This window comes from Rhizobium sp. 16-488-2b, from assembly GCF_017741815.1.
Classification (GTDB): domain Bacteria; phylum Pseudomonadota; class Alphaproteobacteria; order Rhizobiales; family Rhizobiaceae; genus Rhizobium.
The window spans coordinates 1-55,539 of the sequence record NZ_JAGHMF010000012.1; the positions used below are offsets into that span (position 1 = coordinate 1).

60 protein-coding genes, 1 tRNA gene and 2 riboswitches (1 of these 63 only partly in view) are annotated in these 55,539 nt (G+C 61.7%); of the genes, 34 read left to right on the forward strand and 27 right to left on the reverse strand.

The window, feature by feature from the left end:
- The 6 genes from rutB to J5286_RS12020 all read left to right on the forward strand — a co-directional run.
- The coding region (gene rutB / locus J5286_RS11995; protein WP_209215347.1) for a pyrimidine utilization protein B at nt 1-670 on the forward strand (670 nt) is incomplete at its 5' end.
- 23 nt (nt 671-693) lie between these two features.
- Nucleotides 694-1,083, forward strand: coding sequence for a pyrimidine utilization protein C (gene rutC, locus J5286_RS12000; protein WP_111565069.1), 390 nt, complete (start codon nt 694-696; stop codon nt 1,081-1,083).
- Nucleotides 1,084-1,097: 14 nt separating this feature from the next.
- Nucleotides 1,098-1,889 (forward strand): pyrimidine utilization protein D, encoded by a 792-nt coding sequence (gene rutD, locus J5286_RS12005; RefSeq protein WP_209190524.1) that lies wholly within the window; start codon nt 1,098-1,100, stop codon nt 1,887-1,889.
- A 9-nt stretch (nt 1,890-1,898) separates the two neighbouring features.
- Nucleotides 1,899-2,432 carry a flavin reductase gene (locus J5286_RS12010; RefSeq protein ID WP_245205894.1) on the forward strand — a complete coding sequence of 178 codons (534 nt, stop codon included), beginning with the start codon at nt 1,899-1,901 and terminating at the stop codon, nt 2,430-2,432.
- Nucleotides 2,433-2,543: 111 nt separating this feature from the next.
- Nucleotides 2,544-2,852: a hypothetical protein gene (locus J5286_RS12015; RefSeq protein ID WP_209190525.1), complete on the forward strand. Its 309-nt coding sequence runs from the start codon at nt 2,544-2,546 to the stop codon at nt 2,850-2,852.
- 80 nt (nt 2,853-2,932) lie between these two features.
- The gene (locus tag J5286_RS12020) at nt 2,933-3,367 is read left to right on the forward strand and encodes a DUF4864 domain-containing protein (protein ID WP_209190526.1); all 435 of its coding nucleotides are present in this window, start codon (nt 2,933-2,935) and stop codon (nt 3,365-3,367) included.
- A 3-nt stretch (nt 3,368-3,370) separates the two neighbouring features.
- Here J5286_RS12020 and tgt read toward each other — a convergent pair whose 3' ends face one another.
- From tgt to coaD, 5 genes are all read right to left on the reverse strand, one after another.
- The gene (gene tgt, locus J5286_RS12025) at nt 3,371-4,501 is read right to left on the reverse strand and encodes a tRNA guanosine(34) transglycosylase Tgt (RefSeq protein ID WP_047511967.1); all 1,131 of its coding nucleotides are present in this window, start codon (nt 4,499-4,501) and stop codon (nt 3,371-3,373) included.
- Nucleotides 4,502-5,584 carry a tRNA preQ1(34) S-adenosylmethionine ribosyltransferase-isomerase QueA gene (gene queA, locus J5286_RS12030; RefSeq protein WP_209190527.1) on the reverse strand — a complete coding sequence of 361 codons (1,083 nt, stop codon included), beginning with the start codon at nt 5,582-5,584 and terminating at the stop codon, nt 4,502-4,504.
- Nucleotides 5,585-5,670: 86 nt separating this feature from the next.
- Nucleotides 5,671-6,180, reverse strand: a complete 510-nt coding sequence (locus J5286_RS12035; protein ID WP_018902378.1) for a peptidylprolyl isomerase — start codon at nt 6,178-6,180, stop codon at nt 5,671-5,673.
- 26 nt (nt 6,181-6,206) lie between these two features.
- Nucleotides 6,207-6,770, reverse strand: a complete 564-nt coding sequence (locus J5286_RS12040; protein ID WP_018902377.1) for a peptidylprolyl isomerase — start codon at nt 6,768-6,770, stop codon at nt 6,207-6,209.
- 25 nt (nt 6,771-6,795) lie between these two features.
- Nucleotides 6,796-7,290, reverse strand: a complete 495-nt coding sequence (coaD, locus tag J5286_RS12045) for a pantetheine-phosphate adenylyltransferase (RefSeq protein ID WP_209190687.1) — start codon at nt 7,288-7,290, stop codon at nt 6,796-6,798.
- Nucleotides 7,291-7,863: 573 nt separating this feature from the next.
- On the opposite strand from coaD, the gene J5286_RS12050 reads away from it, so the two are divergent.
- The gene (locus J5286_RS12050) at nt 7,864-8,019 is read left to right on the forward strand and encodes a hypothetical protein (RefSeq protein WP_165936940.1); all 156 of its coding nucleotides are present in this window, start codon (nt 7,864-7,866) and stop codon (nt 8,017-8,019) included.
- A 260-nt stretch (nt 8,020-8,279) separates the two neighbouring features.
- Here J5286_RS12050 and J5286_RS12055 read toward each other — a convergent pair whose 3' ends face one another.
- From J5286_RS12055 to J5286_RS12075, 5 genes are read right to left on the reverse strand one after another with little or no spacing between them, the layout of a single operon-like run.
- Nucleotides 8,280-8,771 carry a GNAT family N-acetyltransferase gene (locus J5286_RS12055; protein ID WP_209190528.1) on the reverse strand — a complete coding sequence of 164 codons (492 nt, stop codon included), beginning with the start codon at nt 8,769-8,771 and terminating at the stop codon, nt 8,280-8,282.
- Between the two features lie 29 nt (nt 8,772-8,800).
- The gene (locus tag J5286_RS12060; RefSeq protein ID WP_018902371.1) at nt 8,801-9,409 is read right to left on the reverse strand and encodes an ABC-type transport auxiliary lipoprotein family protein; all 609 of its coding nucleotides are present in this window, start codon (nt 9,407-9,409) and stop codon (nt 8,801-8,803) included.
- Nucleotides 9,410-9,425: 16 nt separating this feature from the next.
- Nucleotides 9,426-10,796, reverse strand: a complete 1,371-nt coding sequence (locus J5286_RS12065) for an MlaD family protein (protein ID WP_209190529.1) — start codon at nt 10,794-10,796, stop codon at nt 9,426-9,428.
- Between the two features lie 9 nt (nt 10,797-10,805).
- Nucleotides 10,806-11,654 carry an ABC transporter ATP-binding protein gene (locus J5286_RS12070; protein ID WP_209190530.1) on the reverse strand — a complete coding sequence of 283 codons (849 nt, stop codon included), beginning with the start codon at nt 11,652-11,654 and terminating at the stop codon, nt 10,806-10,808.
- A gap of 9 nt (nt 11,655-11,663) precedes the next feature.
- Nucleotides 11,664-12,833, reverse strand: coding sequence for an MlaE family lipid ABC transporter permease subunit (locus J5286_RS12075; RefSeq protein ID WP_197067371.1), 1,170 nt, complete (start codon nt 12,831-12,833; stop codon nt 11,664-11,666).
- 98 nt (nt 12,834-12,931) lie between these two features.
- On the opposite strand from J5286_RS12075, the gene dgcA reads away from it, so the two are divergent.
- Nucleotides 12,932-13,915, forward strand: a complete 984-nt coding sequence (dgcA, locus tag J5286_RS12080) for an N-acetyl-D-Glu racemase DgcA (RefSeq protein WP_209190531.1) — start codon at nt 12,932-12,934, stop codon at nt 13,913-13,915.
- On the opposite strand, the gene J5286_RS12085 is transcribed toward dgcA, so the two are convergent.
- Both J5286_RS12085 and J5286_RS12090 read right to left on the reverse strand, forming a co-directional pair.
- Complete coding sequence (locus J5286_RS12085; protein WP_209190532.1) at nt 13,867-15,087, reverse strand: MFS transporter; 1,221 nt, start codon at nt 15,085-15,087, stop codon at nt 13,867-13,869. The genes dgcA and J5286_RS12085 overlap by 49 nt on opposite strands.
- 178 nt (nt 15,088-15,265) lie before the next feature.
- Nucleotides 15,266-16,078, reverse strand: coding sequence for a UDP-2,3-diacylglucosamine diphosphatase (locus J5286_RS12090; protein ID WP_026283711.1), 813 nt, complete (start codon nt 16,076-16,078; stop codon nt 15,266-15,268).
- A gap of 266 nt (nt 16,079-16,344) precedes the next feature.
- Here J5286_RS12090 and J5286_RS12095 point away from each other — a divergent pair, with 266 nt between their 5' ends.
- Together J5286_RS12095 and J5286_RS12100 are read left to right on the forward strand one after the other, a co-directional pair.
- The gene (locus J5286_RS12095) at nt 16,345-18,657 is read left to right on the forward strand and encodes an NADP-dependent malic enzyme (protein ID WP_209190533.1); all 2,313 of its coding nucleotides are present in this window, start codon (nt 16,345-16,347) and stop codon (nt 18,655-18,657) included.
- A gap of 128 nt (nt 18,658-18,785) precedes the next feature.
- On the forward strand, nt 18,786-19,904 hold the full coding sequence (locus J5286_RS12100; RefSeq protein WP_209190534.1) for a DUF2865 domain-containing protein: 1,119 nt from the start codon (nt 18,786-18,788) through the stop codon (nt 19,902-19,904).
- A 13-nt stretch (nt 19,905-19,917) separates the two neighbouring features.
- Here the strand turns inward: J5286_RS12100 and bluB are convergent, their stop codons facing one another.
- Together bluB and J5286_RS12110 are read right to left on the reverse strand one after the other, a co-directional pair.
- Nucleotides 19,918-20,604: a 5,6-dimethylbenzimidazole synthase gene (bluB, locus tag J5286_RS12105; protein ID WP_209190535.1), complete on the reverse strand. Its 687-nt coding sequence runs from the start codon at nt 20,602-20,604 to the stop codon at nt 19,918-19,920.
- Nucleotides 20,605-20,644: 40 nt separating this feature from the next.
- A riboswitch (cobalamin riboswitch) is annotated at nt 20,645-20,829 on the reverse strand.
- A gap of 25 nt (nt 20,830-20,854) precedes the next feature.
- A complete protein-coding gene (locus tag J5286_RS12110; RefSeq protein ID WP_209190536.1) occupies nt 20,855-21,688 on the reverse strand; it encodes a TolB family protein in 834 nt (277 codons plus the stop codon).
- A gap of 273 nt (nt 21,689-21,961) precedes the next feature.
- Here J5286_RS12110 and J5286_RS12115 point away from each other — a divergent pair, with 273 nt between their 5' ends.
- From J5286_RS12115 to J5286_RS12130, 4 genes are all read left to right on the forward strand, one after another.
- A complete protein-coding gene (locus J5286_RS12115; protein ID WP_245205902.1) occupies nt 21,962-23,857 on the forward strand; it encodes an LTA synthase family protein in 1,896 nt (631 codons plus the stop codon).
- A gap of 87 nt (nt 23,858-23,944) precedes the next feature.
- Nucleotides 23,945-24,469, forward strand: coding sequence for a DUF1003 domain-containing protein (locus tag J5286_RS12120; protein WP_209190538.1), 525 nt, complete (start codon nt 23,945-23,947; stop codon nt 24,467-24,469).
- Nucleotides 24,470-24,642: 173 nt separating this feature from the next.
- Complete coding sequence (locus tag J5286_RS12125) at nt 24,643-25,065, forward strand: TadE/TadG family type IV pilus assembly protein (protein ID WP_209190539.1); 423 nt, start codon at nt 24,643-24,645, stop codon at nt 25,063-25,065.
- Between the two features lie 8 nt (nt 25,066-25,073).
- The gene (locus J5286_RS12130; protein WP_209190540.1) at nt 25,074-26,801 is read left to right on the forward strand and encodes a pilus assembly protein TadG-related protein; all 1,728 of its coding nucleotides are present in this window, start codon (nt 25,074-25,076) and stop codon (nt 26,799-26,801) included.
- 57 nt (nt 26,802-26,858) lie between these two features.
- On the opposite strand, the gene J5286_RS12135 is transcribed toward J5286_RS12130, so the two are convergent.
- On the reverse strand, nt 26,859-28,232 hold the full coding sequence (locus J5286_RS12135; RefSeq protein WP_018902356.1) for a class II 3-deoxy-7-phosphoheptulonate synthase: 1,374 nt from the start codon (nt 28,230-28,232) through the stop codon (nt 26,859-26,861).
- A 330-nt stretch (nt 28,233-28,562) separates the two neighbouring features.
- On the opposite strand from J5286_RS12135, the gene J5286_RS12140 reads away from it, so the two are divergent.
- Nucleotides 28,563-29,843 carry a pilus assembly protein TadG-related protein gene (locus tag J5286_RS12140; RefSeq protein WP_209190541.1) on the forward strand — a complete coding sequence of 427 codons (1,281 nt, stop codon included), beginning with the start codon at nt 28,563-28,565 and terminating at the stop codon, nt 29,841-29,843.
- 27 nt (nt 29,844-29,870) lie between these two features.
- Here the strand turns inward: J5286_RS12140 and gor are convergent, their stop codons facing one another.
- The 3 genes from gor to rpiA form a co-directional block, all read right to left on the reverse strand.
- On the reverse strand, nt 29,871-31,256 hold the full coding sequence (gor, locus tag J5286_RS12145) for a glutathione-disulfide reductase (protein WP_209190542.1): 1,386 nt from the start codon (nt 31,254-31,256) through the stop codon (nt 29,871-29,873).
- Nucleotides 31,257-31,387: 131 nt separating this feature from the next.
- Entirely contained in the window at nt 31,388-31,951 is a 564-nt protein-coding gene (locus J5286_RS12150) for a DUF2059 domain-containing protein (protein WP_111565049.1), read from the reverse strand.
- 15 nt (nt 31,952-31,966) lie between these two features.
- Nucleotides 31,967-32,665, reverse strand: a complete 699-nt coding sequence (gene rpiA, locus J5286_RS12155) for a ribose-5-phosphate isomerase RpiA (protein WP_209190543.1) — start codon at nt 32,663-32,665, stop codon at nt 31,967-31,969.
- 210 nt (nt 32,666-32,875) lie between these two features.
- Here rpiA and J5286_RS12160 point away from each other — a divergent pair, with 210 nt between their 5' ends.
- Together J5286_RS12160 and J5286_RS12165 are read left to right on the forward strand one after the other, a co-directional pair.
- Entirely contained in the window at nt 32,876-33,571 is a 696-nt protein-coding gene (locus J5286_RS12160; RefSeq protein ID WP_209190544.1) for an HAD family hydrolase, read from the forward strand.
- A 267-nt stretch (nt 33,572-33,838) separates the two neighbouring features.
- Entirely contained in the window at nt 33,839-34,207 is a 369-nt protein-coding gene (locus J5286_RS12165) for a hypothetical protein (protein WP_209190545.1), read from the forward strand.
- Nucleotides 34,208-34,276: 69 nt separating this feature from the next.
- Here the strand turns inward: J5286_RS12165 and lipB are convergent, their stop codons facing one another.
- Nucleotides 34,277-34,993: a lipoyl(octanoyl) transferase LipB gene (gene lipB, locus J5286_RS12170; RefSeq protein ID WP_209190546.1), complete on the reverse strand. Its 717-nt coding sequence runs from the start codon at nt 34,991-34,993 to the stop codon at nt 34,277-34,279.
- Between the two features lie 178 nt (nt 34,994-35,171).
- Between lipB and J5286_RS12175 the strand changes: the two genes are divergently transcribed.
- From J5286_RS12175 to fghA, 12 genes are all read left to right on the forward strand, one after another.
- A tRNA-Leu gene (locus J5286_RS12175) sits at nt 35,172-35,256 on the forward strand.
- 133 nt (nt 35,257-35,389) lie between these two features.
- Complete coding sequence (locus J5286_RS12180) at nt 35,390-36,316, forward strand: DMT family transporter (RefSeq protein ID WP_209190547.1); 927 nt, start codon at nt 35,390-35,392, stop codon at nt 36,314-36,316.
- 96 nt (nt 36,317-36,412) lie between these two features.
- On the forward strand, nt 36,413-37,120 hold the full coding sequence (locus tag J5286_RS12185) for a hypothetical protein (RefSeq protein ID WP_209190548.1): 708 nt from the start codon (nt 36,413-36,415) through the stop codon (nt 37,118-37,120).
- Between the two features lie 90 nt (nt 37,121-37,210).
- The gene (locus J5286_RS12190) at nt 37,211-39,220 is read left to right on the forward strand and encodes an acetyl-CoA carboxylase biotin carboxylase subunit (RefSeq protein ID WP_209190549.1); all 2,010 of its coding nucleotides are present in this window, start codon (nt 37,211-37,213) and stop codon (nt 39,218-39,220) included.
- Nucleotides 39,221-39,320: 100 nt separating this feature from the next.
- Nucleotides 39,321-40,592: a zinc metalloprotease gene (locus tag J5286_RS12195; protein ID WP_209190550.1), complete on the forward strand. Its 1,272-nt coding sequence runs from the start codon at nt 39,321-39,323 to the stop codon at nt 40,590-40,592.
- 134 nt (nt 40,593-40,726) lie between these two features.
- Nucleotides 40,727-41,854, forward strand: coding sequence for an S-(hydroxymethyl)glutathione dehydrogenase/class III alcohol dehydrogenase (locus J5286_RS12200; protein WP_113199410.1), 1,128 nt, complete (start codon nt 40,727-40,729; stop codon nt 41,852-41,854).
- Entirely contained in the window at nt 41,854-42,315 is a 462-nt protein-coding gene (locus tag J5286_RS12205; RefSeq protein WP_449090059.1) for a GNAT family N-acetyltransferase, read from the forward strand. Before J5286_RS12200 ends, J5286_RS12205 begins: the two co-directional genes overlap by 1 nt.
- A 44-nt stretch (nt 42,316-42,359) precedes the next feature.
- Entirely contained in the window at nt 42,360-42,647 is a 288-nt protein-coding gene (locus J5286_RS12210) for a BrnT family toxin (protein ID WP_209190552.1), read from the forward strand.
- The gene (locus tag J5286_RS12215) at nt 42,613-42,876 is read left to right on the forward strand and encodes a BrnA antitoxin family protein (RefSeq protein WP_047512030.1); all 264 of its coding nucleotides are present in this window, start codon (nt 42,613-42,615) and stop codon (nt 42,874-42,876) included. The genes J5286_RS12210 and J5286_RS12215 overlap by 35 nt, the downstream gene beginning before the upstream one ends.
- Nucleotides 42,877-43,001: 125 nt before the next feature.
- Entirely contained in the window at nt 43,002-43,580 is a 579-nt protein-coding gene (gfa, locus tag J5286_RS12220) for an S-(hydroxymethyl)glutathione synthase (protein WP_209190553.1), read from the forward strand.
- 172 nt (nt 43,581-43,752) lie between these two features.
- Nucleotides 43,753-44,220, forward strand: a complete 468-nt coding sequence (locus tag J5286_RS12225) for a YaiI/YqxD family protein (protein ID WP_112534347.1) — start codon at nt 43,753-43,755, stop codon at nt 44,218-44,220.
- 1 nt (nt 44,221) lies between these two features.
- Nucleotides 44,222-45,055, forward strand: a complete 834-nt coding sequence (gene fghA / locus J5286_RS12230; protein WP_209190554.1) for an S-formylglutathione hydrolase — start codon at nt 44,222-44,224, stop codon at nt 45,053-45,055.
- Between the two features lie 96 nt (nt 45,056-45,151).
- Here fghA and J5286_RS12235 read toward each other — a convergent pair whose 3' ends face one another.
- The 7 genes from J5286_RS12235 to crcB all read right to left on the reverse strand — a co-directional run bounded on the left by J5286_RS12235 (nt 45,152) and on the right by crcB (nt 50,709).
- Nucleotides 45,152-45,544 (reverse strand): DoxX family protein, encoded by a 393-nt coding sequence (locus J5286_RS12235; RefSeq protein ID WP_209190555.1) that lies wholly within the window; start codon nt 45,542-45,544, stop codon nt 45,152-45,154.
- Between the two features lie 127 nt (nt 45,545-45,671).
- Entirely contained in the window at nt 45,672-47,204 is a 1,533-nt protein-coding gene (locus tag J5286_RS12240; protein ID WP_209190556.1) for an acyl-CoA carboxylase subunit beta, read from the reverse strand.
- Between the two features lie 23 nt (nt 47,205-47,227).
- Complete coding sequence (locus J5286_RS12245; RefSeq protein ID WP_245205904.1) at nt 47,228-47,704, reverse strand: hypothetical protein; 477 nt, start codon at nt 47,702-47,704, stop codon at nt 47,228-47,230.
- 69 nt (nt 47,705-47,773) lie between these two features.
- Nucleotides 47,774-48,568: an ATP12 family chaperone protein gene (locus J5286_RS12250; protein WP_209190557.1), complete on the reverse strand. Its 795-nt coding sequence runs from the start codon at nt 48,566-48,568 to the stop codon at nt 47,774-47,776.
- Nucleotides 48,569-48,576: 8 nt separating this feature from the next.
- Complete coding sequence (locus J5286_RS12255) at nt 48,577-49,230, reverse strand: HAD-IA family hydrolase (protein WP_209190558.1); 654 nt, start codon at nt 49,228-49,230, stop codon at nt 48,577-48,579.
- Nucleotides 49,227-50,219, reverse strand: a complete 993-nt coding sequence (locus J5286_RS12260; protein ID WP_018902332.1) for an RluA family pseudouridine synthase — start codon at nt 50,217-50,219, stop codon at nt 49,227-49,229. Before J5286_RS12260 ends, J5286_RS12255 begins: the two co-directional genes overlap by 4 nt.
- A 112-nt stretch (nt 50,220-50,331) precedes the next feature.
- Entirely contained in the window at nt 50,332-50,709 is a 378-nt protein-coding gene (crcB, locus tag J5286_RS12265) for a fluoride efflux transporter CrcB (RefSeq protein WP_209190559.1), read from the reverse strand.
- 221 nt (nt 50,710-50,930) lie between these two features.
- Between crcB and J5286_RS12270 the strand changes: the two genes are divergently transcribed.
- A complete protein-coding gene (locus J5286_RS12270) occupies nt 50,931-51,326 on the forward strand; it encodes a hypothetical protein (protein ID WP_209190560.1) in 396 nt (131 codons plus the stop codon).
- An 18-nt stretch (nt 51,327-51,344) separates the two neighbouring features.
- Here the strand turns inward: J5286_RS12270 and J5286_RS12275 are convergent, their stop codons facing one another.
- On the reverse strand, nt 51,345-51,503 hold the full coding sequence (locus J5286_RS12275) for a hypothetical protein (RefSeq protein WP_209190561.1): 159 nt from the start codon (nt 51,501-51,503) through the stop codon (nt 51,345-51,347).
- 202 nt (nt 51,504-51,705) lie between these two features.
- Here J5286_RS12275 and J5286_RS12280 point away from each other — a divergent pair, with 202 nt between their 5' ends.
- The 4 genes from J5286_RS12280 to gcvP form a co-directional block, all read left to right on the forward strand.
- Nucleotides 51,706-51,975 (forward strand): hypothetical protein, encoded by a 270-nt coding sequence (locus J5286_RS12280; protein ID WP_018902329.1) that lies wholly within the window; start codon nt 51,706-51,708, stop codon nt 51,973-51,975.
- A 113-nt stretch (nt 51,976-52,088) separates the two neighbouring features.
- A riboswitch (glycine riboswitch) is annotated at nt 52,089-52,180 on the forward strand.
- A gap of 150 nt (nt 52,181-52,330) precedes the next feature.
- Entirely contained in the window at nt 52,331-53,467 is a 1,137-nt protein-coding gene (gene gcvT / locus J5286_RS12285; RefSeq protein WP_209215348.1) for a glycine cleavage system aminomethyltransferase GcvT, read from the forward strand.
- 422 nt (nt 53,468-53,889) lie between these two features.
- Nucleotides 53,890-54,252, forward strand: a complete 363-nt coding sequence (gene gcvH, locus J5286_RS12290; RefSeq protein ID WP_209190563.1) for a glycine cleavage system protein GcvH — start codon at nt 53,890-53,892, stop codon at nt 54,250-54,252.
- Nucleotides 54,252-55,539: the 5' end (the start) of an aminomethyl-transferring glycine dehydrogenase gene (gene gcvP, locus J5286_RS12295; protein WP_209190564.1), read on the forward strand. The gene runs 1,577 nt beyond the window's last position; 1,288 of the gene's 2,865 nt are visible here — the first part of the coding sequence; the start codon lies at nt 54,252-54,254; its stop codon lies off the right edge, out of view. Before gcvH ends, gcvP begins: the two co-directional genes overlap by 1 nt.

The following is a 55,539-nucleotide window of genomic DNA, read 5'->3' on the forward strand; positions in this document are numbered from 1 at the left end:
CCCCGAGCCAATCACGCTGAAGCCAAGCGAAACCGCCGTCGTCGTCGTCGACATGCAGAACGCCTACTCGACGGAAGGCGGCTATGTCGATCTCGCCGGCTTCGATATTGCAGGCGCCAAGGGCACCATCGCCAACATCAAGAAGACGCTCGACGCCGCCCGCGCCGCGGGCGTCCAGGTCATCTATTTCCAGAACGGCTGGGACAAGGATTATGTCGAGGCCGGCGGACCGGGCTCGCCCAATTATCACAAGTCGAATGCACTGAAGACCATGCGCCAGCGGCCGGAGCTGCAGGGCCAGCTTCTGGCAAAGGGCACATGGGACTATGCGATCGTCGACGAGCTGCAGCCGCAGCCGGGCGATATCCTGGTGCCGAAGACCCGTTACAGCGGCTTCTTCAACACCAACATGGACAGCGTGCTGCGCGCCCGGGGCATCCGCAATCTCGTCTTTGTCGGCATCGCCACCAATGTCTGCGTCGAGAGCTCGCTGCGCGATGCCTTCCATCTCGAATATTTCGGCGTGATGCTCGAAGACGCGACCCATCACCTGGGGCCCGATTTCATCCAGCAGGCGACTGTCTACAACGTCGAGAAGTTCTTCGGCTGGGTCGCCACCGTCAACGATTTCTGCGGCGTCATCTCACAAGCCGCGCCTACCGAAGCCTGATCAAGAACAGAAGAGGACATATCATGCCAAAATCGATCATCGTCCCCGAGGGAACCCAGAAGCCGATCGCCCCCTATTCGCCGGGCACGCTTGCCGACGGCATCGTCTATGTCTCCGGCACCCTGCCGTTCGACAAGAACAACGATGTCGTCCATGTCGGCGACGCCGGCGCCCAGACCCGCCATGTGCTCGAGATCATCAAGTCGGTAATCGAAACGGCCGGCGGCACGATGGAAGACGTGACCATGAACCACATCTTCGTCACCGACTGGGCCAACTATCAGGCCGTCAACGCCGTCTATGCCGAATATTTCCCCGGCGACAAGCCGGCCCGCTACTGCGTTCAGTGCGGCCTGGTGAAACCCGACGCGCTGGTCGAGATCGCGACCGTCGCCCATATCGGCAAGAAGTGAGTAAAGTCAGCAAGATGCATTTCGACATACACGGCCAGACCCATGCCGACGCCCGCACCATCATCCTGTCCTCCGGCCTTGGCGGTTCGGGCGGCTACTGGGCGCCGCAGATCGAGGCGCTATCAGCCGATTTCCGCGTCGTCACCTACGATCATCGCGGCACAGGCCGCACCGGCGGCGAGGTGCCCGAGGCTGGCGGCATCGCCGCCATGGCCGATGACGTGCTGGAGATCGCGCTGGAACTTGGCATCGAGCGCTTCGACTTCATGGGCCACGCGCTCGGCGGCCTGATTGGGCTGGATATCGCGCTCCGCCGGCCTGACATGATCGGCCAGCTCGTCCTCGTCAACGCCTGGAGCAAGGCGGATCCGCATTCCGGCCGCTGCTTCGATGTCAGGATCGAGCTGCTCGAGCGGTCTGGCGTCGAGATGTTTGTCAAGGCGCAGCCGCTCTTCCTCTATCCGTCGGTCTGGATGTCCGACAATGCCGAGCGTCTCGGCGCTGAGGAGCAGCACGCCATCGCCCATTTCCAGGGAAAGACCAATATCCTGCGGCGTATCACGGCTCTCCGGGCCTTCGATCTCGACGACCGGCTGTCAGAGATTGCTGCCCACACGCTGGTCATGGCCACCCGCGACGACCTCCTCGTCCCATACACCCGATCGATGCGCCTCGCCGAGGGGCTGCCGCATGCAGAACTCGCGCTGACGGACTTCGGAGCCCACGCCGTCAACGTGACAGAGGCGAAGAGCTTCAACGACACCATGCTGCGCTTCCTTCGTGACGCGAGATCCGAAATCCGCTAGGACCCCGATATGCAAGCATCAGCCAAAATGATCCCGGAAGCGCCAGCGACAATCGCGGAAGCTGTTCCCGACCAGCGCAAGCAGGATTACCGCAACGCCATGGCCCGCCTCGGCGCTGCCGTCAACGTCGTCACATCGGATGGACCGGCAGGCCTCGCGGGCTTCGCCGCAACCGCCGTCTGCAGCGTCACCGACGATCCGCCCACGCTTCTGGTCTGCATCAATCGCGGCTCCTCCGCCTACCCCGCCGTGAACGCCAACCGCGTACTCTGCGTCAACACGCTGTCGCATGCCCATGAGGACCTGAGCCGACGTTTCGGTGGCAAGACCCCGGTGCAGGAACGCTTCGAAGGCGCCAGCTGGTCGGTACTCGAAACAGGTGCGCCCGCGCTTGACGACGCGCTGATCTCGCTCGACTGCAAGGTGAAGTCGGTCTCTGATGGCGGCACCCACGACATCCTGATCTGCGAGGTGGTGGCGATCAGGGAGAACGAAGGTGGCCAGGCGCTGATCTATTTCGATCGTCGCTACCACACGATCTGATCCCGCTTATGGAACAAGAGCTTAGGTCAACGCGTTCCCTGCCGGAATTCTGGCTCATCCCGTAACGTGACGTCCCGTCGCGCCATGGGGATGACCATCTTGGAGACGCCGATGCCCTGGATCGCTTTTATCGTTCATTTCTTTGCCGCCGCCATCATGACCAACGGCATTCCGCACTTCGTCAACGGCGTCTGTGGCCGGCCGTTCCGCACACCATTCGTGCGGATGTCAGGCGCCGGCGAGAGCTCGGCGGAGCTGAACGTCGTCTGGGGCTGGGCGAACTTCGTCGTCGCCTTCCTGCTCTTCGCCAATGTTGGGCCGCTCTATATCGGCACCCCGATCGACACCATCTTCGTCGCCGCCGGTGTGCTCGTCGCGGGTTTGATCCTGTCTCGAATGTTCGCACGCGGCCGGCTCTGATTGCCTCTTCCCTTGTGCGCTGAAAGCCCTACAATTCAAGGGGTGGCGGCTACGGCCACGGGATAGTGGGAGATATGCCGATGCGCGCCTTCTTCGCAGTCCTCATCCTCATCCTCAGTCTCACCGCGATTTTCACGCTGTCGCCGGCGCGCGCGGAAGACCCGCTGGATACAACGCGGTCGATGATCGAGGCGCAGATCAAGGCTTTCCTGCAGGACGATCCGGAAGCGGCCTATTCCTACGCCGCCCCTGGCATCAAGGCCGTCTATCCCGACAAGAACGTCTTCTTCGCCATGGTCAAGAAGAGCTACGAGCCGGTCTATCACCCCGGAAACTACGCCTTCGGCCGCAGCCGCTCGATCGACAACGGCGCGATGATCTACCACGAGGTGCTGATCTCCGGCCGCGACGGCAAGGACTGGACGGCGATCTATCAGGTCATCCGTCAGCCGGATGGCAGCTACAAGATCGGCGGCGTCCAGATCCTGCCGGATACGGAGAGCAAGGGCATCTAACCGTTAGACGGGGTCGATATCGCCCCGCGCCCATTCGGCTTCGGTCTCCGCCATGAAGTCGGCGAAGCGACCTTCGGCGATTGCCTTGCGGATCCCCTGCATCAGTTCCTGATAGTAGGAGAGGTTGTTCCACGAGAGTAGCATGCCGCCCAGCGCTTCGTTGGAGCGGACGAGGTGGTGCAGATAGGCGCGTGAATAGTCGCGCGTCGCCGGGCAGTTCGACTGCTCGTCGAGCGGGCGCATATCCTCGGCATGACGGGCATTGCGGATATTGACCTTGCCGCGGCGCGTAAAGGCCAGGCCGTGACGGCCGGAACGCGTCGGCATCACGCAGTCGAACATGTCGATCCCGCGCGCGACAGAGCGCAGCATGTCCTCGGGCGTACCGACGCCCATGAGATAGCGCGGCTTTTCGGTCGGCAGGACCGGCAGCGTCTCCTCGAGCATCTTCAGCATGACAGCCTGCGGCTCGCCGACGGCGAGACCGCCGACCGCGTAGCCCTTGAGGTCGAGATCGGCGAGCGCGGCTGCGGAGCGCACGCGCAGAGCCGGAATATCGCCACCCTGCACGATGCCGAACATCGCCTTGCCCGGCTGGTTGCCGAAGGCGACCTTGCAGCGTTCAGCCCAGCGCAGCGACATCTCCATGGCGCGCTCGATTTCGCGCGGCTCGGCCGGAAGCGCCACGCATTCGTCGAGCTGCATCTGGATATCGCTGTCGAGCAGCCCCTGGATCTCGATGGAGCGCTCCGGCGACATGTGGTGCAGGCTGCCGTCGACATGACTCTTGAAGGTCACGCCCTGCTCGTCGAGCTTGCGCAGCCCTGACAGCGACATGACCTGGAAGCCGCCGCTATCGGTGAGGATCGGCCCATCCCAGCGGATCAGCTTGTGCAGGCCGCCGAGGCGGGCAACGCGCTCGGCGGTCGGGCGCAGCATCAGGTGATAGGTGTTGCCAAGAATGATATCGGCGCCGCCCTCGCGCACCTGGTCGAGATACATCGCCTTGACGGTCCCGACGGTGCCGACGGGCATGAAGGCCGGCGTGCGGATCGTGCCGCGCGGCATGGAAACTTCGCCGAGGCGCGCACCGCCATCGGTCTTCTTGAGGGTGAACTGGAAGTTCTCGGTCATCTAGTCTTTCCGGAAAAGAAGGCTGGAATCGCCATAGGAATAGAAGCGGTAGCCTGTGGAAATGGCATGTTCGTAGGCCGCATGCATGGTCTCGAGGCCGGCAAAGGCCGAGACCAGCATGAACAGCGTCGAACGCGGCAGGTGGAAATTGGTCATCAGCACATCGACTGCCTTGAAGCGGTAGCCCGGGGTGATGAAGATGCCGGTAGCGCCCGCCCAGCCGCGGATCTCGCCGCTATCCTGCGCCGCACTCTCGATCAGCCGCAGCGAGGTGGTGCCGACGCAGACGATGCGCCCGCCCCTCGCCTTCACGGCATTGAGCTTGGCGGCCGTCTCGCCGCTCACATAGCCGCTTTCGAGATGCATCTTGTGGTCGTCGGTATCGTCGACCTTCATCGGCAGGAAGGTGCCGGCGCCGACATGCAGCGTCACGAAATGCCGCTCGATGCCGGCCTTGTCGAGTGCTGCGAAGAGTTCGGGCGTGAAATGCAGCCCGGCGGTGGGCGCGGCGACAGCGCCGTCCTCGCGAGCATAGATGGTCTGGTAGTCGGCGCGGTCGCGCTCATCCTCGGCGCGCCTGGCGGCGATATAGGGCGGCAGCGGAATATGGCCGACGTAATGGATGACTTCGTCGAGTGCCGGGCCCGACAGATCGAAAGCCAGCGTCACCTCGCCGCCCTCTCCCTTCTCTTCGACGGTGCAGTCGAGCGCGCCAAGAAGGCAGCTTTCGCCACCATGACCAAAGGCGATCTGGTCGCCGACCTTGATGCGCTTGCCGGGCTTGGCAAAGGCCTTCCAGCGATTGGCGCCGACCCGCATGTGCAGCGTCGCCGAAACCTGCTGGCCACCCGCGCCCTCGCGGTGACGGATTCCTTCGAGTTGCGCCGGGATGACCTTGGTGTCGTTGAACACCAGCGCATCCCCCGCCTTCAGGAAGGACGGCAGGTCGTAAACACGGTGATCGGAGAGCTGCGTTTCGCCATTGGGATCGACGACCAGCAGGCGCGCGCTGTCGCGCGGCTCGGCAGGCCGCAGAGCGATCCTTTCATCGGGGAGCTCGAAATCGAAAAGGTCTACGCGCATGAGGGCAGTTCCGGGAAGGCTGGTCCAGGCAAAGCGAAACCCGCCCCGCGCTCTCGCGCAAGGGCGGGTTTCAGCAAACATCACAATCAGACGTCGGCGGCAACCCGCATCGAGACGATCGAATCCGGATCGACGACCGGTTCGCCCTTCTTGATCTTGTCGACGTTGTCCATGCCTTCGATGACCTGGCCCCAGACGGAATACTGCTTGTTCAGCCACGGAGCATCCGTGAAGCAGATGAAGAACTGCGAGTTGGCGGAGTTCGGGTTCTGCGAACGGGCCATCGAGCAGGTGCCGCGGATGTGGCTGACGGCCGAGAATTCAGCCTTCAGATCAGGCTTCTCGGAACCGCCCATGCCGGCACGACCCGGGTTGAAGCTTTCGCCGCCCTTCTTGCCGAACTTCACGTCGCCGGTCTGCGCCATGAAATCGTTGATGACGCGGTGGAACACGACGCCGTCATAGGCCTTCTCGCGTGCAAGTTCCTTGATGCGGGCCACGTGCTCGGGCGCCACTTCAGGCAGAAGCTGGATGACGACATTACCCTTGGTGGTTTCCAGGATGATGGTGTTTTCCGGATCCTTGATCTCAGCCATTGTTATTCTCCTACTGGTCTTGAAACTTACTTCTTGGCGATGGTGACCTTGACCATGCGGTCAGGATTGCTGACTTCGCCGTTCTGGCCTTCGCCCTTCTGGATCTTGTCGACGTTCTCCATGCCGGAGATGACCTTGCCGACGACCGTGTACTGGCCGTTCAGGAAGGAGCCGTCAGCGAACATGATGAAGAACTGCGAGTTGGCCGAATTCGGGTCCTGCGAGCGCGCCATGCCGACCGTGCCGCGCACGAACGGGGTCTTGGAGAACTCGGCCGGGATGTTCGGCATGTCCGAACCGCCGGTGCCGACCTGGTTCTTGTCGAAGCCCTTTTCCATGTTGCCGTACTGCACGTCGCCGGTCTGTGCCATGAAGCCGTCGATCACACGGTGGAAGGCAACGTTGTCGTAGGCACCCTTCTTGGCGAGCGCCTCGATCTGGGCGACATGCTTCGGCGCGACATCAGGCGCAAGCTCGATCACGACGGGGCCGCTCTTCAGCTGGATCGTCATCGTGTCGGCGGCGAAAACGTCGCCAACGAACGAAGCGAGATAAAGCACGCCGGCGAATGCAATATAAAACAGTTTCATGATAGCTCCGTTGCGGCGAATTCGCCTAGGATTTGCGCTTTGATTGAAGGGCTTTCAAGACGGCGGCAGGCACGAATGCACTGACATCGCCTCCCATGCCTGCGATTTGACGGACCAATGTGGCGGTTATGGGCCGCGAGGCCGTGCCGGCGGGCAGAAAAACGGTCTGGATATCCGGCGCCATCTGCCGGTTCATGCCCGCCATCTGCATTTCGTAATCGAGATCGGTACCATCTCTCAAGCCCCGGATCAGAAGCGTCGCGCCATGCGCACGGGCCGCATCGACCACGAGATTGTCGAAGGACACGACCGATATATCCAACGTCCGCTCCGGCAAAACCTCGGCCAGCGACTGGCGGATCAGCTCGCCCTTCTCTTCGAACGAAAAAAGCGGCGTCTTGCCCGGATGAATGCCGATCGCGACGATCACCTTCGACGCAACGTTCAGCGCCTGGACGAGCACGTCAACATGTCCGTTCGTGATCGGGTCGAAAGACCCCGGATAGAAAGCTGTCGTCATTGGCCCCGGCCATTTGTTTCGACGCCTTTTGTCACGGATAAAGCCTTGCCGCAAGTCATTTGCCCCAAGCGCCGCCCAGCGGCGATAGGGGCGCAACCGGTGCTCACCGGGCGACTGCCTGACGACTGAATGCCGGATGAACGGCCCATTCAAGGCCGCTTCAGCCGCGATCTCTATAACAGGATGCATCAACGCCGCCGATGCCAATAGGGATCGGTTCACTCCTGGAAACCCACGATGCTCATCCTGCTTGTCATCACCTCGGTCGCACTCTCCCTCGCCTTCGAATTTGTCTACGCCTACGTCCTGGAGATGCGTGATGCGGCATGGGTGCGTAGCGACGTGAGGGAACATCACGAGATCGTACGCGTTATGGGTCGCGTCTCCTTTAAACCGATTAGAGAAGACGCATAAACCGATTTAGGAAGATGAACGCCAGATGAACGAGGCATTCAAAGAGGCTTCAGATCGGCGTTGGTAAACGACTTGTCAATGTCCTGCGGAACCAATTCCAAACGGACGCGTTCTTTCAATCGAAGCGTTGCGCAAATAGGCGCTACAAGGAAGATGAATATGCCAAACAAGATTACCATGATTAACGCGGTATGGATGGTAATGATGACGGGTATGCTTGCAGCAACTGTTGCGCTTTATGATCAGAAGGTAGATGCGTCCAAGGTTTACGGCCCTTATGCTTCGGCCCGTGCGGCTGTCGTGAGCCAATACTAACGGACGTGAAAGCAAAACCCTGGAGGATTGCTTATGTTCACGATCTTGACTGTGCTTACTGCCCTAATCAGCATCATGTTTATCGTATCTGTGGCATCGACCGTGACCGCCCTGCGGCGCGAAACCGAGGAAGATAAGAGACTACATGGCAAGCATAGCGTCTTTTGATCGGCTCTGAGCAGCCCGACAGCTGAAATACGAAAAGGCCGAGCGGCTCCCAGCGCTCGGCCTTTTCGCGTCTTGAGAAAGATGAACAAAACTCAGTCGATGATCCGTCTGACCATGATGACGTCATCGACCTCACGGTCGCCTTCCAGCACGCCACCCGGTATCAGCCCCGCCTGGGCAAACCCCGCATTCCGATAAAAGCCGATCGCGGCCGGGTTCTCGGCGCTGGCCGTCAGTTCGAGCTGACGAATGCCGTGTTGCCGGGCATAGTCCACGACATGATCGAGCAGATCGCGCGCGAGCCCAGTCCCGCGTTTCTCGCCGCGCACATAGACCATGATGATCGTCGCGCGGTGCGCCATCTTGCCGGGTCGCTGCCGGAGCAGCCCCATGATGGCCACGGGCTCGTCGCCGTTGAAAGCAAGAAAGACGGGATCGGCAAGCAGTCGCCGCCGCCATTCATCGTCGGGAAGCTTTGCCCACTCCTCGAAGCTGCTGGCAAAGGCGGATGGCTCCAGGCGTAGCGCCTCGAGCCGGATGCGCTTGAACGCTTCCACATCGTCAGCGCCCAAAATCCTGATCATGCCGCTCTCCCAAACAGCGTCTCGATCGATCAGATCGACTTCAGCGTCCAGTCGACGATCTCGCTGGTGACACCGGCGAATGCGCGGTCGAGCGCCTTGACGAAGGCCTCGTTGGAGCCGCCGCCAGCAGGTACCGTCTGCGAGAACACCTTCTGCGCCCGCACCGATCCATTGCGATCGTTGAGGATCTTGGCCGAAATCTCGACCACCGCCTGGCTGCCGCCACCGGTGCGGATCTCAAACGCGCGGATATCGGTCACGACCTGATAGTCGATCGCCAGCCCCTGCCCGGGCACGCCCACGCCGCCGAGCTTGCCGGAATTCTCATAGGCCTCGACGAGCTTGGCCTGAACCATGCGCGGAAGCTTGTCGCTCCACTGCGCCTTGGCGAGATACTGGATCTCCGAAGACGAGACCTTGATGACGATCTGCTCGCTGTTCAGCGCCTGCAGCGCCGTCGGCTGCTGCACCAGGATCTGGCGGCCCTTCGCAGAAGGCCCGCTGCCGCTGACAGGCGCGGAGAGATCATAAGTATCGTTCTTGGCCGCCGTCCCGCATCCCGACAATGCCAGGGCAAGAAGCGGCAGAGCGAGCATGGTCTTCATAAGACGCGAACGACGCATATCCGACACAGCCATATGTTGACTTCCCCTGTTAACGCCTGGTCCGGCCATCATATTGTTTCACTGTGTCCCCGCCGAAGATCAGTCGCTGCGGGTCCTTGTCGAAATTGCTGATTGCATCGTTCAAATTCTGCACCGTCAGACGCGCATCGTTGATCAGCGCCTGAACGTTCTGCAGGCCGCCGCTCGAGAACTTTTGCAGGTTGTCGGCGATCGGTCCAATGCGGCTGTTCAGATTGTCCGCGACCTTCTTGAACGAATCCAGCGTCTCGCGCGCCTGGGTAAACATCGACTGCGTGCTGTCGTCGCCAAGCAGCGTATCGAGTTTCGCCAGGATGCCGTCGACGCGGGTCGAAGCGGCATTCAGCTTGTTGGCCATCTGCGTGACGTTCTGGATCGTCGAATCGATGTCCTTCTGGTGCGAATTCACCGTGTCGGCGACATCCTTGATCGAGGCGACCGCCGCGCGCGCATCCTTGGTCGTCTGCGCGATGTCGTCGACGGAACCCTTCACCTTGGCCGGGTCGATCTGCGCCACCAGCGTGTCGACCTTGTCGAGCGTCGCCTGCGCCTTCTTACCGAAGTCGTTATAGGTGGTGGCCGTCTCCTGGAACTTCTGGATGGCGTCCTTCAGGCCGCCCGAGGCATCGGCGACATTGCGGCTCACCGTTTCAGCATTGGAGAGGATCGTGTCGATCTTCTTGGCGTCAACCGTCTTCACCAGCGATTCGATCGCAGCCAACGTCGAGTCGACGCGACCGGACACGTTGCGCACGGTGTCAGAAAGCTGGCCCACGCTCTGCAGGAAGCTGTCGATATTGCCGGAATTCTTGGCCAGCGCGTCCGAGAAGGTCTCGGCGTTCTGCAGCGTCTTCGTCAGCGGTCCACGAGCATCCTTAACGAAGCCCTGAACCTGGCCGACGGCATCGTTGGCACGGTCGAGGATCTTGTCGGCGGTGGCAAGCAGGTTGGTGACGCTCGACTGGTCGGCGACGATGACCGCGCGCTTGCCCGTCTCCGCCGCCGTCTGCAGGATGTTCTTTTCGCCGACGCGACCGCCTGAAAGCTCCACATAGGCAGCGCCCGTCAGGCCCTGAATTTCAAGGACGGCCTTGGTCGTCGGATAGATCGGCGCATCGACGCGCACTTCGGTGAAGGCCAGCGAGAACTGCGGATCATCGGCGTCGATCGACAGCGATTGCACCGAACCCACCTGAATACCGTTGAAGCGCACCGGCGAGCCTACGCTCAATCCGTTCGCCGAGCCCGGAATACGCACGATGAGCTCCGCCATCGGTCCGCCACGGCCATATTCGGCCATCCAGTAAACGAAGCCGAAGGCAGCCGCGATGACCAGAACAGTAAAGAAGCCGACGATTGTGTAGTTCGCTTTGGTTTCCATCTTATCCGCTCACTTCCCGCGGCTATCTTGCGCCAGCCTGATGTCGGCTGAAGCGTGGCCATCCTGCGGCACGATCGAACGCGCGCGCTTGCCCTTGAAATAAGCCTGAACCCAGGGGTCGTCATAGGCCAGCATGTCTTCGATCGTCCCCTCGACCATCACCTTCTTCTTGCCCAGCACCGCGATACGGTCGCAGACTGAAAACAGGCTGTCGAGGTCGTGGGTCACCATGTAGACGGTGAGACCGAGCGTATCGCGAAGCTTGGCGATCAGCTCGTCGAATTCCGCGGCCCCGATCGGATCGAGGCCCGAGGTCGGCTCGTCGAGAAACACCAGTTCCGGATCGAGCGCCAGCGCGCGCGCCAGTGCGGCACGCTTGATCATCCCGCCCGAGAGTTCCGAAGGATATTTGTCGGCCGCATCCGCCGCCAGGCCCACCAGCCTGATCTTCAGATGCGCCAGCTCGTCCATCAGCGCCGGCGGCAGGTCCAGATACTCGCGCATCGGAACCTGGATGTTCTCTTTCACCGTCAGCGAGGAGAACAGCGCGCCCTGCTGGAAGAGAACGCCGAGACGCATGTCGAGCGCATTGCGCTGCGGCTCGTTTAGTTCGTCGAAGTCCTGGCCGAGGATCTTGATCTGGCCGGAGCGGCGCGGCAGCAGGCGAAGAACCGTGCGCATCAGCACCGACTTGCCGGTGCCTGACGCGCCGACGAAACCCAGGATCTCGCCCTTGTAGATATTGAGGTTGAGATTATCGAGAACGATCTTCGACCCGAAGCCAACGGTGACGTCGCGCGCTGAAAGCACGATATCCCGCCCTGCCTCGTCCTTGGTCGTTTTCTGCTGCTCGTCCACGCAAAATCCCTAAAAATTAATAGCTGCATAGAACATGGCGAATAGCCCGTCCATGAGAATGACCACGAAGATCGCCTTCACCACCGACGAGGTCACGTGCTGGCCGAGCGATTCGGCGCTGCCACCTACCTTTAAGCCCTCGACGGCGGCGACGATACCGATAACCAACGCCATGAACGGCGCCTTGATCATCCCCGACAGCACGGTCGACAGCGTAATCGCCTCGTGCAGACGGGCGATGAAGTTGGCGAAGGTGATTCCCGAATAGCCCCAGGCAACGACGGCCGCGCCGAAGAGAGAGGCGAAATTGGCAAGCACGGTCAGAAGCGGCAGCGCAACGGTCAGCGCCACAAGGCGCGGGAAGATCAGCACGCCGATCGGGTTGAGGCCCATGACCTTCAGTGCATCGACCTCTTCGCGCATCTTCATCGAGCCGATTTCGGCCGTGATCGCGCTACCCGAACGGCCGGCAATCATGATAGCGGTCAAGAGCACGCCGATTTCGCGCAATTGCAGGATGCCGACGAGGTCGACCACGAACACTTCGGCGCCGAAATAGCGCAGCTGGAAGGCGCCCTGCTGCGCGATGATCGCGCCGATCAGGAACGACATCAAGAGGATGATCGGTGTGGCGCGAACGCCCATATGGTCGATCTGGTTGATGATCGACGCCGGCGAAACGCCGCTGCCGCGGCCGAATTTCATCTGCGCGCCGCGCACCGCCGATCCGAGGATATACATCGCCGCGGAAAGATTGTTCCACAGATCGTACATCATCCGGCCGATCGGGGCGAAAATCCGCTCCTGCAGCGAACGCGGCGGAACCTGCTCGACTTCCTGCTTCGGACGCTCCTCGGAAAACGATTCGAGCAGCTCGTCGATATGCTGGTTGCTGCCCTCGATATGGACAGTGCCGCCGGCATCCTCGACCTGCTTCTTCAGCCGGCAGAGCAGCCAGACACCGGCCGTGTCGATATCGGTGATCCCGGAGAGATCGAGCGTCAGGTTCCCGCCCTTGTGGGCCGAAAGCTTGTCGAAATCCTTGAGAACGAGATGTATGTTGGCGCTTCGCCAATTGCCTTCGAGATGCACGAGCGTATCCGAACCATGAGCTTGGTCGTCCACGTGCAGTGAGGCGGCGTTACGGTTCTCGGACTTCAAAATGCTTGTGTCTCTCAAGGCTTACGGCGACATTGCCGACTCGCGAACACAGGTCCGCAACGTTGTGCCAATATAACGATGCCGCATCAGATTTCCATGCTTGCAGGATTGCATTTATGCCACGGTCACTTGAAATTCAGACGGACTCTTTTCCGATTGCGGGCACATTCACCATCTCGCGCGGCACCAAGACGAGCGCGGAGGTGATCCTCTGCACGGTGAGCGAGAACGGCGTCTCCGGCCGCGGCGAATGCGTCCCCTATCGCCGCTACGGCGAGACGATGGAAAGCGTCGGCGCGCAGATCGAAGCCGCCCGCCCGCTGATTGAGGCCGGCCTCTCCCGCGCCGACCTGCAACAGGCCATGCCGCCGGGTGCTGCCCGCAACGCGGTCGATTGCGCCCTCTGGGACCTCGAGGCCAAGCAGACCGGCACCTCGGTCGCAGCCATGCTCGGCCTCACCGCCCCGCATTCGCTGACGACGGCCTTCACGATTTCGCTCGGCGAGCCCCAAGTCATGGCCGAGCACGCCCGCGCCAATGCTGCCCGCGCGCTGCTCAAGGTCAAGGTCGGCACTGGCGACGATGAGAGCCGCATCCGCGCGGTGCGTGCTGCAGCCCCCAACGCCGCGATCATTCTCGACGCCAACGAAGGCTGGCCGGAAGACCGCCTCGCCCACCATCTGCGGGTTGCCGCCGAATGCGGCGTGGCGCTGGTCGAACAGCCGCTGCCGGCAGGCAAGGACGAACTGCTGGCCGAGATCGACCGCCCTATCCTCGTTTGCGCCGATGAGAGCGTCCATCACACCGGCGATCTCGCCAGCCTGCGCGACCGCTACGATGCCATCAACATCAAGCTCGACAAGACGGGCGGGCTGACCGAAGCATTGGCGATGAAGCGCGAAGCTGAGCGGTTGGAGTTTCAGATCATGCTCGGCTGCATGGTCGGCACATCGCTCGCCATGGCGCCCGCCGTGCTTCTCGCCCAGGACGTGGCCTTCGTCGATCTCGACGGACCGCTGCTTCTCGCCCACGATCGCGAGCCGGGCTTGCGTTATGCCGGCTCGCTTGTCTTCCCGCCGGAACCGGCACTCTGGGGCTGAAGGTAGTAGGCGACGATGATGAGGCCTAGCCCCAGAACCGCCGTCAGCGCCATGATGTAGTAGCTCGCCATGCCAAGTGCTGCGTAGATGTAGCCCGACGCGATGGTCATCAGCCCCATGAACATGCCGTTATAGAAGAAATACGCCCCCTGCGCCGACGATTCCTGCGTCGCCTGCACAGAGGCGATGATCCGCCGTTGCACGCCTGTGTGGACGAAGGCGTAGCTGAAGGCATGCAGGCACTGCAGCAGGAAGAAGCCGACGAAGCCCCACTGCATCGGAAACAAAAGCCACCGGCAGACGCAAACCGCCGCGCCCACACGGATCAGCGTCCAGGCATCGAAATGTCGGCTGAGCCGCTTCGATTGGAAGAACACCGTCACCTCGGCTGCGACGCCAGCACTCCACAACAACGCGATTTCCGTGCCCGAAAAACCGAGGTCGCGCCAATAGATCGTCGCAAAGGCCTGCAGAAGCGCGTGGCTCGATTGCTGGATGGCGACGCCGATGAGTAGCATCAACAGATGCGGCTGCCTCAGCGAACTGCCGGTCGCCTGCTGCAGATCGACAGGCGTGCCGCGCCTGCGCGTCGGTCCGATACGCGGACAATAGAGCGCCATCACCATGGTCATGACGAAACCGAAGATCATCACGGGCAGAACCATCTGCCCGCCCCAGTTCCCGATCAGTCGCCCGCCGACGAGCGTCGAGGCGATAAAGGCGACAGAGCCCCAGACCCGCATCGAGCCGTAATCGAACCCCCAGCGCCGCACGCCGGAGATGACGATCGATTCGACCACGGGCACATAGGGGGAAAACGTCGCGCCCTGGATCGTGTAGACGATCAGCACCGGCCAGAACGTGTCGGTCCAGTAGAGCGCGATTGCCGTCAGCAGCGACAGGCCGCCGGAAAATACCAGCACATCGGCGCGTTCCTTCATCCGGTCCGCATACATGGCCACGATCGGCGCCACGAGAACGCGCACCACCATCGGCACGGCGAGGATGATGCCGATCTCGTGGTCGCTGAACTTGTGCATCGCCAGCCAGACGGGAAAGAACGGCAGCGCGACACCGTTTACAAGCAGCGGCGCGCAATAGGACAAAGCGCTCAGCAGCCGGAAATGGGCGGGCGCGACCTCTGTGAAAGAGGCATTCATGGCGGGAATCATCGGTGTGACCTGAAAGGAACCTGCAAGTTGCCTAACACGTCACCTTAAGGGCAACCAAGGCGAGATGAGGTCGCCCCAAACCGATTTCAAAAATAAGCCAAAACTGTCGCGAAACGGCAACGGCAGCAGCTGCACAATGCCATTTCGCAACAGCGAGATACTTCAGACCATCAGCCTATTACGCCGCCTGCTGTGCCGGCTCGCGCTTGCGGTGATCTTCGAGCGCCAGCGGAGCGGGAGCGGCAGCGCCGCCCATGGTGCGCCATTCGATCAGCTCGAACGTGCCGTCTTCGTGCTCGGCGATCGCCGTGCAGCTTTCGACCCAGTCGCCGGTGTTGATGTAGCGCACGCCGTCCATGTCTTCCATGACGGCATGGTGGATGTGGCCGCAGATCACGCCGTCGGCCCCGCTCTTGCGAGCTTCGTCGGCCACCACCTTCTGGAACTCGCCGATGAAGTTGACCGCGTGCTTGACCTGAAGCTTCGCCCAGGCCGAGAACGACCAGTAAGGCATGCCGAGCTTGCGGCGAATGGCGGCGAGCCCGATGTTGATCATGATCGCCATGTCATAGGCCCAGTCACCAAGATAGGCCAGCAGACGGGCGTTGCGCACCACGACGTCGAACTCGTCGCCATGCAGCACCAGGTACTTCTTGCCGTCGGCAGCCTCGTGCATCATCCGCTCGGCCACTTCGATGCCGCCGAAGTGCATGCCGGGGAAGTCGCGCAGGAATTCGTCATGATTGCCGGGGATGTAGACGATACGCGTTCCCTTGCGCGCCTTGCGCAGCAGCTTCTGGATCACGTCGTTGCATTCCTGCGGCCAGTACCAGCTGCGCTTCAGGCGCCAGCCATCGACGATGTCTCCCACCAGGAAGATCGTGTCGGCTTCGTGGTACTTCAGAAAGTCGATCAGGAAGTCGGCTTTCGCGGCTTTCGAGCCGAGATGGACGTCGGAAATAAAGAGCGTACGGAAGTGGCGCGTATCCATATTGTCCTTCACAAGCAAACTGCCCGTGCCCCATGCTTCATCTGTGCCTCTGAAAACCAGACTCGTGTTTCAGGAAGATGACACGGCCCGGATGTCGGGCCTTGATCACAGGTCCTACCGTCGCAAATACCCGGTATCTCGCGGGCGCTGTTGCACATTTGCGTTGTTTTTAGGAACCGGAACCGAAATTCCCGCTGTTACCGTCTTTCGATTGATGTATTGAAAGCGCTCCAATGAAAGCATGTGCGACAGCCTGGAGCATTACGATGGATCACAGCGACAAACCGAAGACGGACAACAAAGCGGCAGGCGGCAGCCTCGATGAACAGGCGTTGTTCTTCCACCGTTATCCCCGTCCCGGCAAGATCGAGATCCAGGCCATCAAGCCGCTCGGCAACCAGCGCGACCTCGCGCTCGCCTATTCGCCGGGCGTCGCCGCGCCCTGTCTCGCCATCCGCGACAATCCGGAAACGGCTGCCGACTACACCTCGCGCGCCAATCTGGTTGCCGTGATCTCCAACGGCACCGCCGTTCTCGGCCTCGGCAATATCGGCCCGCTGGCGTCCAAGCCGGTCATGGAAGGCAAGGCGGTTCTCTTCAAGAAGTTCGCCAATATCGACGTCTTCGACATCGAGGTCGATGCAACGACCGTCGACCACATGGTCTCGACTGTCGCAGCGCTGGAGCCAACCTTCGGCGGCATCAACCTTGAAGACATCAAGGCGCCGGAATGTTTCGAGATCGAGCGCCAGCTGCGCGAGAAGATGAAGATCCCGGTTTTCCATGACGACCAGCATGGCACCGCCATCATCGTCGCCGCCGCGATTCTGAACGGGCTGGAACTCGCCGGCAAGAAGATCGAAGAGGTCAAGATCGTCGCCTCGGGCGCCGGTGCAGCCGCCCTTGCCTGCCTCAATCTTCTCGTCACGCTCGGTGCCAAGCGCGAAAACATCTGGGTCCACGACCTCGAAGGCCTCGTCTACGAAGGCCGCGTCGAGCTCATGGACGAATGGAAGAGCGTCTACGCGCAGAAAAGCGACACCCGCACGCTGGCCGAAAACATCGGCGGCGCCGATGTCTTCCTCGGCCTCTCGGCCGCCGGCGTCCTGAAGCCGGAACTCCTGGCGCAGATGGCCGAAAAGCCGCTCATCATGGCGCTCGCCAACCCGAACCCTGAAATCATGCCGGATCTCGCCCGCGCCGCCCGGCCGGACGCGATGATCTGCACCGGCCGCTCGGACTTCCCGAACCAGGTCAACAACGTCCTCTGCTTCCCGTATATCTTCCGCGGCGCGCTCGATTGCGGCGCCGTCACGATCAACGAGGAAATGAAGATGGCGGCCGTGCGCGCCATCGCGGCCCTCGCCCGCGAGGAGCCTTCCGATGTCGCCGCCCGCGCCTATTCGGATGAAACGCCAATCTTCGGCCCCAACTATCTCATCCCCTCGCCGTTCGATCCGCGCCTCATCCTTCGCATCGCGCCCGCCGTCGCCAAGGCTGCGGCCGATAGCGGCGTGGCGCTGCGCCCGATCGCCGATTTCGACGCCTATCTCGACCAGCTGAACCGCTTCGTCTTCCGCTCCGGCTTCGTCATGAAGCCGATCTTCGCGGCCGCGAAGAATGCCGACAAGAAGCGCGTCATCTTCTCCGAAGGCGAAGACGAGCGTGTGCTGCGCGCGGCCCAGGTCCTGCTCGAGGAAGGCATCGCCAAGCCGATCCTGATCGGTCGTCCGCAGGTCATCGAAACCCGCCTGAAGCGCTACGGCCTGCGCATCCGTCCGCTGTCTGATTTCGACGTCATCAATCCGGAAGACGATCCGCGCTTCCGCGAGTATGTCGAGCTCTATCTGTCGCTGGTCGGCCGCCGCGGCGTCATCCCGGAAGCGGCGCGTACGATCGTTCGTACCAACACCACGGTTATCGGCGCGCTGGCGCTGAAGCGTGGCGAGGCCGATGCGCTGATCTGCGGTCTCGAAGGCCGCTATGAAAAGCACTTGCGCGATGTCCGCCAGATCGTCGGCAAGCGCCCGAATGTCCGCGATTTCTCGGCACTCAGCCTGCTGATCTCGCAGCGCGGCGCCACCTTCTTCACCGACACCTACGTCACTTTCAACCCGACGGCCGAGGAAGTGGCGGAGTCCGCGGTTCTCGCCGCCGAAGAAATCAAGCGCTTCGGCATCACACCGCGCGCCGCCCTCGTTTCGCATTCGAATTTCGGTTCGCGTGAATCGGAAAGCGCCACCAAGATGCGCAACGCCTTGCAGCTCGTGCGCGACACCGCGCCCGATCTGGATGTCGATGGCGAAATGCATGGCGATGCCGCCATCTCCGAAGCGCTGCGCAAGCGCGTCATGCCGAACACCACGCTGCACGACGAAGCCAACCTTCTGGTCTTCCCGAACCTCGATGCGGCCAACATCACTCTTGGCGTCGTCAAGTCGATGACGGATGGCCTGCATGTCGGCCCGATCCTGCTCGGCGCGGCCATGCCGGCTCACATCCTGGCGCCGTCGGTCACCTCGCGCGGCGTCGTCAACATGGCGGCCCTCGCGGTCGTCGAGGCGTCCCAGCCTGCATGATTTGCCTTGGACGCTGAAAATGCGTTAGGCTCTGAGCGGCAGCTTGTTAAGACAAGCAATGTATATCGAAGGGCGGGCCATGGTCCGCCCTTCGCCATTTGGTATTTGCTCACTGACGGGACGATGCCTTGAAACGCCTGACGCTGGCCGCAGCACTCCTGATCGCCCTTTCCGCCCCTGCCTACGCGCAGCTGGCGCCGATCTGCGGTCAGCTGCGTGCCCGTCTGGCTACAATTCCAGAGACGATCGGCGGCGGCATGTCGCCCGAAATACGCCGCTTCGCTAGCGCCATCACCGAACAGAATCTGGAACTGCGCAAGCTGCGAAGCGACCAGCGCCGCAATGGCTGCAGCAGCGGCAGCATGGTGGTCATCGGCGGCGACAATGCCGGCTATTGCGGCGAGCTCGAACAGGCCGAAGCGAAGATGCTCGACAACATCGCCGACCTGCAGATGCGTCGCGACGAGCTGCGCGCGCAAAGCCCGGACGCCCGCCTGCGCAACGAACTCTTCGCCGCACTCGACGAAAACAACTGCAACGCGCCCGTGCAGCAATATGAAGAGCCGCAAGATGCGAACCCGCCCAGTATCGACGATCAGGCGATGCGCAGCGACACCTTCATTCCACTCGGCGGCGAGCGTCAACGCTCCTACGAGTTCTCGCCTGGCGGCCAGCCGCTGACACATCTGAACACGATCTGCGTGCGCAGCTGCGACGGCGGCTTCTTCCCCATCCGCTCGAACGCCACCTCTTTCGATTTCGCCCGCGACGCCAACACCTGCCAGCAGATGTGCCCGGGCATCGAAACCGAGCTCTACTACCATGACGTCTCCAGCGGCGAGACGGAGAACATGATTTCGGCCTCGACAGGCGCGCCCTACAGCGCCATGCCGAATGCGTTTGCCTACAAGAACCGCAAGCCCGGCGAAAAATCCTCCTGCAGCTGCAATCTGCCCGCCTATTACGAACAGATGCGTCGCAACCAGCAGGTCAGCGCCCCGCCGCCGCAGAGCTCGATTACCACGATCGAAACCCCGGACACCGCCGCCGCCAAGCCCGAAACCCAACCCACGCCTCAACAGCCGGCGCCCCAGGCGCAGGTCCCCGATCGTCCCTACGATCCCAGTGCCGGCAAGGTGCGCCAGGTGGGTCCGCAGTTCCTCGCAGGCGATCAGGGATCGATCGACCTGAAACACCCCGCCATGCCGGGCGCCCAGCCCCAGCAACCGCCGGCGCAGAAGCAGTAACAGGCGTCGCGGGTTAAGCGCCCTCGCCCCAGCGATCCGTAAACACCAGCTCCTCCAGCGGTAATCGCTGTCGCCACCCCTTCACGGCGAGCTCCGGCTCCTCGTAGAGCCGATCGACATAACCGACACAGAGCCAAGCGACGATCTCGATCCGCTCGGGCACGCCGAGCGCCCGCTTCAGATCAGCCTCGTGGAAAATGCTCACCCAGCCGACGCCCACGCCCTCGGCGCGCGCTGCAAGCCACAGGTTCTGCACCGCGCAGACGGTGGAATAGGAATCCATCCGCATATTGTGCGTGCGCCCCAGCACCACGTCGCCGCAGCGATCCGGATCGCAGGTCACGCAGATGCCGACGGGTGCCGTGCGAATGCCCTCGAGTTTCAGCGTGCGGTAGGCCTGCTGCCGCTCTCCGGAAAACATCTCCGCCGCCTCGGCATTGGCCTTGGCAAAAGCCTCCCACACGGTCGATCGCACGGTCTGATCACGCACCACGATGAAATTCCACGGCTGCATGAAGCCGACAGACGGCGCGTGATGAGCGGCCGCCAGCAGCCGTCCGATCACATCATCGGGCACGGCATCCGGCAGGAACTCCGATCGCACATCGCGTCTGGTCTCGATAGCTTTATAAACGGCGTCTCGCTCGCTCGCCGAAAAGGCACCGGCTCTCGCAAGAGAGCCAGATTGGTCTGGTCGCATCGTCAATCCCCAACAACACAACCGGCCGCTGTCCAGGCGGTCAGTCTATGATTGTCGGGCCGGTCTTCTGACTTGGCGTCATCCGTCTGCCACGCCTTCCCGGCAAAAAGCGCCAGTGGCATCAAGCGGCAGACGTCGGCCTTACAGCGTTGGGCACGTTCCGGTCTTGCACCGAATTCCCGATTCTCCCGCAAGCCTGCGGGCACCCGACGCGCCACCTATGCCGACAAACCGCGCCTTATGCAATCGCTCAAGCCTCCATCGGGAAATATCGGACATAGGCGAATTCGTCACCATCTGGTGACCAGTTCGGAACATTGATCGATCCCTGCCCACCGAAAAGGTCGAACAGCGTCGTAAGATTTCCCCCGTCCATATCCATGATCCGCATCCGCACATGCTTGTCGCGCGGATGGTCGAACACATCCGGATCGTAGGAAATCAGCACCACCTTGTCGTTCGTGGGCGATGGATGCGCGAACCAGTTGCCATAATTGTCGTGCGTCACCTGCTCCAAGCCCGTCCCGTCGGGATGGATGCGCCAGATTTGCATCAGGCCGGTGCGGCTGGAGTTGAAATAGATCCAGCGCCCGTCGGCCGAATAATCCGGTCCGTCATTGCGCCCTTCGCCATGCGTCAACCGGCGCTCTTCGCCGCCGGTCACGTCGATAGTGTAGATATCGAACAGGTCGCCGCGAATGCCGCAATAAGCGAGCTCCTTCCCGTCAGGCGACCAGCCATGCCAGTAGGACGGATGATTGGTGGTCACCAGCTGCGGCGCCCCACCCTCGATCGGCAGCGTGTAGATCGCCGACTTGCCGAACTCGACCTTGTCGGAGATGACGATGCGGGTGCCATCCGGCGAAATCCCGTGGTCGTTGTTGCAGGCGGTCGCGAAGCCGGTATCGACATGCTCCACCTTCGCCGAGCCGTCGAGCGCCAGGCGATAAAGCAGCCCTTCGTCGTTGAGCAGGAGATAGCTGCCGTCACGGGCGTAATTGGGCGCTTCGACCAGTCTCTCGGTCTGCCAGATCACACGGGCCTCGCCCGTCTTGACGTTGTAGATCTCGACGGAACTGCGCATGCAAACTCTCCTCTGACGCGAACATATCCATGACCTACGACAGCGAAATAAGGCACGCAAGGATCGCCCGCGCGCGGCAATAGGAGGCTCCATCCGGAGCCTACGCGAAATGAGGCAACCGGCTGCCGAAAGTTTGTGATCAAAAAAGCGTTAAGGCCAGGAAACAACCATGGTTCATCTAGCGTTCATGACAAAGATGTGACAGTTGCATGACGTTATGATGACACCGGAGTTCCGCCATTGATCGCGCAAGTTTTTAGGTCCGGAGCGGCAATGCGCGAGGCGGCGCTCTATGGTGGCGTTGGCGCGGATACCCGCCCCTCCATCCTACGCGGCGCAATTGCAGTCGCCCTGACGGCGGTGATGGCGTTGCTTGCGACCTTCTCGGTCGAAGTGATCGCGCGCGGCGGTGCAACCGACGTGGGCGCCTTTCTGTCTTCGACGGCCCGCCCTGGCATGACCACGGTCGTCATGCTGACCATCGTGATGCTCTGCGTCGATGCTATCCTCGGCCGCCGTTTCCTCTCTGCACTGGTCGTCCTGCCGCTCGTCCTCGTCCCTGCGCTCGTCTCCAATCAGAAGCAGCACTATCTCTCCGATCCGCTCTATCCCTCCGACATGCTGTTCGGCCGCCAGATTCTCGAATTGTTGCCCGTCATGGTCCGCGACCGCCCGATGACGGCTATCGCGGTTGCCGTCGGAATCCTTCTCTCCGTCACCGGCCTTGTGTTGGCATGGCGCTACGCCTGGCGCCGCCTGCCGAAGATGGCGCGCCGCAACCGTATCCGTAATCTCTGCCTGACTGTTCCAGTCATCGCCGCCTTCGGCTCGCTGATGGATTACTCGCAATACTCCTACATCCGCGACCGCCTTCAGGTCGTGCCGATGATGTGGGACCAGAAAGAGAACTACCGCAGCAACGGCTTCATCCTCGCCTTCATCTTCAACATCCCGATGGCCGACGTCGCCTCGCCCGCCGGCCTCAATGCGCAGGCGCTTGACGCCATTCCCTCGCGCAATTACGGCTATCTCAGCGGTCCGAGCGACAAGCCCGACGTCATCATGCTGATGAGCGAATCCTTCTGGGATCCGACGCGCCTGAAGACGCTGAAATTCTCCGAAGACCCGATGCCGGCCATCCGCGCGGCACAGTCCGGCCACGTCTTCTCGCCCGAATTCGGCGGCATGACAGCCAATGTCGAGTTCGAGGCGCTGACCGGCTTCTCGAATGCCTTCCTGCCCTATGGCAGCATTCCCTACCAGCAGTATATCCGCAACGATATCCCGTCGCTTGCCACCTTCTTCCGCGGCGAAGGCTATGCGGCCCGTGCGCTGCATCCGTTCAGCGGCTGGTTCTGGAACCGCAACGAGGTCTACAAGGATTTCGGCTTCGAGGAATTCCGCACCGAAGAAACCATGCCGACCATGGAAAAGCGCGGCATTTTCGCGTCCGACGACAGCCTTATGAAAGAGATCATGCAGGAAGCCGACGGGCTCGACCGGCCCTTCTTCTTCTTCGCGGTCACTCTGCAGGGACATGGTCCGTATGAGGCCAACCGCTACGCCAACAACACGGTCGACTTCACCGGCAATCTGACCGACGCCGACCGCGCCACGCTCGCCACATATACGCAGGGCGTGAAGGAAGCTGACGAAAGCTTCAAGATGTTGACCGAGTGGGCATCCAAGCGTGACCGCGAGACGATCATCGTTCTGTGGGGCGACCATCTGCCGCCGCTCGGCAGCGTCTACACCAACACCGGCTACATGCCCGACCAGGTCGCCACCCGCCGCGCCTCCGTTAGCGTGATGAAGCAGGAGCACGAGACGCCGCTGGTCATCTGGTCGAACCGCAAGGGCGTCAAGCAAAATGTCGGCACCATCAGCCCGTCGCAGCTGCCCTATCACGTGCTGAAATTCGCGGGCTACGAGCACCCGTTCTATACCGGCTTCCTTGGCCGCGTGCAGAAGAAGTACCCGATCGTCGACCGCTATCAGCTGATCACCCGCGACAACACCGCCTCGCCGGATTGGGTTCGCGACGCCAAGACCATCGATCCGCTGGTCCGCGACTACCGCTATCTCCAGCACGATGTGATGTTCGGCAAGGCGCAGACCGTCGAGCGCTTCTTCCCGCAGCATTCCTGGCTGCGAGCCGAGGGCTCCTGAGCACGGCAGACATGCACGTTGCCGCATTGCATTCCTGGCGCAGAACGGAATACTCCCCGCCAACATAAGTTGATCGGGAGTCGCGCCATGAACAATCTCTCCAGTTTCGTCCACCTGCATTTCGACAAGTCCGCCAACGAGCTCGGCGACATCGAAAAGCGCGTGCTGGAAAAGGCGCATGCGCGCAAGATCATCTCGACGGATATCAATGCCGCGCTGAAAGCCGAATCGTCCTTCGGCGAGCGGATGGCGGATAGCATCGCCCGCGTCGGCGGCTCCTGGGCCTTCATCACCACCTTCCTGGTCTTCCTGGCCGTCTGGTGCGTCATCAACACCGTCATCCTTTCGACCCGCGCCTTCGACCCCTACCCCTTCATCTTCCTCAATCTCGTCCTCTCCATGATCGCCGCCATCCAGGCGCCGATCATCATGATGTCGCAAAACCGCCAGGCCGAGCGCGACCGCTTCGAGGCTGCCAAGGACTACGAAGTCAACCTGAAGGCCGAGCTGGAAGTGCTGTCTCTGCACCAGAAGATCGACATGCAGGTGATGACCGAGATCGCCGCACTGCGCGAGGATATCGCCAGATTGACCCAGAAGCTCGGCAACTGATCCTGGGCCGGCGAACAGATTAGCCGGCCACAGGAATAGCGCGCCATTTCCGTACACCCTGATATCTTGCAGGTACACGCATGGGGTTTATTAGGTAAGCAAAAATTAAGACGGTTAAATGTATCCTTCGGTTGTCTTCGCTGCGGCGTTGGCCATTGCAAGGAGTGCAGTGCATGAGAAATGCCCGACGTCTTCTCGCCGACCGGCAGGGTGCGGCCGCGATCGAGTTCGCAATCGTTGCACCGGTCTTCCTGCTCGTTCTTCTCACCCTGATCGCCTATGGCATTTACCTGAGCGCCGCGCATGCGCTGCAGCAGCTGACGGCGGATGCCGCACGCACGGCGGTGGCCGGCCTTTCCGAGCAGGAACGCGCCCAGCTGGTAAACAATTACATCGCGCTCTCGACCCTCAACGATCCCCTGATCGACCGCAAGAAACTCCAGGTCACCGTCGCCACCGACCCCACGAACGCCAATCAGTTCACGGTCACGACGGAGTATGACGCCAGCGCCCTACCGATCTGGAATCTCTACACATTCCCGCTTCCGGACACAAAGATCCGCCGCTTCGCCACGATCCGCATGGGTGGTATATGAAAGCAGGCATGAGGCGATATCTGGCGGGTTTCAGCACCCGCCGGGATGGCAACATCGCGATTATGGCGGCGCTGTCGGCGCCGTTGATCATTTCCACGCTTGCGCTCGGGATCGATTTCGGCGCGATGACGCTGCAGCAGCGCCGCCTGCAGCAGTTGAGCGATATCGGCGCCATCGTCGCCGCCTCCGACATCAACAACGCCGCCAGCAACCTGGTCACGAACTACCAGCAGAACGGCCTCAACGTCGCCGTAAAGTCAGGCGTGGCTTACGCAACATCGTCTGGAACGAAGCTGCTTAACGCCGCCCAGCTCGATACCTACGACGCCGTCGTCAAATACACGCCAGGGATTTATCTGGCCGACCCCACTGTGCCGCTGGAGCAGCGTTTCGTGGCCGGAACCCAGCCCTATGATGCCGTCAAGGTTGCGATCCAGCAGAAGGCGCAGTTGACCTTCGCCGCCTCCATCATCCCGCCCCCGACGCTCGGCGCGACCGGAACCGCATCCGCCTCCAAGCTCGCCGCCTTCTCCGTCGGCTCGCGTCTCGCCAGCCTCAACGGCGGCATCCTCAACGCCGTGCTCGGCGGCCTGCTTGGCACCACGGTCTCGCTCAAGGTGGCCGATTACGATGCGCTCGCCGCCGCCAATATCGACCTATTGTCCTATCTCGATCTTCTCGCGACCAAGCTGAACGTCACCGCCGGCACCTATGACGACCTGCTGGCGACCGACATCTCCTATCCGCGCCTGCTCGACACGCTGGCCGCCACGCAAGGGCTGACACCAACCGTCAGCAAGGCGATCACCTCGCTCTCCAAGGGGCTCGGCACCACGCAGATCAAGGTCAAGCTGCAGAACCTCATGAGCCTCGGTTCCGTCGGCGAGCGGATGATCGGCTCCGGCTCGCACCTGCTGCTTGAGGCAAGCGCGCTCGACATCATCTCGGCCAGCGCCTTCGCCGCCAACCAGGGCAAGCAGGTCGGCGTCAATCTCGCCGGCACCGTCCCGGGGCTGACCAGCGTCACGCTGAAAATCGCGATCGGCGAGCGCCCCAAGGGCATCGCCTCCAACGCCATCGGCACCACGGGATCGGCCGTCCGCACTGCGCAGATCCGCATTGCCATCGAAGCCGGCGTCACGGGGCTCAGCACCATCGCCGGCATCAAGGTTCGCGTGCCGCTGTATGTCGAGGCTGCCTATGCCGAAGCCAAGCTCGCAAGCTTCGCCTGCCTCGGCGGCGGCCCGAAGAGCGCCAGCATCGGCGTCGATGTCGTGCCAGGGGTCGCCGAGATCGCGCTCGGCGATGTCGATCCGACCGCTATGGCCAATTTCGGCACCAAGCCGCGCGTCACATCAGCCACCATCATCGACGCCCTGCTCCTCAAGGTGAACGCGCTGGCCGATATCGACCTCACCAACACCAGCAAGACGCGCCTGACATTCCAGCCCAACGACATCTCCAACAAGGCGGTCAAGAATGTCTCGACAAGAGACACGCTCACGTCAGCCGTCCAGTCGCTGATCGCCGGCACCGATATCCAGATCCAGCTGCTGATCCTGACGCTCGGAACCAACAAGGCGGTGATGCAGGCGATCGCCGATACGCTGTCGAGCGTCACCACGCCTCTCGACGACGTGCTCTACAACACCCTGCTGATGCTCGGGATCAAGATCGGCGAGGCCGACGTGCGCTTCACCGATGCCAGGTGCCAGCAATCCGTGCTGGTGCAATGAAAAAGCCCGGCGCGATGGCCGGGCTCATTCAATTCAGTCTAAGCAGGCGATCAGCAATTAGCCGTTGACGGCCATCCGCTTCTCGTCGCGACCGCTCTTCATCCGCTCGGAGAGCAGGAAGGCGAGCTCGAGCGCCTGATCGGCATTGAGACGCGGGTCGCAATGCGTGTGGTAGCGGTCGTGCAGGTCTTCCGCGGTCACGGCGCGCGCGCCACCCGTGCATTCGGTCACGTCCTTGCCGGTCATCTCGATGTGGATGCCGCCAGGATGCGAGCCTTCCGCACGATGGATCTGGAAGAAGCTTTCGACTTCCGACAGGATCCGCTCGAAGGGCCGCGTCTTGTAGTGGTTGAGCGTGATCGTGTTGCCGTGCATCGGATCGCAAGACCAGACGACCTTGCGGCCTTCCTTCTCGACAGCGCGGATGAGGCGCGGCAGATGCTCGGCGACCTTGTCATGGCCGAAGCGGCAGATCAGCGTCAAACGACCGGCTTCGTTCTGAGGGTTCAGAACGTCGATCAGGTTCAACAGATCGTCCGCCTGTAGCGTCGGGCCGCACTTCAGACCGATAGGGTTCTTGATCCCACGGCAGTATTCCACATGCGCGTGATCGAGCTGGCGCGTACGGTCGCCGATCCAGATCATGTGGCCAGACGTGGCGTACCAGTCGCCCGAAGTCGAATCGACGCGCGTCAGCGCTTCTTCATAGCCGAGAAGCAGCGCTTCGTGGCTGGTGAAGAAATCGGTCTCGCGCAGGCTCGGCTGGTTCTCGGCGGTAATGCCGATCGCCTTCATGAAATCCATCGTCTCGCTGATGCGATCCGCCAGCTTGCGATAGCGCTCGCCCTGCGGGCTGTCCTTGATGAAGCCGAGCATCCACTGGTGCACGTTCTCGAGGTTGGCATAGCCGCCCATCGCGAAGGCGCGCAGCAGGTTCAGCGTCGCGGCCGACTGGCGGTAAGCCATGGCCTGGCGTTCCGGGTTCGGAATACGCGCTTCCTCGGTGAACTCGATGCCGTTGATGATATCGCCGCGGTAGCTCGGCAGCGACACGCCATCGAGCGTTTCGATGCCCGAGGAGCGCGGCTTGGCGAACTGACCGGCGATACGGCCGACCTTGACGACAGGAAGCTGCGCGCCGTAGGTCAGAACGACAGCCATCTGCAGGAAGGCGCGGAAGAAGTCGCGGATGTTGTCCGCGCCGTGTTCCGCGAAGCTCTCAGCGCAATCGCCACCCTGCAAGAGAAAGCCGTTACCTTCGGCCACATTGGCAAGATGCTTTTTCAGACGACGCGCCTCGCCTGCGAAAACGAGCGGAGGATACGACGCCAGCTGGGCTTCCGTCGCCGCAACTGCTGCCTGATCCGGATAATCCGGAACCTGCTGGATCGGTTTTTGCCGCCAACTGTTCGGAGTCCAATTCTGTGCCATCTCGTTCACCTGTCTCAGTATCCGGTACCGGCCGGATATCCCGTCTTTGAAATATGGGCGGCTTATAGCCGTTTAGCTTCATCTTGCATAGCGGGGTTCGCTGCGCTCTCGTCCGCCTCATAGCGCCATGCAATGACGCCCAATAAAGGTATTCGCGGCCGCGTTTTCAAACGCCCGTCGCGCGCTTAACGTTCGATATACCAAGACGCTTTGTATCTAATTCATGCTTGGAAGCTAAGGATCGTCCTGTTTTGACACAGCGGGGCATGACGCTTCGGCTTTTTGACGCATGAATTTTCCAACTCCCAGGATACTCCCCAGGATACCTCTATGCGCATATTTGGCCGTCTCGTCGCGGATCGATCAGGCAATTTCGGCATGATCACCGCACTGCTCACTGTTCCCTTGGTGGGCGCCGCAGGCCTTTCCGTTGATTTCTCGCACGCGCTCAGCGTCCGCGCCCAGCTTCAGGCCGCTGCCGATGCCGCCGCCGTGGGCGCGATCGCCCAAAGTTCGGATGCAGCAGCCGCCGCCATGACGATGACAGGCAACGGCCCGATCCCGATCGCCAAAACAGATGCGCACAACATCTTCTTTTCCCAGATGTCGGGCGAAACCGGCAACCTGCCGGTCGACCTCACGATCGACGTGACCAAAACGTCCAATACGCTGAATTCGACCGTCTCCTTCAGCGCAGCCGTATCTACGAGCTTCATGCAAATCCTGGGGCAGACGTCGATGAAGATCTCGGGCACCGCGACGGCGCAGTATCAGACCGCGTCCTTCATGGATTTTTACATGCTCCTCGATAACACCCCGTCCATGGGTGTGGGTGCGACTGCTGACGACGTCTCGAAGCTGCAGGCCAAGACCGGTTGCGCCTTTGCCTGCCACCAGATGGATCAGGCCAGCAACAACTATACGGCTGCCAAAAGCCTTGGCGTCAACATGCGTATCGACGTCGTGCGTAAGGCAACGCAGGCATTGACCGATACGGCAAAGAGCGAGCGTGTCACGTCCGACCAGTTCCGCATGGGCGTCTACACCTTCGGCACCAAGGCCGAAGACGCCAAGCTGACGACGATCTCCAGCCTGACATCCAACCTCACGCAGGTGAAGAGCTATACCGACGCTGTCGATCTGATGACCATTCCCTATCAGAACTACAATTCCGACCAGCTAACCAGCTTCGACAGCGCGCTCACGCAGATGAATTCGATTGTCGAGCCAGCCGGCAGCGGCAACTCGAATACCGATCGCCAGAAGATATTGTTCTTCGTCTCCGATGGCGTCGCCGATGCTTACAAGCCGTCGAGTTGCACTAAGAAGACGACAGGCGGCCGATGCCAGGAACCGATCGACACGTCTTTCTGTAAGCCGTTAAAGGATCGAGGCGTCAAGATCGCCATCCTCTACACGACCTACCTGCCGCTGCCGAGCAACAGCTGGTACAATAGCTGGATCAAGCCCTTCCAGAGCGAAATCCCGACGCGCATGTCGGATTGCGCCTCGCCGGGCCTCTATTTTGAGGTCTCGCCGACCGAAGGCATCTCCGCCGCGATGAAGGCCCTCTTCCTGAGGACCATCAGCTCGCCGAGAATCACCAGCTAGGCGGTATCACGAGCTAATAGGCGCGGATCAAACCCGCACGCCATCCTTCAACCTGTAGCTCGGCGCATACATGGTGACGAGCTCTTCGGCGGCGGTCGGATGAACCGCCATGGTCCGGTCGAAATCATCCTTGGTGCAGCCGGCCTTCAGCGTGATACCGAGCAGCTGCGCCATCTCGCCGGCGTCATGGCCGAGAATGTGGGCGCCGATAACCTTGCGGCTTGCCGCATCGACGATCAGCTTCATGATCATCTTCTCGGTCCGTCCCGACAGCGTCGCCTTCATCGGCCGGAACTGCGCGCGATAGACCTCGACGTCGCTATAGCGCTTGCCGGCCTCTTCCTCGGTCAGCCCCACCGTGCCGATCTCGGGCTGCGAGAAGACCGCGGTGGCGATCGTATCGTGATCCGGTTTCGTCGGGTTGTTCTTGTATTCGGTCTCGATGAAGCACATCGCCTCGTGGATCGCCACCGGTGTCAGCTGTACCCGGTCGGTGACATCGCCCAGCGCATAGATGTTCTCGACATTGGTGCGCGAATAATCGTCGACCACGATGGCGCCCTGCGCATTCATCTCGACGCCGGCAGCCTCAAGTCCGAGGCCATGCGTGTTCGGCACGCGGCCGATGGCGAGCATCACCACGTCGGCATTCATCGTTCCGTTGTTGAGCGTCTCGACGACCAGCCCGTCCTCGCCCTTCGCCACGCTCTTCAGCATGTCGTGGCACTGGATCTTGATGCCCTTGGCCACCATCGCCTCATGCAGGCCGCGGCGCAGGTCATGGTCGAAGCGCGACAGGATTTCCGCCCCGCGATAGACGAGCGTCGTCTCGACGCCGAGCCCATGGAAGATATTGGCGAATTCCACCGCGATATAACCGCCGCCGACGATCACGATCGAGCGTGGCAGCTCTTCGAGATGAAAAGCCTCATTGGAGGTGATGCAGAGATCATGGCCGGGCAGCGCGCCATGCAGGTTCGGCGTTCCGCCAGTCGCGATCACGATCGTCTTCGCCGTCGCCGTCTTGCCGGTGTTGACCAGCCGCACGGTATGCCGGTCGACGAGTTCGGCGCGCGTGTCGAGGATCTCGGCGTTGGCGCCCGACAGCCCCTTCTTGTAGAGCCCTTCAAGCCGTGTGATCTCGGCATCCTTTGCCGCGATCAGCTTCTTCCAGTCGAACGTGCTTTCGCCGACGGTCCAGCCGAAGCCGCCCGCATCCTCGAAATGCTCGTGATATTGCGAGGCGTAGACGAAGAGCTTCTTCGGCACGCATCCTCGAATGACGCAGGTACCGCCGTAGCGATATTCCTCTGCGATCGCCACCTTCTTGCCGAGTGCGGCCGCCACACGCGCGCTGCGCACCCCACCCGAGCCGCCACCGATGACAAAGAGGTCGTAATCATAGGCTGTCATGGGGATCTCCGGCACAAAACATCAGAAGGAAGGAATCGTCAGATGGAAGGAAGGCTTGATATAGTACTGATGTCGCCAAAAACAAAAGCCCCGGCGAACCGGGGCTTCGTTGATAAGCGATGATGCGGGCCTTACGGCTTGGCAGCAGGCTTGGCGGCCGGAGCTGCCGGATCGGTGCCGGCGCCCGGGGCCGGCTTGATCACCTTGGCAAGCTCGGTGCTGGTCGACTTCTGCAGGTCGCGGGAGATGCCCTGCGCCCAGATGTCGGCGGCCTTGACGGTTTCGCGCGAAGCGATCGGGCCGTCCTTCAGGAGCTTCTGGCCAACCGGCGAGCCGTAGAAGGCGGCGATGGCGTTGAGTTCCTCGACCGTGAACGCCTTGGCGTAGGTGACCGCGGCTTCCTTTTCGAGATCGGCACGACGCGGTGCAAGCGCCAGCGCCTGCTTGTCGACTTCAGCCGTGATCTGGTCCTGGTAGTTCGGCGAATCCTGGATCAGGTCGGCCTTCAGGCGCTCGGCGAGGCCCGGTAGGATGTTGTCGAACTGGGTGGTGGCGCCGATCGCGTCGATAGCCGCGCGGGCTGCCTTCAGCTGTTCCGGCGATGCTTCCTGCGCGTGGGCTACAGAGCCCAGGACAACACCCGAGAGAATGACGGTCGCAGCAGCAAAACGGCCAAAACCTGCAAATTTATTCATGAGTTCCAACTCCTGTTACCTTGTTGCCCGCAGCTCGCGCGCGCCCGCCGGACCGGCGATGATCGCCAGCGCGGCCATATTGAGAAAGAGCCCGTGCTCCACGACGCCGGGGATCGCATTCAACTGGGTCGAAAGCGCCTCTGCATCAGGAATACGGCCAAAAGATGCATCGATAATGTAGTGTCCGCCATCCGTGGTGAAATTGCCGTCGCCGGATTGGCGCAGCGACAACGCACCCGAAAGGCCAAGCCGAACAGCCGTCTTTTCGATCGCGATGCGCGTCGAAACGAGGCCGAACATGTTGACTTCGATCGGCAACGGGAAGGCGCCGAGCGTATCGACCAACTTGCTCTCGTCGGCAATCACGATCATGCGGCCGGATGTTGCGGCAACGATCTTCTCGCGCAGCAGGGCCCCGCCGCCGCCCTTGATCAACCCGAGCGCGGCATCGACCTCGTCGGCGCCGTCGATTGTCAGATCCAGTTCCGGCAGTTCGTCGAGCGATTTCAGGGGAACGCCGAGCTCGACGCAAAGCCGCGCCGTGCGCTCCGATGTCGGAACGCCCTCGACCTTGAAACCGTCTGCGACCTTCTCGGCAAGCAACCGCACGAATTCCTCGGCCGTGCTTCCGGTTCCGATCCCGAGACGCATCCCATGCTCGACATGGGCGAGTGCCGCAGCCGCGGCCTTGATCTTCATTTCGCGGGCGTCCATGCGCCGCTTACTCCCAGTGTTACGTTACGCATTGTTACGTTGGTTGCGTTGTTTACACGGCCCGCCAGTCAAACGAAAGCCAAAATAATGTCGCGCTTTCGAAATCCGAAGCACACTGCGAAAGCCTGCTCCACCGGCCCAAAGCGTTGCTTTTGCGGCCTTCATCGCTTAACTCGGATGCATCCCAACACTGAACAGGCGAAAACTCCATTGACCCCTGCCCTTGTCGTCTTCGATCTCGACGGAACCCTCCTCGACACCCATGTCGACCTTGTCGACAGCCTCAATTACACGATCGCAGCACTCGATCTTGCGCCGGTCACCTATGACGACCTGACGCATCTGGTCGGCCATGGCGCCAAGGTGATGATCGAAAGGGCCTGCAAGCTGCAGGGGCACCCGCTGGAGCCCGAGAAATTTCCTGATCTGCTCGAGCGCTTCATCACGCATTACACGGACAACATGCCGGGCGCGACGGCCCCCTATCCGGGACTGATCGACGCGATGGATCAGTTGAAGGCCAAGGGATACAAGCTCGCGGTCTGCACCAACAAGCTGGAGGGCCTTGCCCGCACCCTCTTGGAGCGGCTGCAGCTTACCCATTATTTCGACGCCATCACCGGCGGCGACACATTCGCGGTGCGCAAACCCGATGCCGGCCATCTGCTCGGCACGATCGAAAAGGTCGGCGGCGACCCGAAACGCTCGATCATGATCGGCGACAGCGCCAACGACATCCTCGTCGCCCGCAATGCCGCCATCCCCTCGATCGCGGTGCCCTTCGGCTATTCTGACGTCCCGATCGAAAGCCTGCAGCCGACGCGGATCATCAAGGCGTTCAGCGAGCTTACACCTGCGCTGGTGGACGAGCTGATCGGCGCGGCAGACCTGCGCAACGCTGGCTAACATTTTCTGTCAAAACAGGGTTGTTTTGGCAGAAAACATCATCTCTCGATTGCCGATATGGTGCCGCGTCACTCGCTGGTTTAGCGAATCGCTTGGCCAATCAAATGGCGATCAAACGCAGTCGCGCCGCCGTGATTTCATGTGAAAAAACGTGCACCCGACCGCCGGATACTGTTCACAATCCGGCCTCAATTGAGGCGCGAAGTTGCTCTTGCCGAGGGTAATGGACGTCACATTGTGTGCAACAATGGATTGAGGAGATCTGATATGCGCATTCAATTTGCAGCAGCCGCAGCCGTGCTTACCCTCTGCCTTTCCGGCGCCGCTTTCGCCCAGCCGATGTATTCGAACGACTACAATAACGACAGCGATGGATTCGCCCCCGTTAAAGTTGCTCCGCCGAAGCCCATACATTACACGCAGCACAAGGCGCCGGAATATTCCAACGACTATACGACGGACAGCGACGGCTTCGCTCCCGTTCGCGTCGCACCGCCGGTCGACAAGATGGCGACGGCAAGCATCAAGCCACTCCCCCCATGCGCTGACTCGCCTAGAGGTCACGGCCTGCATACGGCAGGTGGTGACGGCGGCGCCTCGCATACCGATGCCTGCCGCGACGTCGGCATCAAGTAGACGCGAAAAAGCGAAAGGGCCGGATTACCACCGGCCCTTTCTGCATATTGGCTTCGTCCGATGACGCGCTCAGCCGTTCACCGTCTCACCGAAGACCGATTCGAACGCTTCGCGCAGCAGCACATCCACATCATCCATCGTCACCGGCAGGCCGAGATCGACAAGGCTTGTGACCCCATAAGCAGAGATTCCGCAGGGAACGATTCCTCCGAAATGATCGAGATCGGGTTCGACATTGAGCGACAGCCCGTGAAACGTCACCCATTTGCGCAAGCGGATGCCGAGTGCCGCGATCTTGTCTTCCGCCACCGTCCCATCGGGCAGCGGCGGCCTGTCGGGGCGACAGACCCATACGCCGACGCGATCCTCGCGCCGCTCGCCGCGCACGTTCATCTCACCAAGCGTGCGAATGATCACCTCTTCTAGCGCCGCCACGAAGGCGCGAACATCCTGGCGGCGGCGTTTCAGGTCGAGCATCACATAGGCGACCCGCTGGCCGGGCCCATGATAGGTGTATTCTCCGCCGCGCCCGGTGGCATGAACCGGGAAGCGGTCAGGCTGCACCAGATCGCGTGCATCGGCGCTGGTTCCGGCCGTGTAGAGCGGCGGATGTTCCAGCAGCCACACCAGTTCGTCACCGCCCTCGGCAATCGCTGCCACTTCCTGCTCCATGATATCCACAGCCTCCTGATAGGGCACCAGCCCATTGGAGATCCGCCAGCGCACCGGGCGCGAGCCGGCCTGTGGAAACATGGAAAAATCGAGGTCCGTTCGTAACATAGCCATTCCTTGCGGCCCGCAGCGCCTGTGATCGCGGGCTTTTTCGAGCATCTATATGGCTCCGAATTGCTGCCTTTACAAACGCTGTCACCTTCTTTGAAAAAATCTGTCACATGGCCCTTGTGTCCCGAAAAACCTTTTGCTACATGCTGCGTCGCCGGCACAAACCGGCACCTACCACGATGCGGTCGTGGCGGAATTGGTAGACGCGCAGCGTTGAGGTCGCTGTGGGGCAACCCGTGGAAGTTCGAGTCTTCTCGACCGCACCATCTCTCTCCTAAGGAGTGAGACCAGCCAGAGCAACTGGCTCCCGACGACGCGATATGTCGTACGCGGCATCTCTTAACGAGAGATTTTATTGTCTATAACGGCTGGATCCCAGCCCAATGAAATTTCTCGAAGATGTCCGATAAAACCGACCTGCACAATCCTCTGCAAGGCATGGCGCTGATGGCCGGCGCGATGATCGTCCTCCCCGCCATGGATGCCATCGCCAAGTACATGGCGACGTTCGAGGGCATGTCGCCCGGTCAGGTCACCTTCTACCGATTCTTTTTCCAGCTTCTGTGCACGCTGCCGATTCTCTTTATGATGTTCGGCTGGGACGCGCTGTCGGCCAAGCGCCCCTGGATGAATCTGCTGCGCGGCGCGCTGCATGGGGCGGCGGGTCTCCTGTTTTTTGTCGCGGTCAAATACATGCCGCTCGCCGACGTCTTCGCCATCTATTTCGTCGAGCCCTTCATGCTCGCCGGCCTTTCGGCGCTTTTTCTGGGCGACAAGGTCGGCTGGCGGCGTTGGACGGCGATCGTGGTGGGCTTCGGCGGCGCAATGATCGTCATTCAGCCGAGCTATGAGGTCTTCGGCCTCAAGGCGCTGCTGCCCGTCTGCTGCGCCTTCCTGTTCTCTCTCTATCTTTTCCTCAACCGCGCCATCGGCAATGCCGATTCGCCTTTGACGATGCAGACCATGGCCGGCATCGGCGGCACGCTCTTCATGTCCGCTGCGCTCATCGTCGGAAACGGCATGGGCGTCAGCGATTTCGACGTCTCGCTCCCGACATCGATTCTCGGCCTCGTATTGCTTCTGATTCTCGGCTCGCTCTCCGGCTACGTGCACATGATCGTCGTCCGGGCTTTCCGCATGGCGCCGCTCTCGCTTCTGGCGCCGTTCCAGTATTTCGAGATCATCTCCGCCACCATCTTGGGCTACGCCCTGTTCGGCGATTTCCCGAACTTCTCCAAATGGGTGGGAATCATGATCATCGTCGCCTCCGGCCTCTTCATTATCTGGCGTGAACGGGTGCAGGCACGGGCCGCCAAACAGGCCTGAACCGTAAACGCCTTGTTAACTCCGCCTATTGAGAGAACATCAATTCGCTGGCGCTAGAAGAATCTTCGGCTTCATGATGAGGCCTGGAGAGAAAAGATGAGCGAAATTCGACTCGCTTTTCCGGCATGTGTCATCGCCGGAAAGCATCGACTTGGCGTGGAGGATATCGATCTTCTGCGCAGACACAGTTTTCCCGAGGGAATCAGGACCGCCGACGACGTCGTCGTCATGCTGGCATTGAACAACGCCTGCCCCGAGAAATGCCCCGAATGGAACACCTATTTCGTGGAGCAGCTCGCGGCCTTCATCGTCCACTATAACTATCCGCAAGGCTCTCTCGACGAAATCAACGTCGCCTGGCTGATGCGCATGGTCGCGACCGACGGTGTCATCCATTCGGCCGTCGAGCTGGAGCTCGTGCTCCACGTCATCGAGATTTCCGCCTACGTGCCGGACGAGCTGCGCGCGTTTGCGCTCGATCAGCTGCGCCTGGCGCTATCAGACAATCGAGGCGCCTATCACCAGAGCCGCGCCATCGATCGCCGGGGAATCACCAGGCAGGATGTGGATTACGTCATGCGCATCCTGCGTGCGCTCAGCGAAGGCGGTACCATAACGGTACAGGCGCTCACCTGGGCGGTGCTGATGCAGATCGGCGAAGAGACGCTGCCGGCGTCGAACCATCCGCGCTGGTCGCAGATCGTCTCGGCGCTCACGCTCACCGATTACGCCGAGGCGCCGCGCCGCACCCGCTGGCTTAGGATCGTTGACGACAGGCTCGGTGGCGAAGCGGCCGTCGCCTGATCGCCTCACTGTTCTCCGTGCCCTATCCGTGATTGTGCGTTCCAGTCTTTATGCTTAAGACTCGGAACGCAGGTCACGGGTGGAGTCTTCATGTTCACGAAAATTCTGATCGCCAATCGCGGCGAGATCGCTTGCCGCGTCATCAAGACGGCGCGCCGCATGGGGATTGCGACCGTCGCCGTCTATTCCGATGCCGACCGCGATGCGCTCCATGTCGAAATGGCCGATGAGGCCGTCCACATCGGCCCGGCGGCCGCCGCCGAGAGCTATCTCGTGGCCGAGAAGATCATCGCAGCCAGCAAACAGACCGGCGCCCAGGCCGTCCACCCCGGCTACGGCTTCCTCTCCGAGCGCGCCTCCTTCTGCGAAGCGCTGGAGAAAGAGGGCATCGTCTTCATCGGCCCGAAGCCCAAGGCGATCAATGCCATGGGCGACAAGATCGAATCGAAGAAATTCGCCAGCGCCGCCAATGTCTCCACCGTCCCCGGCTACCTCGGCGTCATCGAAAATGCCGGGCACGCCGAAAAGATCGCCGCCGAGATCGGCTACCCCGTTATGATCAAGGCGTCCGCCGGCGGCGGCGGCAAGGGCATGCGCATCGCCTGGACCGAGGCGGAAGTGCGCGATGGCTTTGACCGCGCCCGCTCGGAGGCGAAGAGCTCCTTCGGCGACGACCGCGTTTTCATCGAGAAATACGTGGTCGATCCCCGCCATATCGAGATCCAGCTGCTGGCCGACGCGCATGGCAATGTCGTCTATCTCGGCGAACGCGAATGCTCCATCCAGCGCCGAAACCAGAAGGTCGCCGAAGAAGCACCCTCGCCCTTCCTCGATGAGACCACCCGCGCCGCCATGGGCGAGCAGTCGGTGGCGCTCGCAAAGGCCGTGGACTACCAGAGCGCCGGCACGGTCGAATTCATCGTCGATCGTGACCGCAATTTCTACTTCCTCGAAATGAACACCCGCCTGCAGGTCGAACACCCCGTCACCGAACTCGTCACCGGCATCGATCTCGTCGAGCAGATGATCCGCGTCGCTGCGGGTGAGAAACTCCCCTTCGCGCAGGAAGACATCAAGCTCAATGGCTGGGCCGTCGAAAGCCGCATCTATGCCGAGGATCCCTACCGCAACTTCCTGCCCTCGATCGGCCGCCTGACGCGCTACCGCCCACCGCGGGAAGGCAAGGCGGGCAACGCGGTCGTCCGCAACGACACCGGCGTCTTCGAAGCCGCCGAGATCTCGATGTACTACGACCCGATGATCGCCAAGCTTTGCACCTGGGCACCGACCCGCGCTGAGGCCGTCGAGGCCATGGGCGAGGCGCTCGATGGCTTCGTGGTCGATGGCATCGAGCACAATGTCCCGTTCCTCTCCGCCCTGATGAAGCACCCGCGCTGGCGCGAAGGCCGCTTGTCGACCGGCTTCATCGCCGAGGAATATCCCGACGGCTTCGCGCCGGTGATGCCCGATGAGAGCCAACGCGCCACACTTGCCGCCATCGCTCTTTCCGCCTCGCTGATCGAAGCCAATCGCCGCGAGACCTTCGCCGACCGGCTGCGCAGCGCCACTTATCCGCTGCGCGATCACTGGTGCGTCAGGCTCGGCGACGACTATATCGACGTGCGCCTGCTCGACGGCCTCGTGACCGTTCCCTTCGAGATGGAAATGGATATCGCCGGGCAAACTTTGAGCGTCGTCACCGACTGGAGACCGGGCGAGCCGGTCTGGCGCGGCGAGGTCGGCAAGCAGCCGGTCACGGCGCAGCTCCGCCCGATCCTCAACGGCGTCCGGCTCGATTGGCAGGGCCTGTCGGTGAAATCCAAGGTGCTGACGCCGCGTCACGCCGAACTCGACCGCCTGATGCCAGTCAAGCTGCCGCCGGACACTTCCAAGCTCCTGCTCTGCCCGATGCCGGGGCTGGTCGTCTCGATCGCCGTTACCGAGGGACAGGAAGTGAAAGCCGGCGAGACGCTTGCCGTCGTCGAAGCCATGAAGATGGAGAACGTGCTGCGCGCCGAGCGCGATCTGGTGGTCGGCGTCATCAACGCCAAGCCCGGCGAAAGCCTGGCGGTGGACGCCGTCATCATGGAGTTCGCTTGACCCGTTCCGGCACACCCTGCCGTCACGTTCCGCTCCGCATTTGTTAACGCGTCGCCGCTAGTCTTTAACCCATCCGGATCCCTGCCGGATGGAGTGAATGATGAGTGTCATGCAATCCGCGCTGCTGCTGCTGTTTATCAATCTCGGCATGCTGTGGCTCCTGATGCGAATGCCCCTGGGGCTGAGAACGCTGCATGTCAGCCGCTCCTTCGATTGCACGCCGGAAACCCTCTGGAACGCCATGAACCCGATGGGTTCGAACGCAAGTTGGCACCATCAGGTGATATCGAGCCGACAGATGGAGGCGGGCGGCAATGTCGTCGAGCAGACCTACCGCTACCGGGACAGGAACGACGCCCCCACTCGCCGCCTGCTCGCGATCGAACCACTGTTGGCGCTTTCCCCGAATGCCCAAGGCTTTCAATCATCTATCGTCGATGACAGCACGCTCGACGCATCCTTCTGGAAGGATTATCGCGAGCGCCGCATCATCCGGCCCACCGTCGATGGCGGCGCCGTCTTGGAAGTCGACCAGACGGATCGCTATCGCGGCCTCGCCTTCCTGATCTTTCGCTACGTTGCACTCCGCCGCGAAATGCGGGCGCTTGATGGCTGGCTGAAGACAGGAACCTCGCAGCCGCAGGGCTATTTCGAGCACCCGCTCGTGCAGGTCGCGCTCGCCATCCTGTCGACATTGCTTTTATGGCCCTTCCTCGGCCTCACGCAGCGCGGCCTGATGATCTCGACCTTCCTCACTGTCGTGATCGCCCTGCACGAACTCGGCCACATGGCCGCTTACCGCATGTTCGGCCACACCTCGGTGCGCATGGTCTTCATTCCCTTCCTCGGCGGCATCGCCATTGGCAGCCGGCCCTACCGGTCGCTGTTCGAGGTCGCGACTTGCGCGCTGATGGGTTCGGGCATGTCGGCTTTCCTGGTACCGATCCTAGTGCTCGGCCACAGCTTCGCCGATCACGGCATCCTTCCCGCCGCCGCGGACGCACCCATCCTCGTCTTCCTCCTCATTCTCGGCGCCTTCAACCTGCTGAACCTTTTGCCGATGCAGCGCTTTGACGGTGGACAGGTCCTGCGGCAGATATTCAGAACCAAGCGCTCGCAGATCCTGGCGAGCTTTCTGGTCACGCTCTGCATTCTCTGCGTCGGCGCCGAAATCGGGCTCCCGGCCCGCTATCTCGTCGTTGGCCTCTTGATCTTTACTGTCGTCAGCGTCATCGGCGGCGGCTCCTTCAAGCCGCGGCAGAAGCTCGAGGAGATGAACGGCGGCGAGCGCATGCTGGTCTCCTTTGGCCTCTACGCCGCCATCGCCATGCATGGCTACGCCGTCATCACCGCCATCGACCGCCTGTTTTGACGCAGACGGTATAGAGACCGGCGCAAGCCGCTCATCTGACAAGGATTTTACGAAGCGGCGCGGCTTTTTCCTTGAGCCGCGCTCCTTACGCGTGCAAAAGTCCGCCCGATCAAATCAGCATATTGGAGACTACCATGGACGTTCGCGCCGCCGTTGCCGTACAGGCAGGAAAACCACTCGAAGTGATGACCGTGCAGCTCGAAGGCCCCAAGGCCGGCGAAGTGCTGATCGAGGTGAAGGCCACGGGCATCTGCCACACCGACGACTTCACGCTCTCGGGCGCCGACCCGGAAGGCCTGTTCCCGGCCATCCTCGGTCATGAAGGCGCTGGCGTTGTCGTCGACGTTGGCCCCGGCGTCACCTCGCTAAAGAAGGGCGACCACGTCATTCCGCTCTACACGCCGGAATGCCGCGAATGCTATTCCTGCACCTCGCGCAAGACCAACCTCTGCACCTCGATCCGCTCGACCCAGGGCCAGGGCGTCATGCCTGACGGCACGAGCCGCTTCTCGATCGGCAAGGACAAGATCCACCATTACATGGGCTGCTCGACCTTCGCGAACTTCACCGTTCTGCCTGAGATCGCGCTCGCCAAGATCAACCCAGACGCCCCCTTCGACAAGGTCTGCTACATCGGCTGTGGTGTCACGACCGGCATCGGCGCCGTCATCAACACCGCCAAGGTCGAGATCGGCTCCACCGCCATCGTCTTCGGCCTCGGCGGCATCGGTCTGAACGTACTGCAGGGCCTGCGCCTTGCCGGCGCCGACATGATCATCGGCGTCGACATCAACCCTGACCGCAAGGAATGGGGCGAAAAATTCGGCATGACCCACTTCGTCAACCCGAAGGAAGTCGGCGAAGACATCGTGCCCTATCTGGTCAACATGACGAAGCGCCACGGCGACCTCATCGGCGGCGCCGACTACACCTTCGACTGCACCGGCAACACCAAGGTCATGCGCCAGGCGCTGGAATCCTCGCATCGCGGCTGGGGCAAGTCTGTCATCATCGGCGTTGCCGGCGCTGGCCAGGAAATCTCCACCCGTCCGTTCCAGCTGGTCACCGGCCGCAACTGGATGGGCACCGCCTTCGGCGGCGCGCGTGGCCGCACCGACGTGCCGAAGATCGTCGACTGGTACATGGAAGGCAAGATCCAGATCGATCCGATGATCACCCACACCATGCCGCTCGAAGACATCAACAAGGGCTTCGACCTGATGCACAAAGGTGAATCGATCCGCGGCGTGGTGGTCTATTGATCACCCAGCCAAACTATACGGTCGACGCGCGGAGGCTCGATGAGCTCTCCGCCGTCGAGCTGTACGCTCTGTTAAAAATGCGCGTCGACGTCTTCGTCGTCGAGCAGAACTGCCCCTATCCGGAACTCGACGGCAAGGATGCGGATGCCCTGCATCTGCGCCTGCTGCAGGACGGCGACCTGATCGCCGCCGCCCGCATCTTCGCACCGGAAGACAAAGATACACCCGCCAAGATCGGCCGCGTCGTCGTCTCGCCTGATCATCGCGGCAAGCGCCTCGGCGACGCCGTCATGCGCGAGGCGATTTCCGTCTGCGAAGAGCGCTATCCGCAAACCCCGATCTACCTCTCCGCCCAAAGCCACCTCTCCCGCTTCTACGGCAGCCTCGGCTTCGAGCCGACCTCCAAGGAATATCTCGAGGACGGCATTCCGCACGTCGACATGGTCAGGCAGGCACGCTGACCTTCGCTTGAATGTAGATGCAATCGTAGTTACAATTGCATCTAATGTTTGAGTGGGACGACGCCAAGAATGCTGCAAACATTGCAAAACATGGCGTCAGCTTCTCGACGGCCGTGCGGATTTTCGATGGTCCCGTTCTGACCGCCGTTGACGACAGGTTCGACTACGGTGAAATCCGCGAAAACAGCATCGGCCTTGTCGATGGCATTTTGTTTCTCGTTGTGACGCACACCGATCGTAACGGCATCAAGCGTATTATTTCCGCCCGGCCCGCTAAACGAAAAGAAAGGGAGCGCTATGTCGCAGAGATACGACAAAGAACTAAGCCCTGAAGAACTGGCGGCCCTTGCCGATGAGGATATCGACACCAGCGACATCCCTGAACTCGACGACAGTTTCTGGAGCAAAGCCGAGCTTGTCGAACGCGAGGGAACGGAACAAGTTACGCTGCGGATCAAGAAATCGGTCCTGCAGTTCTATCGTAGTTCCGGAAAAGGCTATCAGACGCGCATGAACGCAGTCCTGGAATCTTACGCACGCAGCCTCAAGAAACAGCGGTAGGTTCCACGACCCACGCCAAGACACACCCACCACGCAATGCGGCACGACTTTGAAATGGCCGGCGGCTTTTTCACAAATCGGTCCTGATTTGGGAGCCATCGGCAGCTGAGGAGGAGAAGCTGAGCATGGCATATCAGTTATCGATCCACCCCGCGCTCGATGGCGGGGTCAAGAAAGGCCAGACGAATTTCGGCGGCGGCACGCTCGTCTGCGCCTGCACCAGCCGCCCGGTCAAGGTGGCGGTCAAGGGCACGGTCGCCCATAACCACGCCTGCGGCTGCACCAAGTGCTGGAAGCCGAAGGGTGCTGCCTTCTCGGTTGTCGCGGTCGCCTCGACAGACAACGTCACCGTTGTCGAAAACGGCGACAAGCTTGCCGTCGTCGACAAGGACGCGCTGATCCAGCGTCACGCCTGCAAGGAGTGCGGCGTCCACATGTACGGCCCCGTCGAGCGCGACCACGCCTTCAAGGGCCTTTCCTTCGTCCATCCCGAACGCTTCCAGGAAGCCGGCTGGCCCGAACCCACCTTCGCCGCCTTCGTCTCCTCGATCATCGAAAGCGGCACGCCACCCTCCGCGATGTCCGGCGTTCGCAACCGTCTCGGCGAACTCGGCCTTGCGCCTTACGACTGCCTGAACCCGACGCTGATGGATGTGCTGGCGACTTTCGCCGCGAAGAAAGCCGGCACGCTGAAGGAGGCGTAAGGGTCGAGCGCAGCATCGATGGAACCAGCGATGTCATCAGACGATGACGGCGCTGGTTCCGCTCGCAAATGATTGAAATATTTGGTACCAAGCGCCGCGCTCCCTTCTCGCCGCCAGGCAACGAACCGGGAGCCATCGCACGAGCGCACAGACAGGACACCGACAAACACCCATGCACCATATCTACGTTGACGCAGACGCCTGCCCGGTCAAGCCCGAGGTCCTTAAGGTCGCCGAGCGGCTCGGCATCGAAGTGACCTTCGTCGCCAATTCCGGCCTGCGCCCCTCGCGCGATCCGATGGTGCACAACGTCATCGTCTCCAATGCCTTCGACGCCGCCGACAACTGGATCGCCGAGCATGCCGGCCCGGGCGATGTCGTCGTCACAGCCGACGTGCCGCTCGCGGTGCGCTGCGTCGCGACGGGCGCATTCGTCACCGGCCCAACCGGCCGCGTCTTCGACGACACCAATATCGGCATGGCCTCCGCCATGCGCGATCTCGGCGCGCATCTGCGCGAAACAGGCGAAAGCAAGGGCTACAACGCCGCCTTCGGTCCAAAGGACCGCTCCCGTTTCCTCGAAACATTCGATCGGCTGTGCCGCCGCGCCAAGGCCGTCACGCCGCCACCAGGAGAATAGAATGAACATCATTTCCCAGGCGACCGCCTTCGGCGGCATGCAGGGCGTTTTCACGCATACGTCCGAGGCCCTGAAGTGCGACATGACCTTCGCGGTCTTCGTGCCCCCGCAGGCGATCGAAAAGCCCTGCCCGGTTCTGTGGTATCTCTCGGGCCTCACCTGCACCCACGCCAACGTCATGGAAAAGGGCGAGTATCGCCGCATGGCGGCCGAGCTTGGCCTGATCATCGTCTGCCCCGATACCAGCCCGCGCGGCAACGACGTGCCGGATGAACTGACCAACTGGCAGATGGGCAAGGGCGCCGGCTTCTATCTCGACGCCACCGAAAAGCCCTGGGCCGAAAACTACCAGATGTATACTTACATCACCGAGGAACTGCCCGCCTTTGTGCGCCCGCACTTCCGCATGGACATGGATCGCCAAGGCATTTTCGGCCATTCCATGGGCGGCCATGGCGCCATGACCATCGCGCTGAAGAACCCCAGCCGCTTCAAGAGCTGCTCGGCCTTCGCGCCGATCGTCGAGCCCTCGACGGCCGATTGGTCCGCCCCCGCCTTCGAAAAATATCTCGGCGCCGACCGCGCCACATGGCGTCAGTACGATGCCTGCGCCTTGGTCAAGGATGGCGCGCGCTTCCCGGAATTCCTGATCGACCAGGGCAAGGCCGACGGCTTCCTGGAAAACGGCCTGCGCCCCTGGCTGTTCGAAGAGGCGATCAAGGACACCGACATCAAGCTGACGCTACGCATGCACGAGCGCTACGACCACTCCTACTACTTCATCTCAACCTTCATGGACGATCACCTGAAGTGGCACGCCGAACGTCTCGGCTGATAAGGCTCCTGAAACACGATCGGCCCCCGAAGCGGCCGATCGGTCGATGCGCTCGTCCCCGGCGCATCTGAATTGTCGTCTCGGCAAACGAGCCGATTACGCGTTGCGCTTGTCGATCGCGAATGCGCCAGCACCCGCGAAGACCAGGAACAGGAAGATGAAGCAGTAGAGGATTGCTTCGGCGCCGCCGTTTACGGCAGGGAAAAAGCCGCTCGGGAAGTGCGCCATAAAGTAGGCGACAGCCATCTGGCCGGCGAGGATGAAGGCTACCGGACGGGTCAGGAAGCCGACGAGGATCGCGATGCCGCCGATGAACTCGAGCAGGGCAGCGAACAGGAACAGCGGCGACAGCGGACCGCCGGCACCCTGCGGGATCGGGAAGGCGAAAAGCTTCATCGTGCCGTGCTCGATGAAGAGCAGAGCGGTGATGATGCGGAGGGCGGCCAAGGCGTACGGCTGGTACGCGTTGAGGCGTTCGAAACGGGGCATAAAAGACTCTCCTTAGGTCATAAGACAGAGGAGCGTTAGCGATCTGGTTGAAAACAGAGAAGTCACGATTTTCGGCCCTTTCATCACATCCGCTTGATTTTCATCACTTTTCCACGACTTATTCACCTTAGAGGGGAATATTGTCGTGCTTCTTCCAGGGATTGGTAAGATCCTTGTTGCGCAACATCTTTAATCCACGCGCCAGCCGACGCCGTGTCGAGTGCGGCATGACCACCTCGTCGACATAGCCGCGCTCGGCCGCCACGAACGGTGACAGGAACCGCTCCTCGTACATCCTGGTATGTTCGGCGATCTTTTCGGGATCTGAAATGTCCTTGCGGAAGATGATCTCGACCGCGCCCTTGGCGCCCATCACCGCGATCTGCGCCGTCGGCCAGGCATAGTTGAGATCTCCTCGCAGATGCTTCGAGGCCATGACATCGTAAGCCCCGCCGAACGCCTTGCGGGTGATCACCGTGAGCTTCGGCACCGTCGCCTCGGCATAGGCGAAGAGCAGCTTCGCCCCGTGCTTGATCAGCCCGCCGTACTCCTGCGCCGTCCCGGGCAGGAAGCCCGGCACGTCGACGAAGGTGACGATCGGGATGTTGAAGCAGTCGCAGAAGCGCACGAAGCGGGCGGCCTTGCGTGAGGCATCGCTGTCGAGCACGCCGGCCAGCACCATCGGCTGATTGGCGACGAAGCCGACCGTCGAACCCTCGATCCGCCCGAAGCCGCAGACGATGTTCCTGGCGAAACTCGCCTGGATCTCGAAGAAATCCCCCTCGTCCGCCGTCTTCAGGATCAGTTCCTTGATGTCGTAAGGCTTGTTGGCATTAACAGGCACCAGCGTGTCCAGCGACGCATCCGCATCGGTCACCGACTGGTAACATTCGATCTCCGGCACCGGCGATGTGTTCGATTGCGGCAGGAGATCGATCAACCGGCGCACCTGCAGCAGTGCCTCGACATCGTTGTCATAGGCGCCGTCGGCGATCGAGGATTTCGTCGTGTGCACCGAGGCGCCGCCGAGCTCTTCCGCCGTCACCGTCTCGTTGGTCACGGTCTTGACGACGTCAGGGCCGGTCACGAACATGTAGGAGGTGTCGCGCACCATGAAGATGAAATCGGTCATCGCGGGCGAATAGACGTCGCCCCCGGCGCAAGGCCCCATGATGACGGAAATCTGCGGAATGACGCCCGAGGCGAGCACATTGCGCTGGAACACCTCGGCATAGCCGCCGAGCGCTGCCACGCCTTCCTGGATGCGCGCGCCGCCCGCGTCATAGATCCCGATGATCGGCGCGCGGTTCTTCAGCGCCATGTCCTGGACCTTGATGATCTTCTCGGCATGCGCCTCCGACAGCGAGCCGCCGAAGACGGTAAAATCCTTGGCGAAGACGAAGACCGTGCGGCCGTTGACAGTGCCCCAGCCAGTCACCACGCCGTCGCCGGCGATCCGGCTCTTCTCCATGCCGAAATCGTTGGAGCGGTGTTCGACGAACATGCCGAACTCCTCGAAGGAACCCTCGTCGAGAATGAGGTCGATACGTTCGCGCGCGGTCAGCTTGCCGCGCTTGTGTTGCGCCTCGATGCGTGTGTCGCCGCCGCCCTTGCGAGCGATGTCACGGCGACGTTCGAGCTCTTCGAGAATTTCCTTCAAGGCGTCCTCCCGTTGCGGCGCGCTTATTCCGAGCCCGGGCTGAGCGTGAAGATCGACCGGATACGCGCTGCGATGTTTTCAGCAAGAATTTCTTCGGATGCATCGGAAAGGTTCGAGCGGCTGAGCACGTCGAACGTCGACACGGCGATCACGGTGCCGTCTTCGACCGAGGCCGCGTCGACCGTTATCTTCGCCGAGCTCTGGCTCTTGTCGTAGCCCTGCCCCGTCGTGACGGAGACGACGCGGATGGTGAGCACGACGCGCGGATAGACCTCGGTGCGAACGGTGGCGTTGATCGCCTTGTTGACGCGATCGCCCACACCCGCAAGCACGGCCGGCGGCACCTTCGGTCCGGACAGGACCACAGCGCTGCGCACGTCATAGATCGGCCCCGGCGGCTCCTTCGGCATCAGCGAGCCGCAGGAAAACAGCGCCAAAGCCGAAACGAGCGCAAAAAACGATAGTAAAACTTTGGAAATGACCGACTGAAACGCATTCATGACGAAAAACCGCATCCACCCCACTAAGAGTCGCGATCTTCGCCATAAAGACGGTCATGGCAATCTATTTCAGCCCTTCAGTGCCAAAAAAGCGCGCGTCGCGGCCAGAAAATCGATGAAACGCAGCGCGCGGCGTTCTTCCGCCTCTTCGTCGCTGCCCCAGTGCTCGATCGTCCAGTCTTCTTCGAGATGTGCCAGCGACCAAACCTCGTTTTCGTCGAGCTCGCCTTCGGCAAAAGCCAGCGCCAGAAGCGCCGATCCCGTCAGCGTCGTGATCGTGTGCAGCACGGCGAGCGCGATCGCATTGTCGTGCTTGCGCAGTCCCGCCGAAAATGCCGCAATCGCGCTCTGCGGCTGCTGCTGATGCACGATGCCCTCGGCGAGAATGAAGCGCGCGCCGAGCGCGTTCGACGCCCAGTCGAGCACCGGATCCCAGAGCTTGGTCTGCCGCGCCACCAGTTCTTCCGGCCCTTCGGCGCGGTAGCAGAGCATGTCGGTACCGGAAAAGCGCAGAATGTCTTCGAACACCGCCTGCGTGTCAGTTGCAACACCATCGATCGCGGTATTGATCAGCTTGGTCAACGGCATGGAGCCCGGATCGATCTCGTCGCCCTGCGCCTTCCACTCGTCGGCCATCAGCTCGGCAAGCTTGCGCGTCGGAGCCGCCAGGAGATTGCGGGCCGGCGTGCGCACGGCCTTGCCGTCGAGTTCCACGACGAAGCCGGCTTCGGTCCCTTGGGCCTCGCTTATCGAGACGTCCTTGTAGAAACGCTTCGGCAGCGGCTTCTTCATCTGGATCTGCGCGCGGCGGATCGGATCGGGATGGCTCAGCCCCTCGGACAGGTCGTTCAACAGATCACGCATGGCTCACCTCAGGAAAAATGCTTCAGTATATCGGCCGGATGGTAGGCGATGGTATCGGCGCCGGCCGCAATCAGATCGTCGACGCTGGCGTAACCCCAGGACACGCCGATCGCCGTGGCGCCCGCCGCCTTTGCCATCTGCATATCGTAAATCGCGTCACCGATGACAATGGTATCGGCGGCATTCATCCCCGTTTCATTGCAGCATTCCGTCACCATGGCCGGATGCGGCTTCGACGGACAATCGTCTGCTGTGCGCGACACGATAAAATCGCGGGAAAATCCGTGCGTCTCCAGAACATGCACCAGCCCGCGACGCGACTTGCCGGTGACGGCGCCGATCAGCACCTCGTCCTTTTCCGCCAGCGTGCGGATCAGCTCACTGATGCCATCAAACAGCGGCACGTCGACGCCGGCTTCGGCGCGCACATCGGCGTAGATCGCCTTGTAATGCGCCGTCATCGCCACCGCCTCGTCGTCCACATGCGGCTTGCCCTGCATGCGGGCGATTGCGATGTCGAGCGTCAGCCCGATGATCGCCTTGGTCTGCGAGATATCAGGCCGGTCATGACCGAAATGCACGAAGGTGCGCGCCATCACCTCATGGATCAGCGCGGCGCTATCCACAAGCGTTCCGTCGCAATCGAACAATGCCAGTTTCATTCAAAGTCTTCCCGATCCGCCTCAGCCAGGTCGAGGCCGAGCAGGTTCCAGGTCTGGACCATGTGCGGCGGCAGCGGCGCGGTCACCCGCAGGCGCCCGCCATTCGGATGCGGAATGTCGATCTTGCGGGCGTGCAGGTGCAGCCGCTTCTGGATACCGCCGGGGAAATCCCAGTTGTGGTCGTCGTCGAAATATTTGGGGTCGCCGATAATCGGATGGCCGATATGCAGCGCGTGGACGCGCAGCTGGTGCGTACGGCCGGTATAGGGCTCCATTTCCAGCCAGGCGAGGTTCTGCGCCGCCGTCTCGCGCACCTTGTAATAGGAGATCGCGTGATCGGCGCCCTCCTCGCCATGCTTGCAGACCCGCATCCGGTCTCCGTCAGGCGTCTGTTCCTTCACCAGCCAGGTCGAGATCTTATCCTCGTGCTTGCGCGGCACGCCCTTCACCAACGACCAGTAGGTCTTCTTGGTATCGCGCTCGCGAAACGCCGCCGTCAGCTTCTGCGCGGCACCGCGCGTGCGGGCGATGACGAGCACGCCCGAGGTGTCGCGGTCGAGACGGTGCACGAGGCGCGGCTTCTCGCCCTTCGGGCTCGTCCAGGCCTCCAGCATCTTGTCGATGTTGCGCGTCACACCGGACCCGCCCTGCACGGCAAGGCCGGCCGGCTTGTTGAGCACGATCACCTTGTCGTCCTCATGCAGCACCATGCGCTGCAGCAGCTCGTAGTCGCCGCCGTGCTTCAGATCATGGCTGGCGATCGGCCCGGCCTTCTTGGCATCGACATCAAGCGGCGGCACGCGCACCACCTGCCCCGGCTGCACGCGCGCATCGGTCTTCACGCGACCGCCATCGACACGCACCTGGCCGGAGCGCATCAGCTTCTGCAGCGGACCGAATCCGAGGCCGGGATAGTGGATCTTGAACCAACGATCGAGGCGCATGCCCGCCTCGTCGGCTTCGACGGTAATATGTTCAATGCCAGCCATGTCTGTACTTTCGGAAAGAGTTGCCGGCACCAGGCGCGGCCTTTGCCGCTGGCTTTAGAGCATTTTACGCAAAAACGGAAACCTGAATCTCAGAGGACGTCAGATCCCCCTCTCAGATCAACGCCCGCATGATCGCAAGCCCGGCAAAAACCGCCGCCATCGACAGCCCCACGCTCGCCACCATATAGACCGCCGCCGACGCCATCGCTCCGCGCTCGATCAGCGAGATGGCATCCAACGAAAAGGCGGAGAACGTCGTAAAGCCACCGAGAAACCCGGTAATCAGCAAAAGCCGCAATTCGTTCGACGCATTGAAACGCCGCGCGATCAGCTCTGCGAAAACACCGATGACGAAACAACCGACAACATTGACGACAAGCGTCCCCCACGGAAAGTTCGGGCCCATCAGCCGCAACGACCACTGGCCGACAAAATAGCGAAGCACGGAACCGATGGCGCCGCCGACGGCGACGAGAAGAGCCTGGATCATACAGCTTCTGTAGCGCAGGCTGGATGCGTTGCCAATTGACCACTATCGTTCACCTGCCCGCATTCTCCACCAACCATTCACAATAGCCGCAATTCCGCCATTGACCGATGACACGGAAGTAGCAACGTATGATTGCATAACCCTGATCACCCAGCCTCGAGGAACCACGATTGGCAACACGACGAAAATGGCTGTACGCAGCGTCGGCGTGGATGGTGCTTGTGATCGTCTCGATCACCGCGATGGCACTCTATGATGAAGCGCCCGGGCAACTTCGTTCGATGCTCAAGATCAAGGAACTCCCGGTATCGGCGAAGAATATCAAGTGCACAGGACCATTCGTCATAACGGACGCTCTGGTAACGTGCGGCTTCGAGATTGAGCCTGACGACATGGCTTCGATGCTGGCCGGCTGGCGTTTCTCCGTTGAAAAGGCCCGCCGCAGTTCTCGGAGCGTGGACTATATCGACAACGACCTCCGCTCCGAATTCACACCATTCAAGGCGAACGACATCTATCGCGCCGATGACGATCAGTTTGGACCCGCCGGAGGCCACCTGTTCGTCGTCATCGACAAGGAGAGGCGCAACGCCTTGGTAGACCTCTATATCGAATAGCGGGTGGCCAGTTCACCCTCAATAGCTGCACGGCCGGTCGTTGTTGAAGCCGTAGGCGCAGGCCGAATTTAGCGGCATGCTGGCATCGCGGCTCTGTTCCGTCGTGGTGCAGGCCGTGGCCATGAAGGCGGTGACGACAAGCGCTCCCGCCAAGGCAAGAGAGTGAAAACGGCGCATCTGAACTCCTCCTTTGAAGGACCGGCACTATTCTGTTGTTGAGTAATGCAAGAAGTAACGAGGCAATGAGACAGATATAGAGGCGCACTACATTTGCACTATAGCGTAAAAACTCAAATCCGGCGCAAGAACCATCACAAAAGGTAATATTTTAGCGATGTTCTTAGCGGCGCGGGAAGGTCCGCCGTCCTAAATCTGTCACATGACAGTTCTGGTTGGTTCCATTTCGGCAAGTACGGCGGCCGCGGCGTTTGAAGCGCTGCGCATTCCCCCGCGCGTCTCCGCCAGCACCGCCGCCAAGGATGCCCGCAAGGTGGCCGACATCAAGCGCCGGACCGATGCCGGCCAGGATACCGATGAATCCGCCGCCGTTATCAACTCCACCGAAGTCGCGCTCGACCTGATGACCATGGGCCAGCGCCAGCCGCAGGCCGCCCTGCAGCAGGCTCTCAAGCTTTACGAAGAAGACTGAGACCACCCGTCTCGTTCAATCCGAAATTCGACCGGCGAAGAAGCCCGCGACAAAAAATTGCTTGCCGGCGACATTCCCCCTTGCCAAGCACCGCCATCGCCAGATAATTGCGCTCAACCTTGTTGGGAGAAGCCGGCTCGTCGCAGCCGGTGCCGAAGGAGCAACCGCCCCGGAAACTCTCAGGCAAAAGGACCAGCAAGGGGCAGACGGAACTCTGGAGAGACGCGTTCTCGAAACGCGCGCCGAAGGGATAACAATCTCAGGCAAACAGACAGAGGGGGCTCGAAACAAGGCGCAACCGCGCCCGAATATTGAGCCCGCGCATGGAACCCACGCGCAAACACCGGAGGCGTCCTTGGACGATACTGCTGCCCTGAAGAAAACCCCGCTGCATGACCTGCATCTGTCGCTCGGCGCCCGCATGGTACCGTTTGCGGGCTATGACATGCCGGTGCAATATCCGGCCGGCGTCATGAAGGAACATCTGCAGACCCGCGCAGCCGCCGGTCTCTTCGATGTCTCCCACATGGGCCAGGTCGTCATCAAGGCGAAGTCGGGCAAGTATGAAGATGTCGCGCTCGCGCTCGAAAGCCTCGTTCCCGTCGATATCCTCGGGCTGGCCGAGGGACGCCAGCGCTACGGTTTCTTCACCGACGACAATGGCGGCATCCTCGACGACCTGATGATCACCCATCTCGACGACCACCTCTTCGTCGTCGTCAACGCCGCCTGCAAGGATGCCGACGTCGCGCATCTCAAGAAGCACCTCTCCGACACCTGTGACATCACCGTGCTCGACCGCGCGCTTATCGCGCTGCAGGGTCCGCGCGCCGTCGAGGCCCTGGCCGAACTCTGGGCCGATGTCGCCGCCATGAAGTTCATGGACGTGCGCCACTGCCGCCTGCACGACGTCTCCTGTCTCGTCTCGCGCTCCGGCTACAGCGGCGAGGACGGCTACGAGATCTCGATCCCCTCGGACATGGCCGTCGATGTCACCAAGCGGTTGCTTGAGCATCCCGACGTCGAGCCGATCGGCCTCGGCGCCCGCGACAGCCTGCGCCTTGAAGCCGGCCTCTGCCTCTACGGCAACGACATCGACACCACCACGACCCCCGTCGAGGCAGCCCTCGTCTGGGCCATCCAGAAGGCCCGCAAGACCGGCGGCGCCCGCGCCGGCGGCTTCCCAGGCGCTGAGCGTATCCTCTCCGAACTCGACCACGGCGCCACCCGCCGCCGCGTCGGCCTGAAACCCGACGGCAAGGCGCCGGTGCGCGGCCACGCCAAGCTCTATGCCGACCAGGAAGGCAAGACCGAGATCGGCGAAGCCACGTCAGGCGGCTTCGGCCCGAGCGCCGAAGGCCCTGTCGCCATGGGCTACGTGCCGGTCGCGTCTGCCAACGTCGGAACGGTCGTCTACGCCGAGGTTCGCGGCAAGTACCTGCCGGTGACAGTCGCCGCACTTCCCTTCGTCACGCCGACCTACAAGCGATAAGACCATGAGCGCGGCGGCGATCCATATCGTTGCACTGCCTGTTCGGGCGCACTGTTCGCAGGCCGCCGTCGCTGGCGATGTGCGCGGGATACCCCCCTCTGCCCTGCCGGGCATCTCCCCCACAAGGGGGGAGATCGACCAGCGGCGGACGTGTCGCCAAACGGTGAGCGTGGAGCGAGGGGGTGCTGTTAGCGTTGCGCGTGGGGTACCCCCTCTGTCCTGCCGGACATCTCCCCCACAGGTGGGGAGATTGGCTGGGCGCATCCGCTCGCTCTACCTTCATTGTTTGGCGCTGCCCTCCCCACTCGCCGATCTCCCCCCTTGTGGGGGAGATGTCCGGCAGGACAGAGGGGGGTATCGCCAGGCACAGCCTTCAGTACCTACACCACCCAAACACCCCATTCCCCAGAGAGGACCATCCCATGCTGAAATTCACCGAAGAACATGAATGGCTGCAGATCGAAGCCGGTGTCGCCACCGTCGGCATCACCACCTATGCCGTCGAGCAGCTCGGCGATCTGGTGTTCGTGGAACTGCCTGAAGTCGGCGCCACCTTCGGCAAGAACGACAACGCGGCCACCGTCGAATCCGTCAAGGCCGCATCGGATGTCTACTGCCCGCTGGAAGGCGAGATCACCGAAGTGAACCCTGCCATCGTCGCCGATCCGTCGCTGGTCAATTCCGACCCGCAGGGCGCCGGCTGGTTCTTCAAGCTGAAGCTCGCCAACGCCGCCGATGCCGACGGCCTGCTCGACGAAGCGGCCTACAAGGAGCTCACCGCGTAATGACGACGCCGACGGAATTCCAGTTTACCGACTACCAGCCCTACGACTTCGCCAATCGTCGTCACATCGGCCCCTCGCCGGCCGAAATGACCGATATGTTGAAGGTCATCGGCTACAACAGCCTCGACGGGCTGATCGACGCGACCGTGCCGCCCTCCATCCGCCAGAAGGCGCCGCTCCTCTGGGGCGCGCCGATGACGGAGCGCGAGGCGCTCGACAAGCTGCGCGAAACCGCCAACAAGAACAAGGTTCTGACCTCGCTGATCGGCCAGGGCTATTACGGCACGATCACGCCGCCGGTCATCCAGCGCAACATCCTGGAAAACCCCGCCTGGTACACGGCCTACACGCCCTACCAACCGGAAATCTCCCAGGGCCGCCTCGAGGCGCTCCTGAATTACCAGACGATGATCTGCGACCTGACCGGCCTCGACGTCGCCAACGCCTCGCTGCTCGACGAAGCGACGGCCGCTGCCGAAGGCATGGCCATGGCCGAGCGCGTCTCCAAGTCGAAGGCCAAGGCCTTCTTTGTCGACGCCGCCTGCCATCCGCAGACGATCGAGCTGATCAAGACCCGCGCCGAGCCGCTCGGCTGGAGCGTCGTCATCGGCAACCCCTTCACCGATCTCGACCCTGTCGACGTCTTCGGCGCCATCTTCCAGTATCCGGGCACGCACGGCCATGTGCATGATTTCACCGGCCTGATCTCGCGCCTGCACCAGACCGGCGCCATCGCCATCGTCGCCGCCGACATCCTGGCGCTGACGCTTCTGAAGTCGCCTGGCGAAATGGGTGCCGACATCGCCATCGGCTCGTCGCAGCGCTTTGGCGTTCCCGTCGGCTATGGTGGCCCGCACGCGGCCTACATGTCGGTCAAGGACGCCCACAAGCGCTCCATGCCCGGCCGTCTCGTCGGCGTCTCGGTCGATGCCCGCGGCAATCGCGCCTACCGCCTGTCGCTGCAGACCCGCGAACAGCACATCCGCCGCGAAAAGGCGACGTCGAACATCTGCACCGCGCAGGTTCTGCTCGCCGTCATGGCCTCGATGTACGCCGTCTTCCATGGTCCCAAGGGCATCAAGGCGATCGCCCAGCAGGTCCACCAGAAGGCCGTGCTGATGGCCAAGGGTTTGGAGAAGCTCGGCTACACCATCGAGCCTGAAACCTTCTTCGACACCATCACCGTCGATGTCGGCCACATGCAGGGCGTCATCCTGCGCGCGGCGGTCGCAGAAGGCGTCAACCTGCGCAAGGTCGGCGCCACCAAGATCGGCATGAGCCTCGACG

What these genes read in the sequence shown, in the direction of transcription:
- J5286_RS12250 (WP_209190557.1), bottom strand. Translation starts at nt 48,568, where the DNA reads ATGCGTGATCTGTTGAACGACCTGTCCGAGGGGCTGAGCCATCCCGAT.
- fghA (WP_209190554.1), top strand. Translation starts at nt 44,222, where the DNA reads ATGAACATCATTTCCCAGGCGACCGCCTTCGGCGGCATGCAGGGCGTT.
- coaD (WP_209190687.1), bottom strand. Translation starts at nt 7,290, where the DNA reads ATGACGACAGCTTTCTATCCGGGGTCTTTCGACCCGATCACGAACGGA.
- gor (WP_209190542.1), bottom strand. Translation starts at nt 31,256, where the DNA reads ATGACAGCCTATGATTACGACCTCTTTGTCATCGGTGGCGGCTCGGGT.
- J5286_RS12065 (WP_209190529.1), bottom strand. Translation starts at nt 10,796, where the DNA reads ATGGAAACCAAAGCGAACTACACAATCGTCGGCTTCTTTACTGTTCTG.
- J5286_RS12210 (WP_209190552.1), top strand. Translation starts at nt 42,360, where the DNA reads ATGTTTGAGTGGGACGACGCCAAGAATGCTGCAAACATTGCAAAACAT.
- rutC (WP_111565069.1), top strand. Translation starts at nt 694, where the DNA reads ATGCCAAAATCGATCATCGTCCCCGAGGGAACCCAGAAGCCGATCGCC.
- tgt (WP_047511967.1), bottom strand. Translation starts at nt 4,501, where the DNA reads ATGACCGAGAACTTCCAGTTCACCCTCAAGAAGACCGATGGCGGTGCG.
- J5286_RS12040 (WP_018902377.1), bottom strand. Translation starts at nt 6,770, where the DNA reads ATGAAACTGTTTTATATTGCATTCGCCGGCGTGCTTTATCTCGCTTCG.
- bluB (WP_209190535.1), bottom strand. Translation starts at nt 20,604, where the DNA reads ATGCGACCAGACCAATCTGGCTCTCTTGCGAGAGCCGGTGCCTTTTCG.
- J5286_RS12115 (WP_245205902.1), top strand. Translation starts at nt 21,962, where the DNA reads ATGCGCGAGGCGGCGCTCTATGGTGGCGTTGGCGCGGATACCCGCCCC.
- queA (WP_209190527.1), bottom strand. Translation starts at nt 5,584, where the DNA reads ATGCGCGTAGACCTTTTCGATTTCGAGCTCCCCGATGAAAGGATCGCT.
- J5286_RS12225 (WP_112534347.1), top strand. Translation starts at nt 43,753, where the DNA reads ATGCACCATATCTACGTTGACGCAGACGCCTGCCCGGTCAAGCCCGAG.
- J5286_RS12280 (WP_018902329.1), top strand. Translation starts at nt 51,706, where the DNA reads ATGACAGTTCTGGTTGGTTCCATTTCGGCAAGTACGGCGGCCGCGGCG.
- lipB (WP_209190546.1), bottom strand. Translation starts at nt 34,993, where the DNA reads ATGGCTATGTTACGAACGGACCTCGATTTTTCCATGTTTCCACAGGCC.
- J5286_RS12060 (WP_018902371.1), bottom strand. Translation starts at nt 9,409, where the DNA reads ATGGCTGTGTCGGATATGCGTCGTTCGCGTCTTATGAAGACCATGCTC.
- J5286_RS12130 (WP_209190540.1), top strand. Translation starts at nt 25,074, where the DNA reads ATGAGGCGATATCTGGCGGGTTTCAGCACCCGCCGGGATGGCAACATC.
- J5286_RS12050 (WP_165936940.1), top strand. Translation starts at nt 7,864, where the DNA reads ATGCCAAACAAGATTACCATGATTAACGCGGTATGGATGGTAATGATG.
- J5286_RS12150 (WP_111565049.1), bottom strand. Translation starts at nt 31,951, where the DNA reads ATGAATAAATTTGCAGGTTTTGGCCGTTTTGCTGCTGCGACCGTCATT.
- J5286_RS12275 (WP_209190561.1), bottom strand. Translation starts at nt 51,503, where the DNA reads ATGCGCCGTTTTCACTCTCTTGCCTTGGCGGGAGCGCTTGTCGTCACC.
- dgcA (WP_209190531.1), top strand. Translation starts at nt 12,932, where the DNA reads ATGCCACGGTCACTTGAAATTCAGACGGACTCTTTTCCGATTGCGGGC.
- J5286_RS12035 (WP_018902378.1), bottom strand. Translation starts at nt 6,180, where the DNA reads ATGGCTGAGATCAAGGATCCGGAAAACACCATCATCCTGGAAACCACC.
- J5286_RS12090 (WP_026283711.1), bottom strand. Translation starts at nt 16,078, where the DNA reads ATGGATACGCGCCACTTCCGTACGCTCTTTATTTCCGACGTCCATCTC.
- J5286_RS12260 (WP_018902332.1), bottom strand. Translation starts at nt 50,219, where the DNA reads ATGGCTGGCATTGAACATATTACCGTCGAAGCCGACGAGGCGGGCATG.
- J5286_RS12020 (WP_209190526.1), top strand. Translation starts at nt 2,933, where the DNA reads ATGCGCGCCTTCTTCGCAGTCCTCATCCTCATCCTCAGTCTCACCGCG.
- J5286_RS12015 (WP_209190525.1), top strand. Translation starts at nt 2,544, where the DNA reads ATGCCCTGGATCGCTTTTATCGTTCATTTCTTTGCCGCCGCCATCATG.
- J5286_RS12140 (WP_209190541.1), top strand. Translation starts at nt 28,563, where the DNA reads ATGCGCATATTTGGCCGTCTCGTCGCGGATCGATCAGGCAATTTCGGC.
- J5286_RS12215 (WP_047512030.1), top strand. Translation starts at nt 42,613, where the DNA reads ATGTCGCAGAGATACGACAAAGAACTAAGCCCTGAAGAACTGGCGGCC.
- J5286_RS12135 (WP_018902356.1), bottom strand. Translation starts at nt 28,232, where the DNA reads ATGGCACAGAATTGGACTCCGAACAGTTGGCGGCAAAAACCGATCCAG.
- J5286_RS12110 (WP_209190536.1), bottom strand. Translation starts at nt 21,688, where the DNA reads ATGCGCAGTTCCGTCGAGATCTACAACGTCAAGACGGGCGAGGCCCGT.
- J5286_RS12095 (WP_209190533.1), top strand. Translation starts at nt 16,345, where the DNA reads ATGGATCACAGCGACAAACCGAAGACGGACAACAAAGCGGCAGGCGGC.
- J5286_RS12165 (WP_209190545.1), top strand. Translation starts at nt 33,839, where the DNA reads ATGCGCATTCAATTTGCAGCAGCCGCAGCCGTGCTTACCCTCTGCCTT.
- crcB (WP_209190559.1), bottom strand. Translation starts at nt 50,709, where the DNA reads ATGATCCAGGCTCTTCTCGTCGCCGTCGGCGGCGCCATCGGTTCCGTG.
- J5286_RS12195 (WP_209190550.1), top strand. Translation starts at nt 39,321, where the DNA reads ATGAGTGTCATGCAATCCGCGCTGCTGCTGCTGTTTATCAATCTCGGC.
- J5286_RS12120 (WP_209190538.1), top strand. Translation starts at nt 23,945, where the DNA reads ATGAACAATCTCTCCAGTTTCGTCCACCTGCATTTCGACAAGTCCGCC.
- gcvH (WP_209190563.1), top strand. Translation starts at nt 53,890, where the DNA reads ATGCTGAAATTCACCGAAGAACATGAATGGCTGCAGATCGAAGCCGGT.
- rpiA (WP_209190543.1), bottom strand. Translation starts at nt 32,665, where the DNA reads ATGGACGCCCGCGAAATGAAGATCAAGGCCGCGGCTGCGGCACTCGCC.
- J5286_RS12055 (WP_209190528.1), bottom strand. Translation starts at nt 8,771, where the DNA reads ATGATCAGGATTTTGGGCGCTGACGATGTGGAAGCGTTCAAGCGCATC.
- gfa (WP_209190553.1), top strand. Translation starts at nt 43,002, where the DNA reads ATGGCATATCAGTTATCGATCCACCCCGCGCTCGATGGCGGGGTCAAG.
- J5286_RS12010 (WP_245205894.1), top strand. Translation starts at nt 1,899, where the DNA reads ATGCAAGCATCAGCCAAAATGATCCCGGAAGCGCCAGCGACAATCGCG.
- J5286_RS12190 (WP_209190549.1), top strand. Translation starts at nt 37,211, where the DNA reads ATGTTCACGAAAATTCTGATCGCCAATCGCGGCGAGATCGCTTGCCGC.
- J5286_RS12125 (WP_209190539.1), top strand. Translation starts at nt 24,643, where the DNA reads ATGAGAAATGCCCGACGTCTTCTCGCCGACCGGCAGGGTGCGGCCGCG.
- rutD (WP_209190524.1), top strand. Translation starts at nt 1,098, where the DNA reads ATGCATTTCGACATACACGGCCAGACCCATGCCGACGCCCGCACCATC.
- J5286_RS12255 (WP_209190558.1), bottom strand. Translation starts at nt 49,230, where the DNA reads ATGAAACTGGCATTGTTCGATTGCGACGGAACGCTTGTGGATAGCGCC.
- J5286_RS12235 (WP_209190555.1), bottom strand. Translation starts at nt 45,544, where the DNA reads ATGCCCCGTTTCGAACGCCTCAACGCGTACCAGCCGTACGCCTTGGCC.
- J5286_RS12185 (WP_209190548.1), top strand. Translation starts at nt 36,413, where the DNA reads ATGAGCGAAATTCGACTCGCTTTTCCGGCATGTGTCATCGCCGGAAAG.
- J5286_RS12200 (WP_113199410.1), top strand. Translation starts at nt 40,727, where the DNA reads ATGGACGTTCGCGCCGCCGTTGCCGTACAGGCAGGAAAACCACTCGAA.
- J5286_RS12085 (WP_209190532.1), bottom strand. Translation starts at nt 15,087, where the DNA reads ATGATTCCCGCCATGAATGCCTCTTTCACAGAGGTCGCGCCCGCCCAT.
- J5286_RS12245 (WP_245205904.1), bottom strand. Translation starts at nt 47,704, where the DNA reads ATGAATGCGTTTCAGTCGGTCATTTCCAAAGTTTTACTATCGTTTTTT.
- J5286_RS12180 (WP_209190547.1), top strand. Translation starts at nt 35,390, where the DNA reads ATGTCCGATAAAACCGACCTGCACAATCCTCTGCAAGGCATGGCGCTG.